This is a genomic window from Streptomyces sp. NPDC059874 (assembly GCF_042731135.1).
Lineage (GTDB): Bacteria > Actinomycetota > Actinomycetes > Streptomycetales > Streptomycetaceae > Streptomyces.
On sequence record NZ_JBHWJY010000035.1, the window covers coordinates 1 to 54179 of the forward strand.

General features: G+C 69.2%; 56 protein-coding genes and 11 pseudogenes (1 of these 67 running past the window's edge). 32 read left to right on the top strand and 35 right to left on the bottom strand.

Translation table 11 applies throughout. The features are described from left to right. Positions 1–146: 146 nt before the first annotated feature. Both ACFV9H_RS20800 and ACFV9H_RS20805 read left to right on the top strand, forming a co-directional pair. Complete coding sequence (locus tag ACFV9H_RS20800; protein ID WP_385400222.1) at positions 147–1376, top strand: IS701 family transposase; 1230 nt, start codon at positions 147–149, stop codon at positions 1374–1376. A 161-nt stretch (positions 1377–1537) separates the two neighbouring features. Continuing rightward, positions 1538–1885 carry a transposase gene (locus ACFV9H_RS20805; protein ID WP_385400225.1) on the top strand — a complete coding sequence of 116 codons (348 nt, stop codon included), beginning with the start codon at positions 1538–1540 and terminating at the stop codon, positions 1883–1885. A gap of 108 nt (positions 1886–1993) precedes the next feature. On the opposite strand, the gene ACFV9H_RS20810 is transcribed toward ACFV9H_RS20805, so the two are convergent. Beyond that, positions 1994–2662 (bottom strand): class I SAM-dependent methyltransferase, encoded by a 669-nt coding sequence (locus ACFV9H_RS20810; protein ID WP_385400227.1) that lies wholly within the window; start codon positions 2660–2662, stop codon positions 1994–1996. Between the two features lie 155 nt (positions 2663–2817). Beyond that, positions 2818–2972, bottom strand: a pseudogene (locus tag ACFV9H_RS20815) (cation transporter); the annotation flags it as partial. A gap of 408 nt (positions 2973–3380) precedes the next feature. Between ACFV9H_RS20815 and ACFV9H_RS20820 the strand changes: the two are divergent. After that, positions 3381–4784 carry an FAD-binding oxidoreductase gene (locus tag ACFV9H_RS20820; RefSeq protein WP_385400230.1) on the top strand — a complete coding sequence of 468 codons (1404 nt, stop codon included), beginning with the start codon at positions 3381–3383 and terminating at the stop codon, positions 4782–4784. Positions 4785–5403: 619 nt separating this feature from the next. On the opposite strand, the pseudogene ACFV9H_RS20825 reads toward ACFV9H_RS20820, so the two are convergent. Continuing rightward, positions 5404–5948, bottom strand: a pseudogene (locus tag ACFV9H_RS20825) (transcriptional regulator); the annotation flags it as partial. Between the two features lie 51 nt (positions 5949–5999). Continuing rightward, positions 6000–6242, bottom strand: coding sequence for a hypothetical protein (locus ACFV9H_RS20830; protein WP_385400233.1), 243 nt, complete (start codon positions 6240–6242; stop codon positions 6000–6002). A 974-nt stretch (positions 6243–7216) separates the two neighbouring features. Between ACFV9H_RS20830 and ACFV9H_RS20835 the strand changes: the two genes are divergently transcribed. Continuing rightward, on the top strand, positions 7217–7714 hold the full coding sequence (locus tag ACFV9H_RS20835; RefSeq protein WP_385400235.1) for a hypothetical protein: 498 nt from the start codon (positions 7217–7219) through the stop codon (positions 7712–7714). Positions 7715–8091: 377 nt separating this feature from the next. Here ACFV9H_RS20835 and ACFV9H_RS20840 read toward each other — a convergent pair. Further along, a pseudogene (locus ACFV9H_RS20840) lies at positions 8092–8672 on the bottom strand (IS5 family transposase); the annotation flags it as partial. A gap of 174 nt (positions 8673–8846) precedes the next feature. Between ACFV9H_RS20840 and ACFV9H_RS20845 the strand changes: the two are divergent. After that, positions 8847–9020: a CsbD family protein gene (locus tag ACFV9H_RS20845; protein ID WP_385400237.1), complete on the top strand. Its 174-nt coding sequence runs from the start codon at positions 8847–8849 to the stop codon at positions 9018–9020. Between the two features lie 114 nt (positions 9021–9134). Here ACFV9H_RS20845 and ACFV9H_RS20850 read toward each other — a convergent pair whose 3' ends face one another. Both ACFV9H_RS20850 and ACFV9H_RS20855 read right to left on the bottom strand, forming a co-directional pair. Then, entirely contained in the window at positions 9135–10211 is a 1077-nt protein-coding gene (locus tag ACFV9H_RS20850; RefSeq protein WP_385400239.1) for an SRPBCC family protein, read from the bottom strand. Positions 10212–10214: 3 nt separating this feature from the next. Next, entirely contained in the window at positions 10215–11336 is a 1122-nt protein-coding gene (locus ACFV9H_RS20855) for a histone protein (RefSeq protein WP_385400242.1), read from the bottom strand. A gap of 192 nt (positions 11337–11528) precedes the next feature. On the opposite strand from ACFV9H_RS20855, the gene ACFV9H_RS20860 reads away from it, so the two are divergent. The 8 genes from ACFV9H_RS20860 to ACFV9H_RS20895 are packed head-to-tail and all read left to right on the top strand — an operon-like array spanning position 11529 to position 15311. Next, a complete protein-coding gene (locus tag ACFV9H_RS20860) occupies positions 11529–11903 on the top strand; it encodes a gas vesicle protein (RefSeq protein ID WP_385400244.1) in 375 nt (124 codons plus the stop codon). A 28-nt stretch (positions 11904–11931) separates the two neighbouring features. After that, entirely contained in the window at positions 11932–12399 is a 468-nt protein-coding gene (locus tag ACFV9H_RS20865) for a gas vesicle structural protein GvpA (protein ID WP_385400247.1), read from the top strand. Between the two features lie 3 nt (positions 12400–12402). Further along, positions 12403–13125: a GvpL/GvpF family gas vesicle protein gene (locus ACFV9H_RS20870; RefSeq protein WP_385400250.1), complete on the top strand. Its 723-nt coding sequence runs from the start codon at positions 12403–12405 to the stop codon at positions 13123–13125. 36 nt (positions 13126–13161) lie between these two features. Beyond that, the gene (locus ACFV9H_RS20875) at positions 13162–13410 is read left to right on the top strand and encodes a gas vesicle protein GvpG (RefSeq protein ID WP_385400253.1); all 249 of its coding nucleotides are present in this window, start codon (positions 13162–13164) and stop codon (positions 13408–13410) included. Between the two features lie 18 nt (positions 13411–13428). Further along, positions 13429–13848, top strand: coding sequence for a gas vesicle protein (locus ACFV9H_RS20880; protein ID WP_385400255.1), 420 nt, complete (start codon positions 13429–13431; stop codon positions 13846–13848). Then, positions 13845–14708 carry a GvpL/GvpF family gas vesicle protein gene (locus ACFV9H_RS20885; RefSeq protein WP_385400258.1) on the top strand — a complete coding sequence of 288 codons (864 nt, stop codon included), beginning with the start codon at positions 13845–13847 and terminating at the stop codon, positions 14706–14708. The genes ACFV9H_RS20880 and ACFV9H_RS20885 overlap by 4 nt, the downstream gene beginning before the upstream one ends. Continuing rightward, a complete protein-coding gene (locus ACFV9H_RS20890) occupies positions 14705–14926 on the top strand; it encodes a gas vesicle protein (protein WP_385400260.1) in 222 nt (73 codons plus the stop codon). The genes ACFV9H_RS20885 and ACFV9H_RS20890 overlap by 4 nt, the downstream gene beginning before the upstream one ends. Beyond that, on the top strand, positions 14916–15311 hold the full coding sequence (locus ACFV9H_RS20895; protein WP_385400263.1) for a gas vesicle protein K: 396 nt from the start codon (positions 14916–14918) through the stop codon (positions 15309–15311). Before ACFV9H_RS20890 ends, ACFV9H_RS20895 begins: the two co-directional genes overlap by 11 nt. 45 nt (positions 15312–15356) lie before the next feature. Here the strand turns inward: ACFV9H_RS20895 and ACFV9H_RS20900 are convergent, their stop codons facing one another. From ACFV9H_RS20900 to ACFV9H_RS20910, 3 genes are all read right to left on the bottom strand, one after another. Further along, entirely contained in the window at positions 15357–15620 is a 264-nt protein-coding gene (locus ACFV9H_RS20900) for a GlsB/YeaQ/YmgE family stress response membrane protein (RefSeq protein WP_385400266.1), read from the bottom strand. Between the two features lie 117 nt (positions 15621–15737). Further along, positions 15738–16391 (bottom strand): TetR/AcrR family transcriptional regulator, encoded by a 654-nt coding sequence (locus tag ACFV9H_RS20905; RefSeq protein WP_385400269.1) that lies wholly within the window; start codon positions 16389–16391, stop codon positions 15738–15740. A gap of 245 nt (positions 16392–16636) precedes the next feature. Then, positions 16637–16810 carry a hypothetical protein gene (locus ACFV9H_RS20910; RefSeq protein ID WP_385400271.1) on the bottom strand — a complete coding sequence of 58 codons (174 nt, stop codon included), beginning with the start codon at positions 16808–16810 and terminating at the stop codon, positions 16637–16639. 230 nt (positions 16811–17040) lie between these two features. Here ACFV9H_RS20910 and ACFV9H_RS20915 point away from each other — a divergent pair, with 230 nt between their 5' ends. Both ACFV9H_RS20915 and ACFV9H_RS20920 read left to right on the top strand, forming a co-directional pair. Beyond that, on the top strand, positions 17041–18360 hold the full coding sequence (locus ACFV9H_RS20915) for a geranylgeranyl reductase family protein (protein WP_385400398.1): 1320 nt from the start codon (positions 17041–17043) through the stop codon (positions 18358–18360). A gap of 555 nt (positions 18361–18915) precedes the next feature. Further along, entirely contained in the window at positions 18916–19398 is a 483-nt protein-coding gene (locus tag ACFV9H_RS20920; protein WP_385400273.1) for a hypothetical protein, read from the top strand. 10 nt (positions 19399–19408) lie between these two features. Here the strand turns inward: ACFV9H_RS20920 and ACFV9H_RS20925 are convergent, their stop codons facing one another. From ACFV9H_RS20925 to ACFV9H_RS20950, 6 genes are all read right to left on the bottom strand, one after another. Continuing rightward, positions 19409–19936, bottom strand: coding sequence for a hemerythrin domain-containing protein (locus tag ACFV9H_RS20925; RefSeq protein ID WP_385400275.1), 528 nt, complete (start codon positions 19934–19936; stop codon positions 19409–19411). A gap of 309 nt (positions 19937–20245) precedes the next feature. Next, positions 20246–20851, bottom strand: a complete 606-nt coding sequence (locus ACFV9H_RS20930; RefSeq protein ID WP_385400278.1) for an alkaline shock response membrane anchor protein AmaP — start codon at positions 20849–20851, stop codon at positions 20246–20248. A 45-nt stretch (positions 20852–20896) separates the two neighbouring features. Further along, positions 20897–21550, bottom strand: coding sequence for a DUF6286 domain-containing protein (locus ACFV9H_RS20935; RefSeq protein ID WP_385400280.1), 654 nt, complete (start codon positions 21548–21550; stop codon positions 20897–20899). Positions 21551–21585: 35 nt separating this feature from the next. Continuing rightward, positions 21586–21885: a hypothetical protein gene (locus tag ACFV9H_RS20940; RefSeq protein ID WP_385400283.1), complete on the bottom strand. Its 300-nt coding sequence runs from the start codon at positions 21883–21885 to the stop codon at positions 21586–21588. A 101-nt stretch (positions 21886–21986) separates the two neighbouring features. Further along, entirely contained in the window at positions 21987–22166 is a 180-nt protein-coding gene (locus ACFV9H_RS20945) for a hypothetical protein (protein ID WP_385400286.1), read from the bottom strand. Between the two features lie 69 nt (positions 22167–22235). Next, entirely contained in the window at positions 22236–22745 is a 510-nt protein-coding gene (locus tag ACFV9H_RS20950; protein WP_385400288.1) for an Asp23/Gls24 family envelope stress response protein, read from the bottom strand. Between the two features lie 293 nt (positions 22746–23038). On the opposite strand from ACFV9H_RS20950, the gene ACFV9H_RS20955 reads away from it, so the two are divergent. From ACFV9H_RS20955 to ACFV9H_RS20970, 4 genes are all read left to right on the top strand, one after another. Continuing rightward, a complete protein-coding gene (locus ACFV9H_RS20955) occupies positions 23039–23554 on the top strand; it encodes an RNA polymerase sigma factor (RefSeq protein WP_385400290.1) in 516 nt (171 codons plus the stop codon). After that, complete coding sequence (locus ACFV9H_RS20960) at positions 23545–24213, top strand: hypothetical protein (RefSeq protein ID WP_385400293.1); 669 nt, start codon at positions 23545–23547, stop codon at positions 24211–24213. Before ACFV9H_RS20955 ends, ACFV9H_RS20960 begins: the two co-directional genes overlap by 10 nt. After that, complete coding sequence (locus ACFV9H_RS20965; protein WP_385400295.1) at positions 24210–24572, top strand: hypothetical protein; 363 nt, start codon at positions 24210–24212, stop codon at positions 24570–24572. The genes ACFV9H_RS20960 and ACFV9H_RS20965 overlap by 4 nt, the downstream gene beginning before the upstream one ends. Before the next feature lie 186 nt (positions 24573–24758). Continuing rightward, the gene (locus tag ACFV9H_RS20970) at positions 24759–25007 is read left to right on the top strand and encodes a hypothetical protein (RefSeq protein WP_385400297.1); all 249 of its coding nucleotides are present in this window, start codon (positions 24759–24761) and stop codon (positions 25005–25007) included. A gap of 604 nt (positions 25008–25611) precedes the next feature. Here the strand turns inward: ACFV9H_RS20970 and ACFV9H_RS20975 are convergent. Both ACFV9H_RS20975 and ACFV9H_RS20980 read right to left on the bottom strand, forming a co-directional pair. After that, positions 25612–25818: pseudogene (locus ACFV9H_RS20975) on the bottom strand (PRC-barrel domain containing protein); the annotation flags it as partial. Positions 25819–26133: 315 nt separating this feature from the next. Continuing rightward, complete coding sequence (locus ACFV9H_RS20980) at positions 26134–26472, bottom strand: STAS domain-containing protein (RefSeq protein WP_385400299.1); 339 nt, start codon at positions 26470–26472, stop codon at positions 26134–26136. 428 nt (positions 26473–26900) lie between these two features. Here ACFV9H_RS20980 and ACFV9H_RS20985 point away from each other — a divergent pair, with 428 nt between their 5' ends. The 3 genes from ACFV9H_RS20985 (at position 26901) to ACFV9H_RS20995 (ending at position 28248) form a co-directional block, all read left to right on the top strand. Continuing rightward, complete coding sequence (locus tag ACFV9H_RS20985) at positions 26901–27239, top strand: hypothetical protein (RefSeq protein WP_385400302.1); 339 nt, start codon at positions 26901–26903, stop codon at positions 27237–27239. Positions 27240–27395: 156 nt separating this feature from the next. Beyond that, entirely contained in the window at positions 27396–27722 is a 327-nt protein-coding gene (locus ACFV9H_RS20990) for a plasmid stabilization protein (protein ID WP_385400304.1), read from the top strand. Positions 27723–27972: 250 nt separating this feature from the next. Then, a complete protein-coding gene (locus ACFV9H_RS20995) occupies positions 27973–28248 on the top strand; it encodes an isoamylase early set domain-containing protein (protein ID WP_385400307.1) in 276 nt (91 codons plus the stop codon). 116 nt (positions 28249–28364) lie between these two features. On the opposite strand, the pseudogene ACFV9H_RS21000 reads toward ACFV9H_RS20995, so the two are convergent. The 3 genes and pseudogenes from ACFV9H_RS21000 to ACFV9H_RS21010 all read right to left on the bottom strand — a co-directional run. Beyond that, a pseudogene (locus ACFV9H_RS21000) lies at positions 28365–28810 on the bottom strand (transposase domain-containing protein); the annotation flags it as partial. A 66-nt stretch (positions 28811–28876) separates the two neighbouring features. Further along, positions 28877–29911 (bottom strand): 3-oxoacyl-ACP synthase III family protein, encoded by a 1035-nt coding sequence (locus ACFV9H_RS21005; RefSeq protein WP_385400310.1) that lies wholly within the window; start codon positions 29909–29911, stop codon positions 28877–28879. Further along, a complete protein-coding gene (locus tag ACFV9H_RS21010; protein ID WP_385400313.1) occupies positions 29908–31653 on the bottom strand; it encodes a thiamine pyrophosphate-binding protein in 1746 nt (581 codons plus the stop codon). Before ACFV9H_RS21010 ends, ACFV9H_RS21005 begins: the two co-directional genes overlap by 4 nt. Before the next feature lie 111 nt (positions 31654–31764). Here ACFV9H_RS21010 and ACFV9H_RS21015 point away from each other — a divergent pair. Together ACFV9H_RS21015 and ACFV9H_RS21020 are read left to right on the top strand one after the other, a co-directional pair. Continuing rightward, positions 31765–31925: pseudogene (locus tag ACFV9H_RS21015) on the top strand (SAM-dependent methyltransferase); the annotation flags it as partial. Between the two features lie 285 nt (positions 31926–32210). After that, positions 32211–32768 (top strand): redoxin domain-containing protein, encoded by a 558-nt coding sequence (locus ACFV9H_RS21020; protein ID WP_385400315.1) that lies wholly within the window; start codon positions 32211–32213, stop codon positions 32766–32768. 750 nt (positions 32769–33518) lie between these two features. On the opposite strand, the gene ACFV9H_RS21025 is transcribed toward ACFV9H_RS21020, so the two are convergent. Further along, complete coding sequence (locus ACFV9H_RS21025) at positions 33519–33812, bottom strand: alpha/beta fold hydrolase (protein WP_385400317.1); 294 nt, start codon at positions 33810–33812, stop codon at positions 33519–33521. A gap of 164 nt (positions 33813–33976) precedes the next feature. Between ACFV9H_RS21025 and ACFV9H_RS21030 the strand changes: the two genes are divergently transcribed. Together ACFV9H_RS21030 and ACFV9H_RS21035 are read left to right on the top strand one after the other, a co-directional pair. Next, positions 33977–35011: a Kelch repeat-containing protein gene (locus ACFV9H_RS21030; RefSeq protein WP_385400319.1), complete on the top strand. Its 1035-nt coding sequence runs from the start codon at positions 33977–33979 to the stop codon at positions 35009–35011. Positions 35012–35637: 626 nt separating this feature from the next. After that, positions 35638–35886 (top strand): hypothetical protein, encoded by a 249-nt coding sequence (locus ACFV9H_RS21035; protein ID WP_385400322.1) that lies wholly within the window; start codon positions 35638–35640, stop codon positions 35884–35886. A gap of 155 nt (positions 35887–36041) precedes the next feature. Here the strand turns inward: ACFV9H_RS21035 and ACFV9H_RS21040 are convergent, their stop codons facing one another. The 4 genes and pseudogenes from ACFV9H_RS21040 to ACFV9H_RS21055 all read right to left on the bottom strand — a co-directional run bounded on the left by ACFV9H_RS21040 (position 36042) and on the right by ACFV9H_RS21055 (position 38886). Then, positions 36042–36305: a Tn3 family transposase gene (locus ACFV9H_RS21040; protein WP_385400399.1), complete on the bottom strand. Its 264-nt coding sequence runs from the start codon at positions 36303–36305 to the stop codon at positions 36042–36044. Beyond that, positions 36202–36513 carry a Tn3 family transposase gene (locus ACFV9H_RS21045; RefSeq protein ID WP_385400401.1) on the bottom strand — a complete coding sequence of 104 codons (312 nt, stop codon included), beginning with the start codon at positions 36511–36513 and terminating at the stop codon, positions 36202–36204. The genes ACFV9H_RS21040 and ACFV9H_RS21045 overlap by 104 nt, the downstream gene beginning before the upstream one ends. Next, positions 36504–36858, bottom strand: a pseudogene (locus tag ACFV9H_RS21050) (transposase); the annotation flags it as partial. The pseudogene ACFV9H_RS21050 and the gene ACFV9H_RS21045, both read right to left, overlap by 10 nt. 852 nt (positions 36859–37710) lie before the next feature. Continuing rightward, a complete protein-coding gene (locus tag ACFV9H_RS21055; RefSeq protein WP_385400324.1) occupies positions 37711–38886 on the bottom strand; it encodes a calcium-binding protein in 1176 nt (391 codons plus the stop codon). A gap of 397 nt (positions 38887–39283) precedes the next feature. Between ACFV9H_RS21055 and ACFV9H_RS21060 the strand changes: the two genes are divergently transcribed. Both ACFV9H_RS21060 and ACFV9H_RS21065 read left to right on the top strand, forming a co-directional pair. Next, a complete protein-coding gene (locus ACFV9H_RS21060; protein ID WP_385400326.1) occupies positions 39284–39613 on the top strand; it encodes a hypothetical protein in 330 nt (109 codons plus the stop codon). Between the two features lie 93 nt (positions 39614–39706). Continuing rightward, the gene (locus ACFV9H_RS21065; RefSeq protein WP_385400329.1) at positions 39707–40039 is read left to right on the top strand and encodes a hypothetical protein; all 333 of its coding nucleotides are present in this window, start codon (positions 39707–39709) and stop codon (positions 40037–40039) included. A 166-nt stretch (positions 40040–40205) separates the two neighbouring features. Here the strand turns inward: ACFV9H_RS21065 and ACFV9H_RS21070 are convergent, their stop codons facing one another. Beyond that, entirely contained in the window at positions 40206–40736 is a 531-nt protein-coding gene (locus ACFV9H_RS21070) for a transposase (protein ID WP_385400404.1), read from the bottom strand. Beyond that, positions 40719–40946 (bottom strand): annotated as a pseudogene (locus ACFV9H_RS21075) (transposase family protein); the annotation flags it as partial. The gene ACFV9H_RS21070 and the pseudogene ACFV9H_RS21075, both read right to left, overlap by 18 nt. 199 nt (positions 40947–41145) lie before the next feature. Here ACFV9H_RS21075 and ACFV9H_RS21080 point away from each other — a divergent pair. The 3 genes and pseudogenes from ACFV9H_RS21080 to ACFV9H_RS21090 form a co-directional block, all read left to right on the top strand. Continuing rightward, entirely contained in the window at positions 41146–41601 is a 456-nt protein-coding gene (locus ACFV9H_RS21080; RefSeq protein WP_385400331.1) for a nucleotidyltransferase domain-containing protein, read from the top strand. Positions 41602–41674: 73 nt separating this feature from the next. Next, positions 41675–42654: pseudogene (locus tag ACFV9H_RS21085) on the top strand (IS5 family transposase). 132 nt (positions 42655–42786) lie between these two features. Continuing rightward, positions 42787–43719: pseudogene (locus ACFV9H_RS21090) on the top strand (IS481 family transposase); the annotation flags it as partial. 158 nt (positions 43720–43877) lie between these two features. Here the strand turns inward: ACFV9H_RS21090 and ACFV9H_RS21095 are convergent. The 7 genes and pseudogenes from ACFV9H_RS21095 to ACFV9H_RS21125 all read right to left on the bottom strand — a co-directional run bounded on the left by ACFV9H_RS21095 (position 43878) and on the right by ACFV9H_RS21125 (position 52965). Further along, complete coding sequence (locus tag ACFV9H_RS21095; protein ID WP_385400333.1) at positions 43878–44378, bottom strand: hypothetical protein; 501 nt, start codon at positions 44376–44378, stop codon at positions 43878–43880. Between the two features lie 77 nt (positions 44379–44455). Then, positions 44456–50677 (bottom strand): DNRLRE domain-containing protein, encoded by a 6222-nt coding sequence (locus ACFV9H_RS21100; RefSeq protein ID WP_385400407.1) that lies wholly within the window; start codon positions 50675–50677, stop codon positions 44456–44458. Between the two features lie 243 nt (positions 50678–50920). Continuing rightward, on the bottom strand, positions 50921–51271 hold the full coding sequence (locus ACFV9H_RS21105; RefSeq protein WP_385400335.1) for a hypothetical protein: 351 nt from the start codon (positions 51269–51271) through the stop codon (positions 50921–50923). 29 nt (positions 51272–51300) lie between these two features. After that, positions 51301–51711, bottom strand: a complete 411-nt coding sequence (locus tag ACFV9H_RS21110) for a hypothetical protein (RefSeq protein WP_385400337.1) — start codon at positions 51709–51711, stop codon at positions 51301–51303. Between the two features lie 42 nt (positions 51712–51753). Beyond that, entirely contained in the window at positions 51754–52602 is an 849-nt protein-coding gene (locus tag ACFV9H_RS21115; RefSeq protein WP_385400410.1) for a transposase, read from the bottom strand. Next, positions 52551–52706: pseudogene (locus ACFV9H_RS21120) on the bottom strand (IS110 family transposase); the annotation flags it as partial. The gene ACFV9H_RS21115 and the pseudogene ACFV9H_RS21120, both read right to left, overlap by 52 nt. Positions 52707–52779: 73 nt before the next feature. Further along, positions 52780–52965, bottom strand: a complete 186-nt coding sequence (locus ACFV9H_RS21125; RefSeq protein ID WP_385400339.1) for a hypothetical protein — start codon at positions 52963–52965, stop codon at positions 52780–52782. Between the two features lie 248 nt (positions 52966–53213). On the opposite strand from ACFV9H_RS21125, the gene ACFV9H_RS21130 reads away from it, so the two are divergent. Then, positions 53214–54179: the 5' portion of a hypothetical protein gene (locus ACFV9H_RS21130; protein WP_385400342.1), read on the top strand. It continues 996 nt past the right edge of the window; the window shows 966 of its 1962 coding nt (coding positions 1–966); the start codon lies at positions 53214–53216; the stop codon falls past the right edge of the window.

Sequence of the window (54179 nt, forward strand, 5' to 3'; positions counted from 1 at the left end):
CCGCAGCCAACTCCTTAGCCAGCACACCCGATCAACGACACAGCCCATCAGCCCGACACTCCACCGACGACCGAACCTGACCAAGCACTACTAGTAGTGCTTCGTTACGTTGGGTGATCTTGTTTGGTGGTGGGCAGCTTTCCCGCATGAGGTTGGGGGAGGTGGAACGGCTCCGGGGTGAGTTGTCGGAGTTCGTTGCCGACGTGTTCGCCTCGTTGCCGCGGCGGGATCAGCGGCGGTGGGGCGGGTGTTATCTGCGGGGTCTGATGCTGGACGGTCGGCGGAAGTCGATCCAGCCGATGGCCGATCGGCTGCCGGACGGGAACATGCAGGCGTTGCAGCAGTTCGTGAACCAGTCGTCGTGGGACTGGCTGCCTGTGCGGCGGCGGATCGCCGAGCGGTTGTGCGAGGCGGTCCGCCCTGAGGTGTGGGTGGTCGACGACGTGTCGTTCCCCAAGTGCGGAACGTCTTCGGTGGGAGTGGCCCGGCAGTACTGCGGAGCGTTGGGGAAACGGGCGAACTGCCAGGTCGCGGTCAGCGTCCACGCGGCCACGGACATCGCGTCCTGCCCGCTGGAATGGGACCTGTTCCTGCCCGAGGAATGGGTGGGCGATCACCGCAGACGGCAGCGGGCCGGGGTGCCTGACGAGGTCGGGCACGCCTCCAAGACCTTCCTGGCCCTGGGGTTGCTGGACCGGCTGGCCGAACAGGGGCTGGAAGTGCCGGTGATCGTGGCGGACGCCGGTTACGGCCGCAGTGTGTCGTTCCGGCTCGCGCTGGAACAGCGAGGCTGGTCCAATGTGATGGCGGTGGACCCGAAGGAGGTCGCCCGCCCGGCGGCAGCCGAGCCGCATCAGCCCGCCTACGGTGGTCTGGGGCCGCCCACACTGCCGCGCTATCGCGAGCCGGCCCGGCCCCTGACCGCGTTCGTCACCACCGACACCGCTTTCGAAGAGGTCGTCTGGCGGCAGGGCAGCAAGGGCGTCATGACCTCGCGTTTCGCCGTGATCGGGGTGCGTCCGTCGGGGAAGGAAGCCTGCCGGACCGCCCAGGAACAAGCCGGAGGGCGCAACAGGTGGGACGGTGTTCAGCCGCTGCGGACCCTGCTGGTCGAACAGCCCGAGGACGCGACCGAGCCGACCGGCTACTGGATGACCGACCTGCCCGCCACCACCCCGGTCACCGACCTGGTGAGATGGGCGAAGATGCGCTGGCGCATCGAACACGACTACCGCGAGCTGAAGCACGGCCTCGGGTTGGACCACTTTGAAGGCCGCACCTGGCGGGGCTGGCACCACCACGTCACCCTCGTCACCGCCGCCCAGGCCTTCCTCACCCTCAGGCGGCTCGACCCAAAAGCACACACGCCGGCATGACCCTCTACCAGGTCCTGGACACACTTCAGGACCTGCTGAGGTGCTGGACCGGCACCTGCACCACCTGCGGCCGACGCCTGCCCCGCAACAGAACCAGACCAAGAACCTAACGAAGCACTACTAGGGCGTTTCTCTCGGATCATCTGATCGTTGGTTGATGTGTGTCGTTGACTGACGCGCAGTGGGCGCGGATCGAGCCGTTGCTGCCGGATCGGACGCCGAGGCGGGGTGGGCGGTGGCGGGATCACCGGCAGGTGATCGACGCGATCGCGTTCAAGTACCGCACCGGGACGCCATGGATGGATCTGCCCCAGCGATTCGGATCGTGGAAGGGTGCCTACAGCAGGCTGCGGACGTGGGCGATCGACGGCGCGTGGGAAGTGCTCGCCCGATGCCGCCTTCCGGCCGGCTTCGCCGCCACTCAGAAAACCGGAGGAGACTCCCCTTCTGGCACAACGCACACAGGACAACCCGTCCTGCGCTCACGGACCGCATGTGGCCACATATGACCACTGACCCCTTGGAATCGATCATCCAGGCGGCCGGGGCTGCCGGTGAACCCGCACCTGGCTTTGTCCCTGAGAAGGTGCGACAGCACCTGGCGCTTGGCATCTTGTTCACGCTGGCACGGTCTGGGTGACGCGCCACAGCCTGCGCGGGAGGCCGCCCTCCTCGAAGGCATGGACCTCGTCAAGGTTCCATTCCTCGGCCAGGGCGTCGACCAGGTCGCGAGGGAAGAAGTGGACGGCGAAGCCGCCGTGCTCCCAGATGTCGTCCCCGTGGCCGGTGCCGGCCCGGTAGTGCGCGTCTCCGGTGTGGCGGACGGTGTAGACGAAGGCGCCGCCTGGTCGCAGCACGCGGCGGACTTCTGCGACCAGGGCGTGGATCTCCTTGGTGGACAGAGCCATGCACAGCAGCATGTGCGCGAAGACGGCGTCCACCGAGGCGTCCGCGAGCGGAAGCGGTTCGCGTACGTCGTGGACCGCCGTGGTAACCCGCTCGGTGACCCCTTGTGCCGCGGCGGCCTCGCGCAGCTGCTCCAGCCCCACCAGACTGAAGTCGGAGGCCAGCACCGAGAAACCCTCCCGGGCGAAGTACAGCGCGTCACGGCCGTGCCCGGCGCCCAGCTCCAGCACCTCGCGGGCGCCGGCAGCCCGGAAAACCGCAGCGGCATGGACCGCCGGCGCGGACGGCTCCTCGCCGTACATGCCGGGATGCTCGCCGTAGGTCTGCTCCCAGTGTTCACGCTGCGTCCCGGCCAGCTCCTCCTGCCCGTCTTCCGACATGCTGACGCCCCTCTCTCCCCCTCATCGGGTATGTGCCAGCCTAGATCCACACCGCAGCGCCGAAGCCCGCCGAGGAAGCCGGCCAGGCGTCGCTGGACGCCCGGAGCCTGGTGCACTCCGTTCAGAACTCGATTGATCCGCTGATCGGCAGTGGGTCAGTTGCAGCAGTCGCAGCCTGGGCGGCAGGCGCGGGCGTCCGCCTCCTTCTGCTGGGCGCCTATGCCAGCGCCGCCGGAGGCGCGCAACAGCCCTTGCCCTGCCAGGCGTCCCGGCTTTCCTTCACGGCAATGGCAGCGATGACGAGGGCGGCGCGGTGGCGTTGAGGACCACTGGATCGTGTGGCGGCGATGAATCTTCGAGGGCCAGTCGCTCCGTCGCCGTAGGCAACGGCCGGCGATCTGCCCGTCGGAGCTGACTGCGGCGAGCTGGACTCGCGGAGTTCCCGGATGACGGTGCTGAACGCGAGGCTCGTCCGGTATGGCCGTACACCTGTGACTTGCCGACTCCATCCACTCCCAATGCGTAAGGATCTGAACCTCAGGCCGCCGCGCGGGAGCCGGCCGAGGTCAGCCAGTGGCGCACGCGGGCTCGGGGCGGGCGATGATGCTGCCGGCCTCGGCCATCGTCAACTGGGTCCCGGTGGTCGCCCGGCTCGTCACCCTGGGGCAGGGCAGCTAGCGTGGTAGGAGTAAGCCTCGTCTGCTCCGCGGAGGCCGTTATGACCCGGCTCACCGATCATGCCGTCGGCTCGCTCAGGGAGCGGATCAGGGGAGACGTCCTCGGGCCGGAGCATCCTGAGTACGACACCGCCCGCTCCGTGGCCAACGGAGCCATCGACCACCGCCCCGCCCTGCTGGTCCGCTGCGCCGAACCCGCGGATGTCGCCGCCGCCCTGTCCTTCGCCCGTGACGAGCACCTCGAGGTCTCGGTGCGCGGTGGGGGGCACAACCCGGCGGGTGCCGCCGTCTGCCCCGACGGGCTGGTCGTCGACCTGACCGCCATGCACGCCGTCACGGTCGACCCCGAGGCCCGCACCGCCCGCTGCGGCGGCGGAGCCACCCTCGCCCAGCTCGACGCCGCCACCCAGGCACACGGGCTCGCCGTGCCGGCAGGCACCATCAGCCACACGGGCGTCGGCGGCCTGACGCTGGGCGGTGGCATGGGCTGGCTCACCCGCCAGCACGGACTGACCGTCGACAATCTGCTGGGCGCCGAAGTGGTGCTGGCCAACGGCACCCTGGTGCACGCGTCGGCGGAGGAGAACCCGGACCTGTTCTGGGCTCTGCGCGGCGGCGGTGGGAACTTCGGGGTGGTCACGGCCTTTGACTTCGGGCTGCACGCGGTCGGGCCGGAGGTGCACGTCGGTGTCTTCTTCTGGGACATGTCGGTGGGCCGCGAGGCGTTGGAACTGATCCGCGATGTGGTTCCGGCGCTACCACCGAGGCACAGTGTGCTGGTCGGCATCGGGCTGAACGCCCCGCCAGAGCCCTTCGTACCGGTCGAGGACCGCGGCAAGCTCGGCCACGCACTGATCATCGGAGGCTTCGGCAGCGTGGAGGAGCATGCCGCCGCGGCCGCCCTGCTGGACGGTGGGCCGCCGAGGCTCTTCGAGATGCGGACTTCGCTGCCCTACACCCACCTGCAGAGCATGCTCGACGACTCCTCGCCGTACGGGATCCTCGACTACGAGAAGGGGATCCTCATCCCGGAGTTGAGCGACGACGTGATCGCGCTGCTGAACGAGTACCTGCGGCGCAAGACCTCGCCGCTGACCTTCTGCCCGACCTTCCGGCTGGACGGCGCCTTCACCGAGGTCGACGAGGACGCCACAGCCTACGGAAGCCCGCGCGAACCCGGCTACCAGATGGCCCTCACCGCCCTCAGCTTCGACCCGGAGGAGCTGGTGGCCGACACCGCCTGGGTCAGGGCGCTGTGGACCGAGCTGCTGCCGCACGCAGTCGGCCCCGGTGGCTACGTCAACTTCATGACCGAGATCGAGGAGGACCGCGTCCGGGCGTCCTACGGGGCGGAGAAGTACCAGCGGCTGGCCCGGATCAAGTCCAAGTACGACCCCGAGAACGTCTTCCACCGGAACGCCAACGTCGCCCCCGTCGCAGCCTGACACACCGTGTTGCCGGAGCTGAAGATCCCGCGGTTCTGGTTGAGCGCGAAGACTTTGTCGGGGTCGTAGCTGTCCTTCAGCGCCACGGGCCGGGCGAACTTCTCGGCGCCGAAGGAACTCCGCAGGCGGGGCGGGCTCGTCGGCGGCGATGAAGTTGGGCGGGGCCGTGCCGGCCGACCATGGGCGCACGGTATCCATGAAGGTGTGCGCCCAGCCGATGTGCCGGTCGCGCTCGCTCCGGTCGGGCCACATGGCCAGGCAGAAGTACGCCCATTTGGCGCTGGGGAGGGGAGGGCCATCGCGCTGCGGTCCAGGCGTGCCAATGGCGCCTCCTAGTGCTGTGACCCGGTGAACCTTTCCGGTCACAGCACTAGCGGGCAGCACACCAGCTGGGTGGTCGACATCGAACACCCGCCGCAGCTGAGCCACGCTCGGCGCTCCCTCCGCCTTCCCGTCCGGGCCTCGGTGCAGGCGGCAGGGGGCGGAGCCGGTCACCTGGGCACCGGGCAGGGCAAAGGGGGTCGGCCCCGTCGGCGATGGCGCAGCAGCCCCCGTTGTGGAGCGTCCTGCGGGTGTGGTCCGGTGCCCTCGCCATGAGGTTCCCAGGCTGACGGTCTGATCAGGATGCCGGCTGCAGTCGGACGCAGCATCGTCCGGGGCTGGGTGCCACGCATGCCTCGAGCCATGCCTCGTCCAGTCCGCTCAGGACGCCGCGCAGCAGGTGGAGGTTCATGCCGCACACGGTCTGGGTGTGCTCCCGGGCCAGCGCGTGGAAGGGGCAATTGGTCAGAACGATGGCCTCGCCCTCGCGGTGCGGCTCGAAGCCGTACCGCTGCAGCAGGTCGAAGGCGTCCGTCTGTTCTGCTCGCCCAGCTGGGTGCCGGCCTTGCGGTGCAGCACGGCCCGCACTGGCTCGCCGGTCGCTTTGGATTCCTCCACGGCTTGGGCGAGAAGCCGTCCGGCCAGCTCGTGGCGGCGGTCCGGCAGGTTGACGGTGATCTGCTTCGCCGAGCGGCGGTAGAGCTTGGCCGGCCTGCCCGCGCCCGGTCCGGAGTGCCGGGTACGGCGCTCGTGGACGACGTCTTGGTCGCCCATGGAGCAGGCCGTGTGGGAGTGCCCCCGAGCCAGGGCTCGTGCTCGTGTTGCGGGATGCGCCGGCCCAGGCGGGGGGTTCCACGGGTCCGGCACCGTGCTTCGGGGACGGGAGCGCTCCCGTCACTCGATGTCGATGGCCTCCAGCAGGCGGATGAACCTGCGCAGCAGGTCCTTCATCCGGCGCCACAGTCGCCCTCGCGTCCTGTCACCGGGGCGGTCCGCGTCTCGGCTGTCGCGGTGGACACCATGGCGGGAGAGGCCGCCGGCATGATCTCCCGTCGTGCCTGCGCCTGGCTGGGGGGACGGGGGCTGGACCGTGTACGCGGCTGTCAGGACGACCGGGTGGTGATGAAGGCTGTGCATGGCTCCTCCTCGGTAGGGCGAGAAGCGGAGGGATGACCTTCGCTACCCGCGGATCGAGCGGGTGGGTCCCGGGGGGCCGAAGGGTGCACCGCCGGGACCGGGACCATCCGCCGACCGCTGCTCGGCGTGACCTCGTACCTGAATTGAGCCCCGGCGGAGCTAGCCGGGTCACGTCACTGGCTCTCGGGGCTTGACGTGGCGCCGGACCCTCGACAGCGCCCGCCCGCCGGGCCCCAGGCAAGGGCACGGCGCCCCTTCGGCTCCGGCACTCGGGCCCCGGCCGGACCTGCGGTCCCGGGGAGGTGCCGGTGGACGGGGTCCCGCGGCCGGCCATGACCTGGGGCCGGCCGCCCGGGCGCAGTGGCGCCGGCTCGGCAAGCTCGGTGTGCAGAAGGCCGCACGGTCGCGCAGGCGGCCCCGGGCCCCTGGGAAGGGCCTTGAGGGTCCTCGCGCAGTACGTGGCTCGGGAGGGGCGCATTCCCGGGCGGGCGATTGTGCAGAAGATGCCCGACCGGGACATCCACCGCGTCGGGGTGTGGCCGGCCCACCCCACCAACGCCAGGGCCGCGACCGGCTGAATGCCGGGCAGCTCACCGCGCTCGACGAGCTGGGCGTGGGCTGGCGGCCCGGTGCTGTTCCGGATGTTCCGGATCAGCAGCCGACGTGCCTCCTGGCGCCGACGCGCGAGGCGTCGAGCAGGCGCATGCGTGGGCGTCGTGTTCGAGCGAGTCGGCCGGCCCCTCGCGGGCGCCGAGGACGGCTGCGGCGATCCCTTCCCGGATCCGGTCCATCTCCGCCGGGTGGAGCGTGCGCGGCCCATGCCGTCACCAGTGCCCGTCCGTATGCAAGAGCACCGGTTCCCGAACCGTCTGTCGGCGTGTCTGCGGTGTTCCGTTCCCGTCGGGCGGTACGGGTGACGGGCGGCCCGCCGGGGCCCGTGTCGGTGACGTACGAGAGCGGGGTTGCTTGTGGCGATGGTCGGGCTGTTCTGGATCACTCCGGACGCGGTGTACGTGGGTTCGCCGCCGGATGCCATCGGTGGCTGTGTCCGGCTCGGCGCCGACGGGCTGGAAGCCTTCGACCCCGACGGCGGTTCCCGGATGTGGACGTGGGAAGCACTGAGGTCCGCGGTCGTCCAGGACGTGCCCGTCGAGGGCTCGGCGGGCCGCGCGCCGAAGTTTCTCGTGTCCATCGTCTCGGCCGCGGTGGGTGCCTTCCACGGTGAGGGACCGCCCGCGATGAGGCTGCGGCTGGAGACGGAGTACGGGACGGAGGAGGTGACGGTCCACTCGGCGGCGGCAGGAGGCTACGGCGCCGACGAAGCGACCCTCTCGCAGGACCTGCTTGCCCGCTTCGTGGCGGGCACCGCAGATCCGCGGACCGTCGAGGAGTGGGGCCGCGAACACGGGCTGGAGAACACCCCGAAGCCGCGCGTCCGGGAGAACTTGCTGCGGACCTGGGTGCAGGCATGAGCCATTCCACGCCCGCGATCGCAAGGCGGATTTTGGGCGCCGAGGAAATGCCGTGCCGAGGCGGGACCGCCGACTCGGCACCACTGGGGCACCGGCGGTACGGGTGGTAGCGCTTCGATGGGCAACGTGTACAAGAAATATGGCAGCTTCGACAGCCCCAGCCGCTTCCAGAGCTACCTCTGAAGGCAACTGTCACGCCAGTCCAGGCCAGGCCGGGTGGGAGCCGCTGGACGGCCACCGCGACCAGAGTACGAAACCGGCCCTATACGAGCGCCGCCACGGGCCGGGCCTGGAGCAGCCCCGTCCGGCCCGGACGGCGTGAACGGCAAGGCGCCGGTGACCAAGGCCGCCATGCCCCCGCCGCGAAGCCCAAGGCCGGCTGGCGGGCGGCCACCTTGGTGGCCTCGCCGGGCCCGGTTGCGAACCTGGTCGGACCGCTCGGGAATGGTGTGGGCGATGCCGCGGCGTCGAAGCCAGGTGCGGATCGCCTTCGAGCTGTAGCTCGTGTCGCCGATGGCGTGGTCGGGCCTCATGCGTGGCCGACCCGGACCGAGACGGGGCACCCGTATCGCGCCCATCACGACGGTGAACTGGGTGCAGTCGTTTGTGTTTCCGCCGGTCAGGACGAACGCCAGAGGCCGGCCCGCTCCGTCGCAGGCCAGGTGGATCTTGCTGGTCAGCCCGCCGCGGGACCGGCCGAGTGCCGGGCTTCGGAGGCCCCCTTTCGGGCGCCGGCCGAGTGCTGGTGGGCACGGACGATGCTGGAGTCGACCGACACCAGCCAGTCGATGTCGCCTGCGGCGTCCGCTTGCGCTTGCGCGGCCTGGAGCATCCGCTCGAAGGTCCCGTCCGCGGCCCACTTTCGGAAACGCGTGTGGAGGCTGGCCCACGACCCGTATCGCTCGGGCACACACCTTGGCCTGAGTCCCCAGTACGGAGCCCCGGAAACGACGCCCCGGGGCACGCACCGTCGGCCATGGGCGCGGAATCACACAACGGTCGACCACGGAGCCGAGAGACCTATCCGTCCCTTTAGGGTCGTTTTGCCATGTAATGCGTATGGTTTTCGTGAAGGGGTAGGGGCTGGGCAGGTCCGTATTGCCACGCGCCGAGCGGCATGGAGGTGAGACGAATGGGCGCAGGTAAGAAGATCAAGAACGTTGCGAAGACGTCGAAGGGCAAGGTGAAGGAGACCACGGGCAAGGCTGTGGGGAACGAGAGCCTGGAGGCCAAGGGGCGGGCTGAGCAGGCGCTTGGCGACGCCAAGCAGGCCGGTCAGAAGGCAAAGGATGCGCTCAAGCACTGAAAGGCCGAGGTGAAGGCAATTTGTGAGGTGCCCCGGGGTTGAGGGCCGGCAGGAGACACTCTGCCGGCCCTCACGTACGCGTCTTGCCTGTGGCGGCGAGCGCGACCATCCACCTCAGGGCGCGCGCCGGCGTCGGCGAGGGGGAGACGGCTCGTACTCCTCTTCGTACTCGCCCTCGTCCTCTTCCTCTTCCTCTTCTTCTTCGGCCGGCTCTTCCTCGGCTTCATCCGCGTACTCGGCGTCCTCCCCTTCGCCCTCCTCTTCCTCACCCTGAAGGTCGTCCTCGCCCTCGCCCTCGCCCTCGCCCTCGCCCTCGTCCTCGTCCTCGTCCTCGTATTCCTCCTCCTCGCCCTCGTCCTGTTCTTCCTCGAGGGCTTCTTCGTGGGTCTGGACGACTTCGCCGTCGCGGATCTCGCCGCGCCAGCCTTCCGGTTCCTCGGTAGTGAGTGTGGTGTGGCGCAGGAAGTTCTTGAGGTCCAAGCGCAAGCGGCGTCCCTGGGCGCGCCACAGGTTGCCGGTCTTCTCGAACAGTCCGGAAGGGTGGTATTCGACGACGATGACGATGCGGGTCAGTGACGGGGCGAGCTCGTGGAAGCTGACGCAGCCGCGGGTGGTGCCCTTGGCGCCCTGGGAGGTCCACACGATGCGGTCGTCGGGTATCTGTTCCTGGATGGTGGCCTTCCAGCTGCGGGTGGACGGCCCTACCTTGACTTTCCAGTCGCTGGTGGTGTCGTCATCGCGGGAGACGTCGCGGACGCCTTTGGCGAATCCGCTGAAGTCCTCGTACTGCGTCCAGTGGTCGTAGACCGTGCGCAGGGGCAGGCCCACGTCGATGGCTTCGACGATGTTGACGACCTTGCCGCCGCTGCTCTGGCGGCCGCGGCCTTTGCCGCCGAATGCCTGGGAGAGGGTGTCGGTCACCTTGTCCTTGAGGTTTCCGAGTTTCTGGCCGGCCATGGCTTTCAGGGGGGAGTCGCCCTGCAGGAGGCGTCCGCCGATGCCGGCGACGTCGGAGAGGCTGCCGCCGTTGTCGGCGACGTCGTAGAGCTGGTCGGTGAGGTCGGAGAGTTTGTCGGTGGCCTTGTCGGCGAGGTTGTCGGCCTGGGCGGCAAGGTATCCGGACAGTTCCTTCATCAGCTGGTCCATCCCGGAGGCGGACTCTCGAGAACTGGAGCGATCTGAGGTTGCCATGACCTACCTCCGCGTGGACGGCTTACGGGCCGCGGTCTTCTTGGCGGCCGTCTTGCGCGCCGGGCTGCGGCCGGTGGTCTTCTTGGCGGCGGTCTTCTTGGCTGTGGCCCCGCGTGTCGGGCTCTGGCCTGTGGCCCTCTTGCGCGGCGCGGTGCTGGTCTTCTTCGCGGGAGGCTTGGACGGCGCGGCCCTGGAGGCGGCGCTCTTCCGGGCGGTCGCGGGCTTGCTGCCGGCGGTCTTCCTTGCCGCTGTCTTCTTGGCGGGCGCGGTTTTCTTCGCCGACGCCGTCCGTGCGGGGGCCGGCTTCTTCTCCGGCGCTGCCCTCTTGGCGGGCGTCGCCTTCTTGGCGGGCGCTGCCCTCTTGGCGGGTGTCGCCTTCCTCGTGGGCGTCGCCTTCCTGGTGGGCGTTGCCTTCCTGGCGGGCGCTGCCCTCTTGGCGGGCGTCGTCTTCCTGGCGGGTGCGGCCCGCTCGGCTGTGGTCGAACGCTGCCTTGCCGTACGGGTGGAGGCGGCGCTCCTGCCGGTCCGCGTACGGACCGTCGTGCGGGTCCGGCGTGGCGGTGCGGGAGGCTCTTCCTCCGGTTCTTCCTCCTCCTCCAGTTCTTCCTCCTCCTCGGGTTCCTCTTCTTCCTCCTCTTCTTCGGGCTCCTCGTCCTCTTCGGCTTCCTCTTCCGGCTCTCCCTCGTCCTCTTCCTCGGCCTGGCCCTCGGGTTCGGCGTAACCCTCCTCGTCCTCGTCCTGGTCCTCTTCGGCGTAGTCCTCGGCTTCCTCGTAGGCCTCCTCGTCCTTGTCCCGGCCGCGGCTCGGGCCGGTGCGGGTGAGTTCGAGGGTGCGCTCGCGGAGGGAGCCGGCGAAGTCGGCGAGCTTGCGGTCGGCCGCGGCGGTCAGGGCCTGCCGACCGGCGTCGAGGGCCTCCCCGCGCAGCTGCTCGCCGATGTCGGCGAACTGCGGCATCTCCTTGAGTCGGGAGACGCCTTCCTTGAGCAGCTGTCCGGGTTCGAGTCCGAAGCGGCGGCCGGCGAGATAGGTCGCCACGGTGAACGCCAATCGGCCCTTCTTCGCTCGGCCCAGTACGTAGCCCCCAGCCACAGCGGCTGCGAGCGCGATCTTGGTCGTGTCCTCCATGATCATCCCCTGCCAGGGCGCGTGCGGGCTGTTCGATGGCGTCCGCTGTCAGCGGATCGCTCGTATGCGCTGCCGCCGACGTGGAGTCCTGCCGGGCGGCTGTCTTGAAGGCTTCTGCCCCGATACAAGACTTATGTGCGTATTTGGTGACATTCTAGTTTCTGTGAGGCCGTCTCCCCAAGGGAGTGATATATGGCCGCAGCGGAACCTGCGCGCCCCCGGCGGGCCTCTTCGCGGGCCGCCGGTGAAGGCGGACGGCAGGACGGACAACCGGCCAGGCGGGCTGCGCCTCGGCGGCGTTCCGGGGCGCCCGACGCCGGGGCGGCGATGCGGGCTGCGGCCGGACAGCTCGCCGAACTCCTGGGACGGCGGCCAGATTCCGTCTCTGCGCTCAAACCGACCGAGGACGGCTGGGAGGCGCAGGTGGAGGTGGTGGAGCTGGAACGCATCCCGGACACGACCAGCGTGATGGCCAGCTACCGGGTCGCGCTGGACGAGGAGGGAGGGCTCATCTCCTACGAACGCACCCGCCGCTACACCCGCGGCATGATCGACCGGCCGTCCTGAGACCAGGCCAGCCGGGGAAGGAGGCGCCATGACCATGGTGCCGCAGAGCGGCAGCCCCATCGCCCGAGGGCAGGGAGGCGGCACGAGCAGCCTCTACGACGTCCTGGAGCTCATTCTCGACCGCGGTCTGGTCATCGATGTCTTCGTCCGCGTGTCCCTGGTGGGCATCGAACTCATCAAGATCGACGCCAGGATCGTGGTGGCCAGCGTCGACACCTACCTCCGATTCGCCGAGGCGTGCAACCGCCTCGACCTCGAAGCGGGCCGCAAGGCCCCCGCCCAGCTTCCCGATGTCATGGGCAACATGCTCGAAGGCGGAGCCCACGGAAAGACCAAGGGAGCGCTGAGCGGAGCCGTCGAAGCCGTCACCGAATCCCTGACCGGCAAATCCTCCAAGTCGAGGCAGCCGGAAGAAGAAGAGGAAGAGGTGGAGGAAGAGGTCCCGAGGCGACGTCGCCCTGCCGCCCGGCGCCCCGTACGGCGGGAGAAGGAGTAACCGATGCCGCTCTACGTGTACTCGATCACCGCGAAGGACCACCCCCTGCGCCTCGACGGCATGAGCGGCGTCGGCTCCGAGCCGGCCCCCCCGCTGCGCACGGTCACCGCCGGAACGCTATGCGCGGTGGTCAGCGATGTCACCGAGGAGATCCGGCCCAAGCGCCGGGACCTGGCCACCCACCAGGAGGTTCAGGAGCGGCTGATGGCCGACGGAGCGATCCTGCCCCTGCAGTTCGGCTACACAGCCCCGGATGACCTCGCGGTCCGCCAAGCCCTCGAGTCCAACGCCGCCGACTACCTTGGCGCGCTCGAGCGCCTGGAGGGCTGCGCCGAATACCACGTGCGGGCCTCGCAGGCCGACGAGACCCCGCTTCTGCAGCAGATCCTTGCGGACGTGCCCGAGGCCAGGGACCTCAACGACCGGATTCTGAGCGGAGACCTCGATCCGGGCCTGCCGCTCGCCCTGGGCGAAATGGTCGCCCGCGAGGTGCAGGCACGGCAGGAGACGCTGGCGGCCGGTCTGGTCGAGGCGCTCGTGCCCTTTGCCCGCGAGCACGTCAATCACCCATCGTCGGGAGCCGACTTCCTCAACCTCTCGCTCCTCGTGCCCGACGAGCACAAGGACAGCCTGCACACCGCACAGGCCAACCTGTCCCGCGAGATCGGCAGCGGCATCGACCTGCGGTTCTCCGGCCCGCTGCCCCCCTACAGCTTCGTCTCGTAACCACACCGGCCACCCGCCCCGGAGGGGAGGAAGACCATGGGACTGCTGACCCGTCTGCTGACGCTTCCCATTGCGCCGGTCCGCGCCGTCACCTGGGTCGCCCAGCGCGTCGTCGACAAGGCCGAGGAGGAGTACTACGACCCCGCCCCGGTCTGGCGCCGCCTCGCAGAACTGGAGCAGCAACTGCTGCGCGGCGAGATCGACGAGGAGACCTTCGACCGCCAGGAGGACGAGCTGATCGACCGGCTGACCGAGATCTCAGCATTCCGGCAACAGCTGCCCTGAGCGCGAAGAGGGAGCATCGTGACCGAATACCTGCCCGGCCGACCCGGAGCCTTCGCCTCCCGCGCCCCGATGCCGTACGGGCAGTCGTCCTCTTCCAGCCTTGCCGACATCCTCGAGCGGGTCCTGGACAAGGGCATCGTCATCGCCGGCGACATCCGCATCAACCTCCTCGACATCGAGCTGTTGACCATCAAACTCCGCATCCTGGTGGCCTCCGTGGACAAGGCCAAGGAGATGGGCATCGACTGGTGGGAGCACGACCCCTCCCTGTCCACCCGGCACACAGGCAGCCCCTTGGAGCAGGAGAACCGCCGCCTGCGCGCCGAACTCGAATCTCTCCGCGGTCAGCTCGGACAGGCAGAGCCCCCGGACGAAGCCGCCCCGGGCGAAGAAGCGGACGACCGACCGGCCGGCCGGCGACGGCGGAGCGCACCGTGAACGCCCCCGGCATGCTCACCTACGTGTACGCCGTCACCCAGCCCACAGACCGCCTGCACGAGGCCCTCGCCGGCCTGCGCGGCATCGGTCAGGAACCCGCCCGGCTCCTGCCCCCCACCACCGCCACCCCCAGCACCGGGCCCATCCCCCTCGCCTTCGTCGCCGGCGACGTCCCCGCACGCGACTTCAACGAGACCTCCCTCAAAGACCACTTCGAAGACCTGCACTGGCTCGAGTACGTCGCCCGCACCCACCACGACGTCGTCCAGGCCGTAGCCGCCCACGCGCCCGTGCTGCCTCTGCGCATGGCCACCGTCTACCAGGACGACCAGCGGGCCTGCCAAGCCCTCGCCGACCAGCACGACAGCTTCGCCCAGCGCCTCGACCAGCTGCACGCCCACACCGAGTACGGCGTCAAGATCTACCTCAGCCCCACCACGACCGGCCCCAACCCAGCCACAGACGCCGACGCCCCAAGCACGCAGCAAGCTTCCACCACCCCGGGCAAGGCCTACCTCCAGGCCCGTAGGGCCCAGCACCATGCCCGCGAAGCCGTCCACCGGCAAGCCCGACAGGCCGCCGACGCCATCGAAGCCATCGCCGCCCGCCACACCACCCATCGCGTACGCCATGCACCCCAGCGGGGCGCCCTCACCGGCCCGCAGGAGAACATCCTCAACGACGCATACCTCATCCCCGACGATCAAGCCGACCAGTTCCAAAGCGCCATCGCCGAGGCCGCCCGCAGCTTTCCCGACCTGCGCATCGAGGTCACCGGCCCCTGGGCCCCCTACTCCTTCGCCATGCCACCACCGGCCTCCCCCGCAGGCCCGGATGACGCCCCCGAGCCGCCACCATGACCCTCACCGAGCCCGGTGAATCCCTGCCGGGCCGCCAGGTCGCCCTCGTCGATCTCCTCGACCGGCTCCTCAGCGGCGGCGTCGTCCTCACCGGTGACATCGTCCTGTCCATCGCCGACATCGACCTGGTCCGCATCTCACTGCGCGCCCTCATCGTCTCCGTAAGCTCCGAGACAGCCCCCGCCCGGGCGCGGGACGGCGGCCGCAGTGGACTCTGAACAACCCCCGCCCCGCGGCCCCGGCGCCCTTCAGGACATCGGTGACAGCCTGTCCCAGGCCTTCCGCCTCATCGAGGCACCCCCCGACGCTCAGGACAGGCCGGCTCGGCCCGCTTCTCGCCTGCACACCGACCCCGAAACCGTCGGTGAAGACCTCCTCAAACTCGTGCTCACCCTCGTCGAGCTCCTGCGCCAGCTCATCGAACGCCAAGCCCTGCGCCGTGTGGACGCCGGCGACCTCACCGACGAACAGGAGGAGGAACTCGGAGCGACCCTCCTGGCCCTGCACGACAGCCTTGCCGAGCTGTGTGCCCAGCACGGCTACTCACTGGAAGACCTCAACCTCGACCTCGGCCCACTCGGTCCCCTGCTGCCCCGAGACTGAAAGACCCACCGCTGCGGGCGTACGCCCGAATGTGAAGCGGCAGGGTCAGTCCCTGGCGCGGGCTACGAGACGCCAGACGGCCAGGATGATCAGAGAGCCCACAATGGCTGCGATCCAGGTGGAGATCTCGAAGAAGCCATCGATGGAATCGACTCCGAAAATGACCTTGCCGAGCCATCCGCCCAGAAGTCCACCCACGATGCCGATCAGTGGCGTGACGATGCAGCCGCCGGGGTCCTTGCCCGGCATCAGGAATTTCGCGATGATCCCGGCGAGCAGTCCCATCAAAATCCAGCCGATGATGCCCATGGCGTTCCTCTTCTCGCGCATACAGTCTGCAAATCTGTCTGCCCGCCTGCCGCTTTTTAAACCCCAAGACCGGGTGAGGGCTCCGACGCCTCAAGGCGGGCGCCAGGCCTGCCAGTCTCACGGTCCTCGGTTCGACAGCAGTTCCAACTCGGCCTGAAAGAGCATGGCCGGGTCGAAGCCCATGCCCGTGAAATGGCCGCCCAGCTCCATGGAAAGGACGCCGTGCAGCCGGGACCAGAAGAAGACGGCCACATGCAGGGTTTCAGGCGCCGTGAGATGCCCGGCGGCCCCCTTCGCGTGGGCCTCCACGTTCGCCTCGAAAGGGATAGAGGGAGCATCCACGGGCAGAGCGGCGCACGCATCGAGGACGATCTCCATGATCTCCGACGCGATGACGGCGACGTCGGCCGGACCGTGGTATCCGGGAACGGGCGTGCCGTAGACGAGGAAGTAGCGCTGCGGGTCATCAAGAGCCCAGTCGCGCAGGGCGTGAGCCAGACCGGGAAGGTTGCCATCCCCCCGAGCAGCAACCGCCCGGAATGTGCTGACCAGGCTCTGATACGCGTCCCGAACGAGTTCGGTGACCAATTCGTCGCGGCTCGTGAAATATCGGTAGAGTGCAGCGCCGCTCAGACCCATGTGCTTGGCGATCGCATTGAGGGAAACCGCTGACGCCCCGGCGACGGCGATCTGCTCCCACGCTCTTTCCTTGATCTCCGCGCGCACCTGCCGGCGATATCGCTCGCGGGGGGTTGTCGTAGCTTCACCCATGACAGCATCCTCCTCGCGAGTAATACCCTATCGCTCGCGAGGGGGTCGCTGTAGTTTCCGCTCGTCAGCGCCACCTTCCACTGGGTTTCGCGCCTGTCACGACCTGCCGCCCACGCGAGATTCTCTCGCGCCCCCCGGGCCAGCCGCCCGACGTCACGTGTCACACCCCTCCACCCCACCATCCCGCGTGCCGCTGCAGTCGCCGTTGCGGATGACAGACAGCTGCGGAGCTGACCTTCATGGGGTCAGAGCTTGAAATCGTCCTTGCCCTTCTCCTTCATATCCCGGCCCTTGCCGCGGGCCTCCAAAGCAGCGCCCTTGGCCGCAGTGGTTTCCTTGCCAAGGGCGTGCGCCGCCTTCCTTACTGCCTTTCCGACCACTTGCTCCGCCTTGGCCTTGATCTTCTCGCTGGCGCTCATGTCGCACCTTCCTTGTATGCACCATGCCTATACCCGTGGCAGGCAGAAACAGGCACTTGCTCGGCAGCCGTACGACCACAGGACGCTCGCGCGGATGCTGCCCACGCCCCCGGGGGTATCCCCGGAGGGCGACGCTTCGCCTCGGCCGTGGGCCGCTTGGCCCTGCTTTCGGGTTAGGGCGCCCGCAGACGCGGCATAGTGAGGGCGTGAGCACCGAGCGTGATGGCACATTGGGCGAGTCCACCCCACCCGACAGCGGCTCTGCGGTGCCGGAGGCCGGAGGTGACGAGGAGGCGCAGGTCATCGTGGTGGGGGCGGGGCCGGCCGGTTCCGCTGCCGCCGTGCACCTGGCGCGGGCGGGGTTGGACGTCCTGCTGCTGGAGAAGAGCGACTTCCCCCGGGAGAAGGTGTGCGGCGACGGACTGACGCCGCGCGCTGTGGCCCAACTGGTGCGAATGGGTGTGGACATCAGCGCCCCCGGCTGGATGCGCAATCGCGGGATGCGATGGGTGTGTGAGGGCAACCAGGTGGAGCTGGACTGGCCGCGCCTGGGAAGCCTTCCCGACTTCGGGCTCACCCGCAGCCGGCACGACTTCGACCACCTGCTCGCGGCGCATGCCCGCGCCGCCGGAGCACGCCTGCACACGCACGTGAAGGTGTCGGCCCCGCTGACCGATCGGGCCGGGTACATCACGGGGGTCACGGCTCTCCGCGGGCCGGACCGGGAGCCCATTCGCTACCGGGCGCCGCTCGTCGTCGCGGCCGACGGCGCCTCAGCGCGGACTGCGGTGGCCCTGGGACTCGTACGGGACGCCGGCAGGCCGGTCGCGGCGGCAGCGCGCCGCTACTACCGCAGCGAGGCCCGCACCAACGACTCGTACCTGGAGCTGTGGGCGGATCTGCGCTGCCCCGGTACAGGGCATGACTTGCCCGGATACGGCTGGGTGTTCCCGCTCGGGGACGGGCGGGTCAATGTCGGCCTGGGCGCGCTACCGCAGCGACGGCGGCGTCGGCCGGTGGACTTGCGGGCGGTCCTGGAGAACTGGCTGCCCCGCCTGCCCGATGAGTGGGGGATCAAGGAGGAGAACGCCGTCTCGCCCCTGCACAGCGCCCCCCTGCCGATGGGGTTGAATCGGCGACCGCAGTATCGTCGGGGCCTCCTGCTGGTCGGAGACAGCGCAGGCATGGTCAGTCCGTGGAGCGGCGAGGGTATCGCCCAGGCGATGGAAGCCGCTGAGGTGGCTGCGGAGACCGTCGCCCTGGCCTTGGCCCGGCCGCCGGGGCCACGACGTGAGCACGCGTTGCACCAGTACCCAGCCGAGATCCACCGCCGATGGGGGCGTTACTACCGTCTGGGCAACCTCGCGGGTGATCTTGTCTTCGCTCGGCACGGCTTCCGGCCGATCCTCCATCCCCGTGTCATGGCCTCGCCGCCACTGCTGCGTGCTCTGGCCCGCCTGCTCACCCACGTCACCGACGAACCGGCCCACGACAGCATCGACGCCGTCCTGCACGCGATGCTGCGCCTCGTGCCGCCCTCGCGACGCTAACCCATGTCCCGCCCGGACCTCACCGTCCGCGCTCCTTGTCTCAAACCCAGGGCGCACTGGGCAACGCAGCGCGCAACAAGCGCCGGAACGCCAGTCGCATGCCCCACATCGTCGCTCTTGCACCCCACATCGCCATTCGTACGAATATCCGGTGGATGACGGATCGAGGCGCCCAGCGAGCGAGGGCCCGACGCCTTCTCCTCCTGCGTATGCGCCGTCTCAAGGCCTTCACGAGTGTCTCCTGCCGGCTGCCGGTCGATAGACAGCCAAGTGACGACCGATAATAGGAGCGGCCCATGTGACGCTCGAGGAAGCCTTCGGGTTCAAACCGCGAATGCTTTGCTGAGCCATAGCCGCCAAGCAATGCGAATAAGCATCGAAGAATGATTACGGCAAGCAGGACCAGCGGCGGAATCCGATTAGGATCCCGTGGGGCGCTCCTTGACCCCGAGATGATCATCATGCGATGTCCGCCCGTGATGCATAAGCAGGAGCGCGTCATGCTGTCTGCCCTCGCCGGCGCAGTATAAACAGGCAGTGCCGACCTCGCCCCGCATGAGCACCACCCGCGGGATCGCCACCTTCGACGCATGGTTTGCCAAGGAGGAAGCCATGGCACACGGCCCCCGCCCCGCTGTCGAAGCACGGCTGTACGACGCGCCGCATTACGAAGGGGCCGTTGTCAGGATGCGGCCCGACAAGGGCGACGAGGGCGAGGACGCGGTCGCGTACTCGCTTGCCTGCCTGGGCCTGAGCCGGCTCGCCTCTCTCCGCGCCCCGAGCGAATCCGCCGACCCCGACAATCCGTTCCACCAGGATCTCCACTGGATCACCAGCGTCACCGTGTGGCTGGCCAGGCCGGATACCTGGATGCCTCGTGAAGAGGAGCGGGGCAAGACCTGGCAAAACTACAGCGCAGATACTTCGGACCTGGGTGCCTGGGCCACGCAAGCCAAGTACGTCCGCGTGGGGAGGAAGCGGGCGGACGGCCTCTCTGGCGTGCCCGGAGACAGAGCGACCATCGTGGTCGTGGACTAGCTCCGCGGATCTAGGAGGCCATGGCGTCGGCGAGCTTCCGCAGCAGAGGCTTGTGTGGGCGCTGGGGAGCATGTTCCCGGACTTCGGCCATGCGGGAGCCGATGGCCTGAAGAGCCTTGCGGCCGAGCGCCTCACGCACTTGGGGGAACCATTCCTTCTCCTCGAGATCCATGTGCCGCTCTACGGCGTCCATCAGGACCCGGGCCTTGGCATCGAAAGACTCGTGGTCCTGCTGCATGCCCTCCAGTTCGGCCGCGAGTACATTCGCCACATGGTGTTCCTCGTGGAACTCCAGCACCAGGGATCCGGTCTCCGGTACGAGCCGGCGCACCTGCGGGTACATCACCTCGTCCTCGATGAACGTGTGGACGGTCAGTTCGTGCAGGAGCTCTCTCACGATCTCGCCCCTGGCGACTGTTTCCTCCACGCCGTCTCCGGTACTCCCCAGCACCCGCTCACCGCCGGCACGGTAGGCATGGATCAGCTTCCGTATCTTCTTGTGATCGTCCCTGAGCATCACAATGGCGTCGGTGGACATGGCTGACTCCTCTGCGGTCTAACCCTCTCCGGCGCCTGCCCGCCACTCCCTTGAATATGCCGAGGGCCGCGCCCCAGCTTTCCCCGCAAACCCTTTTGACCTGCCCCTCCTCCTCGGCCGCCGTGATGCCGACGGCGCCTGTGAGGGGTTTCGGCCGCACCCCTACGAAGGCGTCCGCATCGCTCTGGCGTGGGAGAGCCGTGACGTCGCGCGACCGAGGGAGGGGACCCAGGAGTCCACGTCGCCGGGTGGAACAGGAGGAGTGGGTATTGGGGTGGCTGAGTCTTCAGGGGCGAGGCCGACCAGGGGCTATTCGGCGCGGTGGGCTTTGTGGGGGTCGATCCGCAGCTGTGCTGTCGCGGGGAGTCGGGTCCTGCCGGTGGACTGCCGGGCGCGTTCCAGTGGGCCGTCGCACAGCGACTGCAGGACGGGTCCGGGCCCGCTGCCGGGGGTGAGGGTGAGGTCGAGGTGGGCTTCTGGACGGCTGGGTCGACCGTCCATTCTCGCCCGGGCTTTGTGAACGCCAGGCTGTTGTCGGGCATCGGCGGCAAGAGCGTCGCTGAGGGCGCGTTCGCGTAGTTCCACACCGTCCACGGCGGGTGGTCCGCCGACAGGTATGTGCCCGGGGTGGGTACGGCGCAGTTGCGCCAACAGCCACCACAGTGCGAGCAGTACGACGATGGCCAAACCGGCGATCACTACCGGCCACCACCATCCTTCGTCCGTCCAGCGGGTGCGATCAGCGGCGCTGAGCAGGACGTCGCGGGGACTGGTCAACGGCCAGCCGTCGGGTGGTGTCATGCGCCAGCGTCGGTACAGGTCGAAGCCACCCGTCAGAATCAGGAGGCCTGTGCCGAGGAGGACGATGCCTGTCAGGGCCAGCAGGACGCGGTTGGTTGCGGATTTCCTCTTCATGAGATCCGTTTCCTGTCTCTTGCTTGCTGAGCTTCCCTGGACGAGTCACTTGCGGCGTGCGCGGACCCGGGCGGCTATCCAAGGTGGGTGTGCGAGGGCGAGCTGGGAGAGTTCGGCCTGCAGAGCGGCCAGGAGATCTGTTTTGACGTCGGCCGGGGGGCGGAACCGTACGGTCGCGCGCGCGTCGATGCGGTGCCGGCCGATGCGGATTCTGGCGGCGCTGACGCCGGGGACGCGCATGGCGGCATCCCGCAGGAGGAGAGCCGCAGCGTCGCGGTCCAACAGGGCCCGCACGTGGGCGTCGGGGGATTGGAGGGGCATCTGGTGACGCAGGCCCGGGGTGATGGCCAGGACGATCAGCCATAGGCCGAGGAGGGCGATGGCGGCTGCGCCGATCTGAATCCACATGTCATTCAGGGGCCGGGTGGCCAGTTCGTCCGCGAGGCGCGTGCGCCAGGTGGCGCGCCGGCCGGCCCGTACCCGCGTGATGTCGACGAGGTAGAGCCCGGCCGCGGCCGCGATGATCAGGGCCGTCACCGCGGCGGGTATCCGGCGTGCGGACCAAGGGCGGTCCCAGGGGCGCATGGCACGGTGCTGTGGGCCGGGCTGCTTGGTGAGCGGAATCACCGTGCGGGAGGTGACATCGTCGGCTGCGGTGGGTTGCCCCTTCTCGGCGGAGGGGTCGTGGTCCCGTTTCATGCCGGCTCTCCTTCCGGGTGGGAGTACCGTCCGGCTCACTGCACTCGTTGGTGTTCCAGACCGCCGTAGGGGACCAGGTGCTCAATGGAGAGGGTGACCTCGGTGATGCGAATCCCAGTCAAATGGGTCACTCGCTCGCTGACGTAGTTCTGCACCTGGCGAGAGGCGCCGGCGAGATCTATCGGGTAGGGCAGGTCCAGAGTCAATCCGAGCCGCGCCGAGCCGCTGTGGACGCTGACCGTGGCGCGCGGAGCGGCCAGTTTCACGTGACCGGATGGGCTGCGAGCATGCTTGGTCAGAGCCTCCTGCGCGGCGCGGACCGCAATGCGTGACACCACCCTCTCCGGAATCACCGTGGCGCCGCGTTCGGCGGCCGGTAGGACTGGTGGGGTCGAGGATGCTGCTCCCGCAGGCGGAGCAACGGCGGGCTGCGTGCTCACTGCTGGTTCCGGGGACGCTTGAAGTCGCTCATCTCCAGATCACCGTGGATCATGCCGCCGACCACCAGGCCTACCAGGCCAAGGACCGCCACGAGGAGGAACGCCCAGAAGCCACCGAAGAATGCGGCGAAGCCCAGGGCCATGCCGGCAGCCAGGCCTGTAGTTGCTGCGCTCATCTCACTCACCTGTTCTTCACGTCGTTCTCGTCCTGCCCGGTGGGCAGAGTGCCGGGGCAGGGTGGGGGGTCATTGCACGCGCCCCTCTCCCTCCTCGTCCTCCTCGTCGGGAAGGTGGACGTCGTCGACGGTGATGTTCACCTCGACGACCTCCAGGCCGGTCATGCGTTCCACCGCTGAAATGACGCTGGTGCGGATATCAGCGGCGACGTCCACGATGGCGACGCCGTACTCCACGACCACGTCGAGATCGATGGCCGCCTGACGTTCGCCCACCTCGACCTTCACGCCGCGCGAGACGCTGGGGCGACCGCCGACCTTGTCCGACACAGCCCCGAGCGTGCGGGCCATGCCGGTGCCGAGGCTGTGGATGCCCGGAACCTCACGGGTGGCCATGCCTGCGATCTTCTCCACCACACTGTCGGAAATAGTGGTCCGGCCCCGGGTCTCGGGCGCCGTCCCTGCGCCGGTGTCGCCCTCGAGCGTCTTGCCCGCAGGGCGCGCTTGGGCGCGAGTGCGGCGCTTGCCCTCGGGGTGTGGCTCATCCCCACCCGCGGTGGGGTTGGTGATGTCCGACATGAGGACCTCCCCAGGCTGTCCGTTCGGGCGCCGATGCGGTGCCCTGAAGGTTTAGACACACCTCAACGCGGATCCTCACTCCGCTCGTAGGACGCCGACCTCATACCATCGAAGAATGCGCACGCAGGCCGTGACAATCGTCTTCGGCGGAAAGCGAGCGGTGGATGCGTAACCGGACCAGACCCCCACCCCCACACGGCGCGGACCTCCCACTCCGGCCCGAACCGCAGCGGCTCACCGATGCCGCAGCGGGCCGCGACCCGCCCAGGGACCTCGATGACAGGGTGCTCGCCGTGCGAGCTTCCGAAGGGGACGAGGACGCGTTCGCCGCCCTGGTCCGCCGACACACGAGCCGCCTACTGGCCCTCGCGCAGCACCTCCTTGGCAACCGGTCGGATGCCGAGGACGCCGTTCAGGACGCCTTCCTCAGCGCCTGGCGCCAGCTGCCGGAATTCCGCCACAACGCTTCATTCAGTAGCTGGATGTACCGCATTGTCACGAACCGCTGTCTCAACACGATGCGCCACAGACCCCACCCTCTGCCCTTGGACACCGTCCCCGAACCCGCCGCCGCGGACGTGGACAGCTCACCACCCCGAGCCGCCGAGTCGGACGCAGCGACAGCCGCCCTCGCGCGAGCCCTCTTGGAACTCCGGCCCGAACTGCGCGTGTGCTGGGTCCTGCGCGAGCTACACGGCCTGCACTACGACGAGATCGCCCACGTGGTGGGCGCCAGCGAGCAAACCGTGCGCGGCAGACTGTTTCGCGCACGACGCGCTCTGATGGAGGCGATGCGCCCATGGCGCTAGACGACCCGCACCTCACCGCCGGCAACGAGCCCCACACCGTGGACGCCACCAAGCCCCAAGGACTCCCCAGCGCCGACGCCGAGATTCTTGCCGGCTCGGAGCTGCTGCCCTGCGGGCGCCCCCTTGGGCGTGCCTGGGAACAGGCCCGCGACCCGGCCACGGCCGACGCGCACACCGACCACTGCCCCTACTGCCAGGAGGCTGTCGAAGGGCTGACGGCCCTGGATCGGGCCACCCGCGCTCTACGCGGCGAGCAACAGCCTGACAGCCACAGCCTCGCCAACCGGGTCATCAACGCCGTACGGGCCGAGGTGCGGCTGGGCGCCATGCTGCTGCTGGACGACCCCGATCACGACCTGCGCATCGCCGAGAGTGCCGCCGCGAAAGAGCTGCGCCGTGCCGTCGACACGGTCCCTGGACTTCGCGCGGCCAGCTGCCGCGTGACCCCCGACCAGGACGATCGTGCCTCTCATGTCGTCACCATCACGATTGCAGCCACGCTCGACCTACCGTTGCCGGAACGGGCCGAGAAGGTACGCCAAGCCGTTCTCCGCGCGGCTGACCACATTCTCGGCCTCGCCGTCACGGCCGTCGACCTCAAGATCAATGCCGTACTGGAACCACCCGCGGTTCAGCGCCCTGAGCCGAGCCGGCGATGACCGACACCCGCAAGGACGTCCACCAGGCCGCAGCCCAGGCAGCCCTCGACGTCCCCGGTGTGGCCGGGCTCGAGCCCTCGCTCGCCGACCGGCTGGCCCTCGCAGCCGCCCGCGTGCAACACGCCGTAACAGCCGCAGCCATCACCTCCCAGCCTGAGCCGGCCGGCATACGCGCCCGGCTCACGCAGGAAGGCAGCTGGCACGTGGAAGTGCGCTGCGTCCTGCGGGCTGACCGAAGTGTGGTCGCCACAGCCCGGCTGGTACGCGAAGAGGTACGGACCGCAGTCACCGCGTGCCTCGTTCAGCACGAGGAAGCCGGCCCGGTCACGGTCCTGGTGTCGGTTACCCGCACGGTTTAGCCCACCCCGTCGCGCTGGCCTGGAGCTGCTTCGGACTGGCGGCCTCTGCCATCACTTCATCTCCCCCTGACTGGCACCTGCCGCGTGATGCGCTGCTACGCAAACACTGATGACGGTTCGATCGCGATTGCATAACGGACGGTAGAGCCGACGCATCCCGGCAGCTTGGACGCCCGTTGGCGCTGCGTGGAGGAACTGGGATGCGCCGAGGTCGCCGATGCCTACAGGATGGACGCGCACGCTGACCCGGCCAGATGCACGCAGGGCACCGGCACCGGCACCGGCGATGCGCGTGGCAAGACCGAGCATTCGAGCAGGCTGGAGCGGGGGCAAGCGCTGCTCACCGGCCAGGCGTGTCCTCGCCTGCGGAACGCCCTGCTGGCTGGCTCCGCAGTCACCATCCTGGCTGGGGCCATGTCGGTCGTCACTCGCTGACCACCCAAGCTCGGAAATGGGTGGCCAGTTCCGAATCCCTCACCGCAGTGCCAGTCCTCGCCCCACCCGAGGCCTGTCAGAACACACCCCCGCTGAGTGATGACTGCGGGCCCGGCGGGGTCCTGCGTGCGTGGGGTGTGACGGGTCGGGCCGTTCTCAGGGCCCTTCGTCGCGCATCTGGTCCTCGCCGGCGGCTTGTCTCCTCTTGGCGGCGCCGCTCAAGTTCCTCGGGGCTTTTCCCTCATGCGCCCTGGCCGGCGTGCACGTGGTCGGCGACTTCAACGACTGGCGGCCCGGCGTCCACACCCTCATGGCCCGTAAGGACGGCAAGCAGGAGCGGTCACGATTGCGCTGCCCAGTGAAGGCGTCCAGTCCTCCCGGTATCAGGCCGCCGGGGACTACTGGTTCAACGACGAGAGCGCCGGCGACACGGACGGCCCCAACGGCCGCCTCCACGCCTGATCCGCCCGCCAGGTGTGACCCGGGCCCGGACGGGCCGTTGATCCGCAGACAGGCCCACCGCGCAGCCGAGCCGTGTGACGCCTTGCCGGCGCGCCTGGAAGCAGGCCGTCATCCTGTGCTGCCTGGTGGGGCAACGGTCCGGGGGCTCGGCGGTGTGCTTCATCTCATCGAACTCGGGGGCGTCCTTGATCCGGTCCTTCGTCCGGTCGACGTAAACCGTCTCCGCGGCAGTGTCGATCAGCTTGATCGTTCCGGCGGGCAGCAGGACGTGCTTGCCGAAGATCCACACCCCGGTGTCGACGACGATGTAGGAGGCGCGGACGTCCTCGGAGTGCTTGCTGATCTTTCCGCTTTATCCATGATTATGGGCAATCTGCCCAGATCGAGTCGGACGCAAAACCCGAGCAGGGGAGAGCCCCTCCGCTGTCTGCCGATGGGTCCCTCAGGAGTGCCGCCCGTTTCCGCTCCACGACCACGTCCGGGCCCGCGCCGGGCGAGGCGGCCCAGCCGAGCCGGCCGTGCCCGCGCACCGGCAGCAGGGCTTGGGCGGCGTTGCACCCGGTGCATACCGTGCTACCGCCCCGCCACTAGATCAGCAGTCGCGGCCGTGCCTGTGCCGTCAGGCCGCAGCGGTGACCGCCTGGTGCTCCCTGATGGTGCGCGGTCAGGTGTACGTAATCGGAAAGAGAGTGTCGGAGCCGGTCACTTCCAGCAGGCGAAGGAACTGCGGCTGCGGGTTGCGCAGGCTGATCTGCTTCCCGCGTTTGGCCGCGGTGTGCCGAGCCTGGATGAGGGCGTTGAGGCCGGAGGAGTCACAGAAGGAGAGCTCGGAGAGTTCGACGACGATGTTGTGCGCGGCGTCGGGCTGGGTGATTGCGGTGTGCAGAGCAGTGTGCAGCATCGGGGCCCTGTCGATGTCCAACTCGCCGCCGACGTGCACGACAACCTGCTGGTCATCACTGTCCACCCACATGCCGGGGCCGCCGTCGTCATGATCTCCCATGGTGCCCATGATGGCGCAGGCCGGGCGTGAGGAGTTAGGTCCGGACACAGGCTCTGCAGACGCCTGGCGGCCGGCACCTCCGTCGTCGCGCTGATCAAGTCGAGTGAGATCTCCTCGCCACCGCCTGATCCTCCCCACGCCACGTCCAACGACCGCGCACCGCACCGGGGCGCAACCCGTGGCGTGCAAGCGGTGGGCCCGCTGCCGAGCTCGTCCAGGAGCCCGACAGCGACCAGCCCGTCGAGCCGCAGTGTAGGGGGGCAAGGCTGTTCAGGTTCCGCGAGCCCGAATGGGGACTTCGGTGCGCGGTGTCCCGGCTCAGGACGCGCCGTCGACGCACGGGACCTGGCGCTGCTGCTGGACATGCTCGGGCTGCTGCCCGGAGCCGACCCTCGTCTGGGTGAGGCCACGAGCGAGGTGAGGTCTCGGTGAGCAGCCGTACCGTGATCCTTGGTTTCGCCGACATCCCGGGTGTGCTGGTGATGGAGGCCGAGGGCAATCTGACTCATGAGGAGCTGGTTGCGGGACCTGCCCGCTGGCGAGCGCGTCTGGTTGTCCACAAGCCGGCTTTCGCGACCCCGGAAGGCGCGCGCAGGCGCGAGCAACTGCTGGTCTTCTGGATGCCGGCGTCCGCCGATGCGCAGGAAGAGGCCTACACCGCCGGCTACGACGCCTTGAAGGAGTACCTCCCGGACGTGCACGTCCACCTCACCGCCAGACGGAAACACCAGCTGAAGCACCGAAGGCTCGTCCCCCTCGCCGGTTGAACACCCGTCGCCGCGCTCTGTCCCCGCGCGGCGGCAGCCAAGCCGAGTGGGCAGACCCGAGCGGCCCCCTCGTCTGGCCCGGCGGAGATGCGCGGTGCCCGGGTGGCGCCCAGCATGACGGTGACCCCAAAACACTGTCGAGAAAGGGGATGTGTCATGCCCAGAGGTTCCAGCTCCAAGCGTGAGCGTCAGTACGAGCACATCAAGGAATCCGGTGAGCAGCGCGGTATGTCGGAGGGCCGTGCGAAGGAGATGGCTGCCCGCACGGTGAACAAGGAACGTGCCCGTTCGGGGGAGAGCAAGACGGCCAGTCGCAGTTCGACGCAGGGCAAGTCCGCCTCGCAGCGGGGCGGTGAGAGGTCTGGCGGCGGCGGTTCATCGGAACGTACCAAGGACGAGCTGTATCAGGAGGCGAAGAAGCGCAACATCGAGGGCCGCTCGACGATGACGAAGCAGCAGCTCAAGAACGCCCTCGGCCACTGATCGCACCTGGGCCCGGCTCCTGGCCACCGGGCTCACCGTCGGCGCCCCTTGGCATCGAGGACCGTCGCGGCCGGGCCCCCGTGGAGGCCGAGGCCACACCGGCTGCCGACGCCAGGAACGTGCCGTGCTCGCACTGGTGGCACCGGGCGGGTGAAGCCGGTGCCCCCAGCGGCCGCGTGCAGGTGCCCGGGCTTGGTGCCTGCCGCAGGATGAGCGGAAACAGCCACCTCGTCTGCAGGAGCTCTCCGCCATGCTCGAACGCAAGCTGCTCAAGGACCGCGCTCAGGTCACCTTCGTCCTGCCCGCCGACATTCCGCCCGGCCCGGTCAGCGTCGTCGGTGACTTCAACAAGTGGAAGCCGGGCGCCCACATCCTTGAGCCCCGCGGTGACGGCATGCGGGCCGTCACGGTCGGCCTGCCGGCGAAGCGTGTGCATTCCTTCCGCTACCTGGCCGCGGGCGACTACTGGTTCGACGAGGACCACGCCGACGGCCACGACGGCACCAACAGCCTCCTGCACACCTGATCCGACATCCCGGGCGCGCGACCGGCTCCTGCCCAGTTTTCACCGGCCGGGGCGCTGGCTCCGGCCGATCGGGTTCGGTGCCGGAGGGGGGCGAGCAGCCGGACGTCGCCGAAGCAAGGGGCCTTGAGCGAACTGCAGCCGTCGAACGCCAGTGTCCGCCAGCGCCGGTAGCTGACGCCGGGCGTTGCGGGCCGCGCCAGCGGCACCGCCAGAACGTCGAACAGAACTCTCATCGGTTCCGGCCCGAGACGTCGGCGCAGCTGTCGCAGGGCGGCGTCCGAGGGAGTGCAGAGGCCCAGGTCCGACAGGCCGGCCACGGGCTTGTCCCACACGCGCCGGTATCCCAGGGTGGGGAACAGTCCAGGGCCAGGACGAAGTGGATGCAGACGCGCGACGGAAGCGTACGCACGCGAGCCTGAACGGTTCTGGTCTCGTCAAGGACGTCATCGACGAGCTCGAACGGTAGGTGCTGAGTCAGCCCACCGAGGTGGCCCGGCGCGAAGGCGCCCGCGGCAACTGTCGTAGTGCGCGTCATGGTGCACGTGAAGAACTGACTCGGCAACGGCCGAGGTGCGGGCCGTCGCTGGGCGTGGCGGGATCTGCTCGGATGCCGTCGGCTGCCTGGGGCCTATGCCTTCCCTTCGCCGGCGCCGCGGCCGCCCCAGCGGACCGCCGCGGCGCCGGTGAAGTCCCCGGCGTGCGCGAACCCGGCGAACACCACAAGGTCGCCTGGCCGGATCCGGCCCGCCTCGACCGCCAGGTCGAGATTGACTGGCAGCGCGGCGCCGAACAGGTTCCCGCACCGGTCGAAGGTGTCGTGGTGGCGTTCCGGCAATACCCGCAAAGCCTCCCGCCAGGTGCGCAGGAACAGCCGGTTCGGTTGGTTGGTGATCAGCGCGTCGATCTCCGTGGTCGCCAGACCGAGCCCGCCGCATAGCTCCTCGACGGCCTCGGGCACCAGCCGGTTGCCGCGTTCCAGGACCCGGGCGATGCCCGCCTCGCTGAACGCGATCCGGAACTGCTCCGTCCCGGGCTCCCAGTACTTGCGGTCCTCCGCACAGCGCAGCCGCATCTCGCCCGCGTACGCGGGGACGGCGCGGGCCAGCGAGCCCAGGATGGGGGCGGAGTCCCCCTCCGTCAGATAGGCCACCCCGCAGCCGTCGCCCGGGATCGCGGCCTGGGGGTCCCCGAGCACCCCGGGGTCGGTGTAGACCCAGCCGGCCGTGGTCTGGGAGTTGCAGATCAGTGCGGACCGCGCCGAGGTACCGAGGATCAACTCACGGGCCGTCTTCAGCATGCAGACAAACGACACGCAGCCGCCGCCGGCCAGGTCGATCAGCCACTCCGGGTTCAGGCCGAGGCGGCGGGCCACCTCGGTGCCGGCACCGATGAACGGGAGGTCCGGCAGCTGGGAGTGGACGATCAGTACGTCCACGTCCCGGATCGTGGCCTCGCCCTGGCGTTCCACCAGCGGCCGCACCGCCCGTTCGATCATGTCCACGTTGCTCTCGTCCCGGGCCGCGTGGTGCCGGTGGGCGGGTGCGTCGAAGATCGCATTGCCGCTCAGCGGGTGGTGACTGGCCGCGTGTGCCGTGAAGTACCGGGCGGGCACCGGCTCCCCGGGCAGGTAGTGCGAGACGTCGACGAGACTGACGGTGGTCATGCGATGCCCCCGGATGGCGGTTCAGGTGGTTCGGATGGTTCGGGGTGTTCCGGGGTGCCGGAACGGATGGCGGCGAGGAAGGGGAGGAAGGGCGGTACCTCGAACGGGTCGCAGTCCACTGCCGCCAGTGCCGGGCCGCGGCCGTGGTTGCCGCGGAGCAGGGCCCGGCGCAGGCTGTCCGCGTCGGCTGCCCGGGTGACCGGGAGGGTGGGGAACGCAGCGGCCGCGCCCGCGCCGATGTCGGTCGGCCGGAACAGGTTGAAGCTGTATTCGTCGGGGTAATACAGCCGTTCCCTGATCGCGCACATGCCGTGGGCGTTGTTGTTGAAGATCACGAACGTGACGGGGGCGTCGTGCTGCACCGCGGTGTGCACCTCCAGGCCGTGCATGTAGAAAGCACCGTCACCCGCAAGCACGTAGGTGCGCCGCCCCGTGGCGAGCGCCGCGCCGATCCCGGCGCCGAAGGCATAGCCCATTCCACCCATCCCGGCCGCCAGCACGAAACCGCCCTCGCGCGGGACCGGGAGGTGGTGGATGGCGGCCGCGCCGGCGTTGCCCGCATCGACGAAGACCAGCGCGTCGGGCGGCAGTGCCGCCTCGATGGCGGCCATCGCCTCGGCGTAGGACAGCACCCCGGGATGCGCCACACCGGCATGGGCCGCCCCAGGGGGGCGGGGGCGCGGGCGGTCGAGGCCCTGGCCTTGGGGACCCGGGGGGCCTGGGCACGGGCGGTCGGACGGCTCCAGCCCGTCGAGTAGGGCGCGCAGCGTGGACCGGAGATTGCCGAGCACGGGGAGGGCGGGGACGAACGGAGGTTCCGGGCCGAGGGAGATGACCGAGGTGTCCGCCAGTGCCTCCTCCAGTCCCGCCCGCGCCAGGTGGGGCAGGCGGGTGCCCACGAGCAGGCAAACATCCGTGCGCCGCATACGGCTCTCGACGCCCGTATGCCCCATCACCCCCGTCACCCCTGCGTACCGGGGATCGTGGTTGTCGAACGCGTCCTTGGCGTCCGGGGTGACAGCCACCCACGCACCGAGCCGGCGTGCCAGCGCGGCGAGTTCGGCGCGAACGGCGGTCGCGGCCACCCCCGCGCCCGCGATGACCAGCACATCGGTGGCCGCCCGCAGCCCGGCCAGCGCCCGGTCGAGCGCAGCAGGGTCCACCTGGGCCGCGGGAGGATCCGCGGGCCTCGGCCACGCGGTGCGGCCCGCCGGGGCCCGCTGCACATCCTTGGGCAGGAGCAGCACGGCGGGCCCGGCGGGGTCCGTACGCGCGGCGGTGACGGCCCGGGGCAGCAGCTCGGCAAGAGCGTCCGGATTCCCGACCCGGGCGCAGAACCGGGACACGGCGGCGAACACCCTGCCCGCGTCGAGGGAACCGGCCTGGCCGCTGCCGTCCTGGAAGGCTCCCCTGCCTTCGAGACCGGTCTCCGGCTGCCCCACCAGAGCCAGTACCGGCACCCGGGAGGCGTAGGACTCGGCAAGCCCGGGCACCAGGTTCATCGCGCCGCCGCCCGAGGTCGCCGCGACCACCCCGAGGCGCCCGGTGACCCTGGCGTACGCGTCGGCCATCGCGGCCGCGGAGAACTCGTGCTTGGCCACGACGCCACGGACGCCGCCGCGAGCGGTGTGGAGGGCGTCGTACAGGTCCTCGATGTTGGCGCCGCCCACACCGAAGACATGGCTGACACCCAGTCCGGCCAACTCACCGACCAGCCGATCCACGACCCGGGGCTCCCGCACGCGCCCAGCCTGGCTCCGGTGGCCCGGGCCCGCAAATGAGAACGGCCGACATTTCCTGCCAAAACCTGCCCTCCCGCCCCTGTGCGCCCGCGATCTCCACGCGAACGGCCGAACAACGCCAGGCGGGCCCATCCGGTGCTGCGGTTCGACGAGGCGCGGATGGAGGCCCTGCCGGTCGAGGACTGCGCGCTCGGCGGAGTGCCGGCCCACTACTCGGTGATCCATGCCCGCCTCGGGGATTGCCCGCGCTGCTCGCCGAGCCGGTGCGCGTCCGGTCACAGCACTGGATGTCACTGCGCCATCGCCATGCGAGCACAGGGCCGGGGTGAACGTCTTCGCGGCTTGCCGGATGGCGTCGACGAGGCGCGTCTGGATGCCGGCGTCGAAGCCATCTTCGCGCCGGCCACACGGCAGGCAGGGGACGTCTCGTATGAAGGGCTCGCTCGGAATCCTTGACCAGTCTGACAAGACAGCACGGGCCGTCAGGGAACGCCCGGGGAATGCGGCCGGGTCAGAGTGCGGGCACGAAGTGCAGCCCGCGTCTGAAGGAGGCCGTGATGAGGCTCGAACCGGGGCGCAAGGCCCCAGACATCGAAGGCTCTGACGTGTCCAGCGGGAGCGTATCGCCGCGGGACCTGGTCGGGCGGACCGTCATCCTGAAGTTCTACCGTTTTGCCGCCTGCCCGATCTGCAACCTGCATGTGCGTGAGCTGGTGCGGCGGGCCGGTGAGCTGGAGGCGGCTGGGGTGGTACCGGTCGCGGTGCTCCACTCTCCCGCGCACAGGCTGCGCAAGAGCCTGGACGGCTACCAGGTTCCTTTCACCGTGATCGCGGATCCGGAGAAGTGCCTCTTCCGTGCTTACGGGGTGGAGTCGTCGCTCGGTGGCATGTTCACCGGCGCGGTGGCCCGGGACTACGGGCGGGCCATGCGGGCCGGGATCTTCTGCCGTCCGATCGGTCACGAGGGAGGCGTCCAGGGGCACCCGGCCGACTTTCTGATCGACTCGGAGGGTGTCCTGCGGCCGGCGCGCTACGGCCGCGACTACGCGGACACGATGGGCGTCGACGCCGTACTCGACGCGGCTACGGCGATGCGCGCGCACCAGCCTTCATAGCCCGCACCGCGCCCAGCCGATCGAAGGTGGTGCGGGCCTGAGCGAGGAGGTCGCGGTCGGCATCGGTCGATCCCGCACCCGCCCGGGCGGCCCCGCAGCCTCGACCGCGCGGCCCAGAACGGCTGCCGGGCTCGTTCGTAGAGCCCGGCAGCCGCCAGGAAACGGTTCCTGGCCCCGGCTGGGTCTCCCTCGGCCAGTGCCAGGGAGCCGTGCGCGTCTTCGGCCATCGCACTCCAGGCGGCGCTCTGGAACAGCTCCGCGACCTGCCCGGCGGCGCTCGCCGCGGCCCGGGCGGCGGAGGCCCCTTCGGTTCCGGGCTTTCGGCTCGCGGCAGGCTGGGGCGGATGCCGGGACGTACTGTGCAGAGCGTTAGCAAGGCCGCAATTCGACCAGGTTGGCGCCTGCCTCGGGGAAGAGTGGCTCACCGGGCTCAATCGCGTGCCTGGCAGGCTGCGAGGCGATGGGCCCAGTTGTCGTTGGCGTAAGCGGCCCAGCGGGTCGCGGTGTCCGGGTAGAGGCCGAAGCGGTCGCGACCACGATGGGCGGCATGTCGGTGACGGCTTCGATCATGGCGGTGTTGCGGGCGGGGCGGACGGGACGGCGGAACAACCCTGCTTTCGGGTCAGCGATTTGGTCTTCGAGGAGCTGGGCGAGCCTGGGTGGTAGTAGGACTGGGGTGCTGGCCGAGGGGCCCGTAGTCACGCACCTGTGCCTCCACGATCACATGATCATCCGTGGGTGGTGCGTTGATCACCTGAGGGTGCCTTCGTTTATCGACACTTGTCCAGCGGCGTTGGTGACGGGCAGCGGAAACGTGGCGAAGCCGGTCGGCGGCGGTGTCTCCTTGGTCTCCTCGGTCGGGAAACCGAAGGCCGACGACAGGAACACGACGCGGTTGACCTTTGCGACGGTGTGCTTGTGCAGCGTCCGCGCGGCGGTCTGCCCGCCGAGCGAGTAGCCGATCAGGGTGGCGTTTCCGTCCGTCGGCTTCGCACGCGCGATGGCGTCGCCGACGACCTGACACAAACCACTACTGCGGGCCATCCGGTGGAATCTGCCTGCGGGGCGACAGCGCGTCCGACCACAGGGGAACAATTCGGGCCGCATGCCCCTGCGGACGAGGAGACCAGTTGTTTCTGCGAACGAGTAAATCGGCTGACCCCGAGCGCGCCGGGAGAGAAGGACGGCGGGGCCGCCTGGGACTGGGGATGTTGCTGTCCGCTGTCGCGATGCTGGTGGGGGTGTTGCCGGCCGCCGCCGTCAACGGGACGGTGTGGACGACGTTGCCGTCGATGCCCACGGCGCGGTACGGCCCGGCTTCGGCGGCAGCCCCCTGCCCGCCGGGGCAGACAGGCACCTGCGTCTACGCCGTCGGCGGGTTCACCAGCGCCGAATCGGGCACGCTGGAGTCGTACAACCGGCTCACCAATGCCTGGTCGACCCTGGCGTCGCTGATCACACCCCGTCACTTCTTGGCATCGGCGGCGGCTCCTTGCCCCGCGGGCCAGACCGGCACCTGCGTCTACGCCGTGGGTGGCGCCATCGGCAGCACCCCCACGACCACGGTGGAGTCCTACAACCCGGCCACCAATGCCTGGTCCACGGTGACCTCGATGAACGTGGCCCGGCTGGGGCACGGCGCGGCGGCCGCTCCTTGTCCGCTGGGGCAGACCGGCACCTGCGTGTACGCCGTGGGCGGCAACGATCCGGGATCGGTGGAGGCGTACAACCCGGCCACCAACGCGTGGAGCACCGTCTCCCCGATCGCGCCCCGGGGCGAACTGGCGGCGGCGGCCGCTCCTTGTCCCCGAGGCCAGAGCGGCATCTGCGTCTACGCCGTGGGCGGCTTCGCCAGCGGCGTCACCGGCAGGGTGGAGTCGTACAACCCGGCCACCAATGCCTGGAGTCCGGTGGCATCACTGCCCACACCCCGTACTTTGTTGGCGGCGACGGCCACCAGCTGCCCGCCGGGGCAGTCCGGTGTTTGTGTGTACGCCGTGGGCGGCGCCGTAGCGGGCTCGGCCGCCGTGCGCACGATGGAGTCGTACAACCCCGCCACCAACGCGTGGACGACACTGCCCTCGATGCCCACGGCCCGGTCGGCCCTGGCGGCGGCGGCCGCGCAGTGTCCGCCCGGATCAACCGGTAACTGCGTGTACGCCATCGGCGGCTCCAACGGCAGCACTCCCGTAGGCGCACTGGAAGCCCTCGACCCGCCGGAGGTCCGGCGCGGCCTCGAGTAGTGCTTTGCCAGGTGGGTGTCGTAGGGCTGCCGTGGGACGGTCTGCTGGCAGGGGGGGGCTGGTTCCGGTCCAGGTGGCGATGAGGTGTTGGAGGAGGTCCAGGGCCTGGTAGCGGGGCAGGCCCGGCCTGAGAGGGCTGTACCCGCCCGATGCGCAACGGCCCAGGCAGGAGATGCAATGCACGCCAGACCAGAGAGTCGCGAGCGTCCGACGGACGGGCATGCGAACCAGAGACCGAGGTCGCGGAACCGGCGACGGGCATGGCTGTCCGGAACCCTTTGCTCCGGGAGACTCCGCGGGGCCGGGGCCGGGGCCGGGCCGGGGCCCGGAAGCGGTGGCTCGTGTTGTCTCTCTGCCTGATCATGGGCGTCGTCGGCTCCGGCGAATCAATGGCTGCTGCCTCGTATCGTCGCCCAAGCTCTGCGACGAGGTACCGACCAGCGTCGCAGTCCGGGATCACTGGCTGCACTTCAGGGTGCCGCCCGGCCTGATGCCGGATCCACCGTTCGACGGGCGCCTGGCGAAGCTCCAGGTCCACCGCGTCCGGCCGGTGTACGCGAAGGGAAAGTGACCAGACCTTTCCACCGCAGAACCCGTCCGACATCTGCAACGTTCTCCCGGCGTCGATGACGAACAAGGTGCTGGTCCAGGTGGACTGCGCGAGCCACACCCTAATGGCTGAGGGCTGCTCCGGCCCGCGCTGCACCCCGGGATCCGGGACGCCCTACGGCGGCCCCCCCGGCGAAACCTGGGCCGACCCCCACGTCACGTACCAGGCGGCACTGATCGAGTGGTTCAAGAACGGGACCTTCAACGGCGCCGCGAACGGACAGTTCACCGTCGCCGCGAGTGGCGTGGCGAGCTCCGGCACGTAGAGCCGCTCACGCCTTCAAGATGAATGCCGCCCAAAAGTGTGTGAGGCGCTCCCACGACCTGGGAGCCCCTCACACATGAGGCCGGCGAGAAGCCACCGGTACTTGGCAGCTCCGACGCAAGAAACGACGACCACGCCACGTCATGAGCTTCCGCGTCAGCTGGGGGAGCTGATGACGCCTGCCCCTGCCGGCGCCGGCCGGGGGTGAGGCCCGGTGAGCGCCACCCCGAGGTCGAGCCGTTTGTCCATCTCCAGGCGGAAGGTGCCGTACGGGTTGATGTTCGACCAGAACAGCGCGGTCAGCCCACGCCGGTCCTCATCGGACAGCTTCTGCGCACAGACCGGTTCGGCGAGAACCTGCTGAAGCAGCAGAGTATTGACGTGCACCAAGGCGGACTGGAGCAGATGCAGCGCGAGCATCGAGGTCTCGGCGTGCTCCTTGTCCGGCCCTGTGAGGGGCGCCGTCCTTGCCGTAGTGCAGGACGCTGTTCGCACTGTTCCAGTTCTCCACGACCTGGAGTCCGCCGTGGATCTCCCGGCGCAGGTCGGGGCTGGCGAGGTAGTCACACGCGAAGGTCGTGCGCACGGCACGGCCGAGTTCTTCGAGGGCCTGATAGGTGGGGCCCATGTGATGAGGGCTTCGGAGGCTGGACGAGTCGCTCGTAGTCCCTGGCGTGGCGGCGGGCGTGCATGAGCCACGCCAATGTGCGCTCGACCACCCATCGGCGGGGCAGGACGACGAAGCCGGTGGCGTCCTTGGGTCGGCTCACTGTCTTGATGGTGAGGGGGAGGTACTGCTTGGCCCAGGTCACGAGCTGGCCGGCGTAGGCGGAGCGGCCCAGACGATGGTGATCTCAGGGTGCATGAGCCGGAGCCGGAAGAGGACTTCCTTGGCGGCCTCGCGGTCGGTCATGTCGGCCGGGGTGACCATCACCAGCAGCGCGAGCCCTCGCGTGTCGACGCCGACAGCCCGCCACCCGCTGTGACGTCGGACGAGTCCTCGCCACCGGCGAGGCATACACCCGACCCGCCCACCACAAGGTCGGCACCAGACCCCGACGAACTGGATAGACATCAAGCTGACCGTGGCTGGGACCTACAACGGCGGATGGGGTGGCCGCCCCCTGGGGCGCTGGAGGGTGGACACCCCGTGTGTCGCTGGCGCCGGCCAACGGCGATCTCGGCGTGCCGTCATGTCACCATCCGAGCTGTGGCTCGCCCAGGACCTTGCTGCCGATGCGCGCGGCGAGCTCCTGGGCTCTGGTCAGGGCCCCGCAGTTACTGCCGCCGTGGACGAACACAGTGTGATGCTCCGTCCACCGGTTCAACCGGGCTTCCTCGCCATGGAACACGATCTGGACTCCGTCGTGGTTCGCGCTCGCCTTTGGTCTGTCTCCGGGTGCTCTGGCCACATGCCGCGCCAGCAGATGTCGGCGATGCCCTGGCCAAGAGCCTGCACGAAGCGCGCCTCCACAGTCCCCGTCGGAACGTCTGCCATGGCATCCAGCGGCAGGTGTGCCTCCAGTGCGGCGGCGCCTGCGGTCGTTACGTCGAGGTCGATGCGCGCGACGCGGGGAGCGGCGAAGGGGGGTGGACGGGGGAGTGACCAAGGTCGGAGCCGGGTCACCGCCCCGCTCTGCGTCGGCCGTGATCGGGGCCTGCGCACGGTCGGCGGCCGGGCCCAGAGGCCCGGGGCGTCAGCCCAGCCCGTCGGGCAGTGGTTTGTACGCCGCTGGATCGCGCCGGTCGGCGACCACCAGCCCTACTCCGTCTGTGACTTGACCGCTTTCCCCGAGCGAGGCACGTCACCCGCGGGCCGTGCCGGTCAGGAAAGGTACCGCTGGAGCCTCGTGCCGAAGACGGTGGCGGGCCGCAGGCCCGCCTCGCAGGCGGTGAGGGTGTCGCGGCCGCCCTCGCCGTCGCAGTCGTCGGTGCCTGGGCCGCCGTCGAGGCGGTCGTCGCGCGGACCGCCGCGGAGGAGGTCGTCACCCGCTTCGCCGTACAGGGCGTCGTCACCTCCCCGGTCGCCAGTGGTCCCCGTTGTGACGAAATCAGCGTTGAAGCCCGCATTGTCGCCGAACAGCCGGTCGTTCTCGTCGCCGCCGAAGATGACGTCGGCGGCGGCTGGCGCGGTCGCGCCCTCCGGTACGGAGCTGTCGCCGATGAGTTCCTCGGGCAGGCCGCCGCCGGTGATCCGGTCGCGGCCGGCGCCCAGTGCGGTGCCGCCCTCGGGGTCGAAGATGTTGTGGTCCCCGATCGCGAGCGGGCCCCCGGCGCCCATGTCCAGGACGTCGTCACCGCCGCTCCCGCCCACGGGTCCGGGACCCTGGCTGTCGCCGATGAGGAAGTTGAAGCCGCCGCCGCCGAACAGCAGGTCGTCCCCCGCTCCGGTGACCGTCCCCGTGAAGGCGGTGGAGTCGCCCAGCATGAAGTCGACGTCGTCGCCGCCGAACAGGCGGTCGTCGCCGCCGCCCGTCGCGTCGGCGCCCCGGCTGTCGCCGGTGAGGCGGTTGAAGCCGGGGCCGCCGTGGATCTCGTCCCGGCCGCCGCCCGTGGCACGGCCCTCGAAGGTGAGGCTGTCACCGATCAGGCGGTCGTCGCCGTCCCCGCCCGCCAGGTAGTCGTCTCCGCCGCCGACGACGTCGTCGGTCGGATGGAAGATGTCCCCGAACACCTCGTCGTCGCCGGCGCCCGCGTCGATCCGGTCGTTGCCGAGGCCGCCGGTGACGATGTCGGCGCCGCCGAGGGAACAGATGAGATCGCCGGCCCCGAGCCCGTTGATGGTGTCGTTCCCCGGGGTGCCGACGATCACGTCACGCCGGCCGGTTCCGTTGGTGACCACGCCCTCGTTCTGGACGACGATGGTGGCTGTCCGCCCGAAGCAGGTCGGGGTCCGGGCGGCGGCGCTCGCCGCGGACGGGCCGGTGGTCAGCGCGGCGGCGAGCGCGCAGACGGCTGCGATGGGGGCGATCCGCCCCCGCCCTCGTGGTTGGGTCACCATGGGAAGGACTCCCGTCCGGTCGTGGTCTGGGTCAGAGGACCACTAGCCGCCGGTGAGGGTAGGGGAACCGGATTCCACGCCGCTTCATCCGCTCAGCGCACGATCGGATTCCTGGGCCCTCGGCGCTTTCTTCAGCGGCAGGGTCTCTGCGAGGCGGACGGAGAGGCTGCCCGCGGCCGCCAGGCAAGCGTGGGTGACGAGCCAGGTGCGGACGGTCTCCGGAGGCGTGCCGCCGCCGCGAGCTCCTTGGTGGCCAAATCCCTCGACTGCGCCCGCTGCGCCCCGTGCCGGTGGGCTGGTTTGGGCAGACCTAGACTGAGCTGCGGGAACGCGACGGGGGAGTGGCGTGATGGATGCGGGTGGGCGTGTGAGCGGTGCAGTCGGCGGGGAGCCTTCCTTGATCGCCGCTGTTCGGGCGCGGGACATGTTCCTGGTGAAGCGGCTTCTGGAGGAGGACAACGATTACGACCAGCGGGACGCGGCGTTCGGCGTGGCTGTCCGGGCGTTCTGCGGGGGCATCGCCCAACTGTTGCTCGAGCGAGGCGCCGATCCGAGCCAGTGCGGGCCGGACGAGCTGTTGTCGCTGCGCGAAGCGGTGGATTTGGGCTCGCCCGCGCTGGTCGAGGCGCTGCTGGACGACAGGATTCGGGGGAGGTACCAAGAGTCCGAGCTGCTGCAGATGAAGGATGTCGCACACCGCTGGTACGAGACTGGGGCCGAACCCTAACTGCGGCGCCTCACTGGCTCCCGGGAGGCCCTCGTCCGTATCCGGGTCCAGGACGACGAGTACTACAGCGTTGAGGAGTACTCCCTCGGCGGGATGACCGTTCGCGATGGGCACGCGGCGATCCTCACGCACCTGGACGAGCTGCTCGGCATCCGCACCGCCTTCGAGGAGCTGATGGCACGCGCGTTGAACCACGACAAAGACCACGCCGCTTGGGGGAACGCCACCATTGTCCTGGCCAACGGTCGCGATCAGGGGACCTGGACTGCTGCCGCGGCGCTGCGCACCCATCCGGAGCCGTCTCACCGCTTGTTCGGCACCGAGGTGCTACGGCTGACCCACCTGTCCGACGACACCGGGCACCCAGCGACTGGTATCCCCTCTTCCCCAACCCCGTCGTCGCCGACTCCCTGCTCGACCGCCTGATCAACACCAGCCACCAAGTCATCATGAACGGTCCCAGCTACCGTCCGAACAAGCGCCCAAGGAACCCCGCCGACAAGACCGACAAGCCCTCAGCCAACTGATCAAGGCACCACCCCAGGGGTTGAGGAATTACGGGCTCTGTCGGGGATCTTGTGATGTCACAGGGTCAAGGGCCGAGGAGTACGCGTAGGCGTAGGAGGTCGAGGTTGGCTCCGCCGTAGGCCATGCGTTTGATGAGCTTGACGCGGGTGACGTGGCCCTCGACCTGGCCGGAGCTCCACGGCGTGGAGAGTCCTGCGGTGACTGCGTCGAAGTCGCGTCGCAGGCCGCTGACCAGCGAGTGGAGGGCTGGGAGGTCGTCAGCAAGGACTCGCTCGATCCAGTCGGGAAGTTGGTCTCCGCGGAGGTCGTGGAACATTTCAGCGAAGTCGTGGACGTGCCGTGCAGCTGCGTCGAGGTGAGGGCAGGCGGTGCGGATCAGGTCCAGCAGCGAATCCTTGGCGATACGGATCCCAAGGGCCGCCGCCAGCCGGGCGCCGGGACGGCCCGCCAGGCACAGAGCGATCGAGGTGAGCATCGAGCGCAGCACCTGCGTCTGCCGGGCATGCGGCCTGGTCAGCCCCTCGATCTGCTCGGCGAACGTCACGGCCGGGCATCGGCTGCTCAGGCACTTGAACCGGCGCACGGTCAGCTCCATGACTACCGGGCTGCCGGCCACGGGCGCGTCGCCGAGCCGGCGGACGTACCGGCCGTGCACCCGCCACGACGGCATACCGCATCCCGGGCATCTCACCGGAGACGTCTGACACCCCGCGCGAAGCGGGATGACCCCGGCCGTTCGCTTGATCGACTCGATGACAACACCGGACAGATACGGCAACAACCGCCCCGACACCCTGAACCGCACACCCGGAGACTGCCCAGCTCAGCCCTGTGACATCACAAGATCCCCGACAGAGCCCGCAATTCCCCAGGTCTTGGGCCAGCCTGCCTGTGGCTGACTGCGGCATCTTGATCAGCGCCACCACGATGCCCGTCATGTCTGCCGCAGAGGCGCCTGAGAAAATGACGGAGCCAGTACCGAACAGCAGCCGGGGGCGTGTGCGATGCAGCGTGATGATCAGCCAGTAAGCGGTTCGACAGGGCTCCCGCTGGAGCGGATCGCCGAGATCCGTGAGGTCATTACCCGGGTCACGACCTGGGCTCGGGGCCGCGAGGACATCGTAGGTCTGCTCCTGGTCGGATCGTGCGCCCGTGGCGCCGCGCGACCCGATTCCGACATCGACATTGTCCTGCTCACCACGGACGCGCTCCGATACGCTGAGAGCGCCTGGGCCAGGGAACTTGGCCTGGGTGATCTGATCCGGACCCAGGCCTGGGGACCGGTCACCGAATGGCGCTACTCCACTGGCTCGGGCCTCGAAGTCGAGATCGGCATCACCTCTCCCACCTGGGCAAAGACGGATCCTGTCGATCCTGGAACGCATCGCGTCGTCACCGACCGTGCTCGTCTCCTGCATGACCCGGCGGGAATCCTGGCCGACCTCCTCACTGCCTGCTAGGGCCTGTGTGATGTCGTGATCAGCTTCTGGGTTCTGTCCTGTTCGCGGGGTGGAATCCGGTAGGACTGGGGTCGTGACACGCAGGCAACTCACCAATGCCCAGTGGAAGTTCATCGAGCCGTACCTGCCGATCGGTAGGTACGGCCCGTACCCGGAGCGGTTGCGGGAGCAGTTCGAGGGTGTGATCTGGCGGTTTAGGTCCAGTGCCCAGTGGCGGGAGATGCCTGCCGAGTTCGGCCCGTGGGCCACGGTCTACGGACGCTTCCGCGTCTGGCGGGGCGCCGGTGTGTTCACGGTCCTGCTGGAAGGCCTGATCGCGGAGGGTGCCCGGTTGGGCAGAACGGACTTGTCGCTGGTCAGCGTGGATTCCACAACGGTCCGCGCCCACCATGACGCTGCGGGGATGCGCGTCGGCAAGCACCTCATGGAGGCCCTGGAAGAAGCCGCGCGGGAGCAGGAAGCGGCCCGGAAGAAGGGGGCGGACCGGAGGAACGGAACGGACAGGCCGAGCGCAGGCGCATCCGACGCCGACGGGGGCTCCGCCTGAAGGAAGCCCTGCTCGGCAGGTCCCGGGGCGGCCTGACCAGCAAGATTCACCTCGCCGCGGACCGCAGGTGTCGTCCGCTTGCGCTGGTCCTGTCTGCCGGGCAGGCCGGGGACAGCCCGCAGTTCATTCCCGTGCTCGCGCGGGTGAAGGTCCGGCTGCCTGTCGGCCGTCCCCGCACCAGGCCCGGCGCGGTCGCCGCGGACAAGGCCTACTCGTCCCGAGGTAACCGCTCCTACCTGCGCAGACGCGGAATCAAGGCCGTCATCCCGGAAAAGCGGGACCAGGCCGCCAACCGGAAGAAGAAGGGCGCACGAGGCGGGCGACCCTTCAGCCACGACTCCGACCTCTACAAAGAACGGAACACGGTCGAGCGCCTGATCAACAAGCTGAAGGCCTGGCGAGGCATCGCCACCCGCTGTGACAAGAGCCCGGACAGCTACCTCGCCGGCCTCCACCTCCGCGCCGCAATGATCTGGATCGACGACCTGATCAAGACCGCCGGATGATCACGACATCACACAGGCCCTAGGTGTGTTGTCCCGGGACGTTGGTGACACGCGTGCTGGGTGCTTGAAATGGGTGAGGGCCTTCTGGCGCGGTGTGGATTGCGACATCTCGACCGAGTTCAGGAGGCCCTCGTGGTCCACCGTAATGCCCCACTGACCGAGACCGGGCGTCTTCGTCTGGCCCGCTGTGTCGTCGAGGACGGATGGCCCGTGCGCCGGGCGGCGGAGCGTTTCCAGGTCAGCCACACCACCGCTGCCCGCTGGGCCACCCGCTACAGACAGCTCGGCGTCGCCGGAATGAGTGACCGCTCCAGCAGACCCCACCACCAGCCCCGCAGGACGGCGGCCACCGTCGAGGCCGAGGTACTGCGATTGCGGCGTGAACACCGCATCGGTCCGCTGCGGCTGGCCGTCCGGTGCCACATCGCGGGCTCGACGGCCCACCGCATCCTCCAGCGACACGGCCAGCCGCCCCTGGCCACCCTTGACCGGGCCAGCGGCGAGCCTGTCCGCCGCTATGAACGCGCCCGCCCCGGCGAGCTGGTCCACATCGACGTCAAGAAGCTGGGCCGGATCCCCGACGGCGGCGGCCACAAAGTCCTCGGCCGGGCCGCTGGCAGCCCGAACAAAGACCGCCGCAGCGGCGCCGGATACGCCTACCTCCACACCGCCCTCGACGACCACAGCCGGATCGCCTACACCGAAGACCTGCCCGACGAGACCGCCCCGACCTGCGCCGCCTTCCTCACCCGGGCGACCGCCTGGTTCGCATCCCTGGGCATCCGCGTCGAGCGGGTCCTGACCGACAACGCCTGGGCCTACAGCAGGAACACCTGGCGCAACACCTGCCATGACCTGGGCATCAGCCCCCGCTGGACCCGGCCCTGGCGCCCGCAGACCAACGGCAAGGTCGAACGCTTCCACCGCACCCTGCTCGAGGAATGGGCCTACCAACGCCCCTACACCTCAGACCACGAACGAATGGAAGCGTTCACCGACTGGCTCCACTGGTACAACTACCACCGACCCCACACCGGAATCGCAGGCCACACACCCGCCAGCCGTGGGCTTTCGCCCGGTGCGGCGAGAGTGCGTGCCAGGCGCCGCGGGGCAGACGCGAATTTGACGACAGGGCCTAGGGCCCGGCACCTCGGGTGCCGCGCAGTCAGGTCACAGGAAGGGTCTGCTGACCGGAGCTCGGTGGACGTCGTCAGAAGGCAGGGTCAGAGCCAGCAGCGGATCGGCGTGCCGTCCAGGGAGGCCTCGGCACCGACGGTGTAGTCACCCGCCGGGCCAGAACTCCCAGGGGGAATGAAGCGGATGCGTATCAGTACTGGTTGGCCGTCGGCCTCTGCTGAGAAGCAGAACCCGGACAGGGTGTCTGGCACGTCGTCACTGCCTTCATCGTCGAGCGGCAGCCCTTCCTTTTTCGCGAAGTCGCGGTAGAAGTCGACGATTTGCCGGTTGGAGCCTTCGAACGTGTAATGCCGGTTCGCGTACAGCCAGCCGCCTCCGTCGTCGTCGCAGCCGTATTCGGCTTCTTCGCCCCCCGTGACGGGGTGAGCCCCCTCGGGCCGCACCTGAAGTGCCTTCAGATCCCGCATCTTCTGGGCACGAGCCGTCTCCTGGTCTCCGCAGCCGCCGGACACGGTAACGAACACAACACCCCCGGCTGCCAACACGAGGAAGGCGGGTACTGCGGCGATCTTGTAGGCGCTCTTCAAGGGGAACACTCTCCGTGGGATCAGGGCTGCCGGGCCCGCTGGGAGCGGGCCCGGCAGCCCACAGGTGGTGGATGAGACTACTCGAGCATGCCTATGGAGTAACGGTAAGAGGCCGTCTTGTACAGGAATGCGTAGAGCCCTGATCTCGAATTCCAGGCTCGAACCATGTTGCGTCGGCCTCGTCCGCTGGTCGCGAAGTTTCTGGCACGATTGTTGTTTCGCTGGTCGATCCTGGAGTCTTCTCTCCCGCCTTCTCCCCACTCGTGGGCATTTCCGAGGGTGATGGCAGCGTGACGTCCCAGAAGGAAGGTCAGAGCCGCTTGCCAGATGAAGTGACGGATTGCGTTGTTGCGCTTTCCGTGCCCGGTCATGCTGGCGGCGATGTACGAGATCGCGGTCGCCTTCCGGCAGGCATTGAAGCCGAGGCTCGCACATGCGCGGGCCTCTACCGCCTTCTTCTTGACCTTCTTCTTCCAGGTTGACCAGAACCGGCCGTCGAGGTCGTACTGATTCACGGGGTCGCCGGGATAACCGTAGGCGTTGTCACCGCCCCCGTAGACCGGGTCGGCGGAGAGGAAGCGGCCGTTGGTGGGGTTGTAGAGCCGGACGCCCATGAGGGTGAGGCCGGTGGGTGTCTCGGTGGAGCGCTGCTTGCCTCCGAGCCAGTTGTAGCGGGTGGCCGCCTGGCCTGCGCGTGCGTTGCCGTACTCGTCGCTGTCCAGGGCCACGGGTGGCTTGGCGGTGTCCAGTGGGAGCTGGAGGGCCACGTCGCCGTGGATGGTGGTGAGCTGGAGAACGGTGTCCCCGGTCTTGGAGGTGGTGGCGGCGAGGTCGCCGGATGCCGAGTCGACGTTCCGGGTCAGTGCCCCGGTGGCGGTGTTTTCGGTGATCCAGCGGGGGTTGTCCCCGTCTGCGTCGTAGTGGTTGATCTTGGATTCGGTCTGGGTCCAGCTGCTGCCGCTGCCGCTGCCGGTTTCGGTCGTCCAGGAGCGCAGGCGCAGGGCGGCGTCCAGCTGCCAGGTCTGGCGCTGGGTGCCCACCGTCTGCTGGTGGACGAGATCGTTGGCGTAGTAGCCGATGGTTCCCTGGCTCGGAGCTGCCGTCGTGCGGCCGAGGTTGTCGTAGGTGTAGCCGCTGTCGACGAGTCGGTCGGCGCTGTCGTAGGTGTGGCTGGTGGTGTTGCCTCCGGTGGTCGGGCAGTCGGCGCCGGGCGTACCTGCCGTGCTGCTGAGGGACTTGCGATTGGTGCGGTTGTCGAAGGTGTAGGTCCGCTTGGTGCAGACCGTGTCCGCGGTGTCCGCGACGTCCGTGAGGCGGCCGGTGCTGTCGTAGCGATATGTCTGGTCCGACCAACCGGCGTGCCGGGTGACTTGCCCGTGAATGGACTTGGCGACGGTGTCGGAGTAGACGACGGTGGAATCGCTGTCGCGGGTGTAGGAGCGCTTCAGGGGCGCCCCCGTGGTGTCCTCGTTGATGGTGAGGGTGTAGCCGCCGGGCAGTTTCTCGCTGGTGACCGAACCGTCGGCGTCGTAGGTGGGCTGGAAGACGCCGGCGATGGAGTCGGTGCTTTTCGTGGCCAGGCCGCGGGGTTCGGTGGTGTGGTCGTATGTGTAGGTGACGGTGGACGGGCTGCTGTCGGCCACCTTGATGGGGCGGTCGAGCAGGTCGTACTCCGTCGTGGTCGTGCCGGCGTCGGCGTCCGTGTAGGAGATTTGACGGCCGAGTTTGTCGTATGCGCGGGTGATGGTGCCGCCGGTGGGCGAGACAGTCTTGAGGGGACGGCCGGTCGTCTGGGCGTACTCGGTGGTGGACTCCGGGACCACCTGGCCGAGGCCGCCGGTAATGGTCACCTTGACGGCGCGGCCTGCAGAGTCATACGTGGTCGTTGTGGTGCGGGTGGTGCCGTTGGCGGTCTCGGTGACCTTGGCCGGGTTGCCCCACCAGTCGTACTCGGTGGTGATGGTCGGTATCTGCGATGGGTTTGACCCGCCGCCGGTGATCGCCCCGCCGGGGCCGGTGGAGCAGACCCGGTCGGCCCATTCCGGGCGGCCCTGGCAGGTGCCGGTGCCGGTCGCGGACCAGTAGGTGGTCACGCGGGTTCCGGCGTCGGTGCCGGTGGCGCCGGGCAGGAGCTGCTTGGTGACGCGGCCCTGGGCGTCGTACTCGGTGGACTGCGTGATCGCGAGGCCGCCCGGGTCCTTGACCGTCTGGACCGGCAGTCCCTTGGCCCAGTCGTAGACCGTCTGGACCACGCGGTTCTCACCGCTGACCGTGGGGTGTTCGCGCACCTGTGCGCCGGTGGTGACCTTGGTTATCTGGTCCTTGACCTTTGCCGTGCCGTTGGTGGGACGGCCCGTGTCGAACTCGTTGACCGTCCGGGACCGAGCGGTGACCGAGGTGCCGGCCGGGACCAGGGTGGTCGTTCCGTTCTTGAGGTCAGCGGTGAGGTCGATCCGGTGCAGTGGCGCGAGCTTTTCCAGCTCGCGGGTGCCGGTCTCATTGAAGACCGAGGCCGTGGCAAGCAGGTTCGCCCGCTCGGCCGACGGGAGTTGAGCGATGCCGAGGTCCGCTTGGACCGCGCGGTCGGCGGAGGAGATGCCGAGCGCCACGGCGCGGTTGGCCGCGGACAATTCGCGAACCGCGTTGCCGAAGCGGTCGTACTCGGTGGTGGTGAGGTGCCCGCCCGGTGTTGCCGCGTTCACCTGACGCCCGGACACGCCCAGGTAAGCGATACCGGCACGGCCGTACGAGGAACTCGTCAGCCCGTCACCCGAGTGTGAGGCGGGAACGGCGTCAGCCGGGAAGACCGCGGCGGCGTCGGTCGGGGCGTCGGTCTGACCCCAGGCCTTCACATCGGCGGCGCCCATCGTGTAGGGGGCTTTGGCGCCGGTCAGCGGGACGTCGTACACCACGCTGGTGGTGGCGGTGCCCTCCCCGACGTCCGCTGTGCCCTGCTTGAGCCCGGAGCGGGAGGTCTTCAGGAGCATGCCGTCACCGGCGGTCGCGGCGTTGCCGGCCTGGCCGTAGGTGAAGGTCCAGGGCAGTTCGCCGGCCGGGGTGAGGCTGGTGACCCGGCTCGCGGAGTCGTACCCGTACTCGGTCTTCAGCGAGGGGGTAACGAGAGGGTTCCAGGTCTGGCGCAGTCGGCCGTCCTTGTCGTAGGTGTACGTCTGCACGGCCTTGGAGGTGGCGGATGCTGCTCCCGGTTCGGTGGACGACAGTCGGATCTCCTTCACCTGGCCGGTGAAGTCACCGAAGAGGAGGTCGTTGGCGGTGGTGGTGGCCGCGTACACGAACTCCAGCACACGGCACCCCTTTGTCGAGGCATCAGCGGTGCACGCGGCTGCGGAGGCGGCGGAGTTCGGAGCGATGATCCGCTGGGGGCGGGCCAGCTTCTTGCCGTCCACGGTGACGGTCTCGGAGACCACCGTGGTGGTGGTGTTGGCCATTCCGTCCAGCAGCGTGGACGTGACCTGCCAGGTCGTGGCCTGCGCGTCGGGCCGAGTGAAGGTGGTGACCGTGCCTTCGCTGTCGGAGAGCGTGAACGAGGCTGTCACGCTGCCGGTGAGGGTCAGGTCCTCCGCGCCCGGCTCCGGGATCCAGCCGTTCTTCGGCGCGTTCGCGGTGAAGTGGATTGCGCTGCCGTCGACGAGGATCACGTCGACCGCGGTGTCGGAAGTCCGCCGGACGTGCGAGTACTCGGAGTTCGTGGCTTCCGCCACGGTCCCGGAGACCCACTCCTTGCCGAAGATCGGCGCTTGGCCTTCCTGCTTGTTGCCCTTGAGCGGGTCGCGCGAGGATGCCGTACGGGAGACCGACAGGCCGAGGGCCGACACATCGGTCGCCGAGAGGGTGTGGTCGCCTGTCAGTAGATTGACCGAACCGGGGCCCACGTCGGTGGTCGCGGCTCCGCTGGCGTTGCGGTCAACGATCACGGTCAGCGGCTCGGTGGCGCCGGTGGCGGAGTTCGGCCCGGTGAAATCGGCTTTGATCTGCACGGTCCCGTCCGGGTTGACCGTGTCGGTGGCGTTCCAGACCAGCGGCGCGTTCTTGCCACCTGCCAGCGGAATCGGCCACGCGGTCAGCGGGGCGCCACCGGAGGTGACGTTGCCGGCCGGGATCTGCGTCCATGGGTCGGCTTCGGAGCGGCGCCACGAGAAGGACACCCCGTCGTACTTGGTGCCGTCGGCATCAGCGACCAGCGGCAGGCGTCGCGCGGTGCGCTCACCGGCTGCGGGCTGACTGAAGCCCCCGGGGCCGGCGTGGAAGGTGTACTCGACCGGCTCGGACTTGTTGTCCGCCTTGTCGACCGCGCGCACCTGAAGGGTGTGGGTGCCGTCCTTCGGCGGGGCGATGGAGAGCGCCTTCGCGCCCGGTGCGCCACCGGTCTCCACCTTGGTCCAGCCGATGCCGTCCAGCGACCACTCCAACCAGTTGTGATCGGCTGCGGGCGGGGTGACGGTGAAGGTCCCGGCCTGACCGGCGCCCTTGACCCAGGCGTTCGACGGGTAGTCCGTGGAACCGAGCCCGGTGGGCGCCGACGGGGAAGTGGTGTCGACCGTGAAGATCCTCTCGGCCGACCAGCCCAGGTTGTAGTGCGTGCCGTCGTACGGAGACGTACGGAAGCGGTACGTCTTTCCGTTCGTGAGGACACCCGCCGGGACGGTCACTGAGGAGACCTGCCCGGAGGGAACGAAGGACGATCGAAGGACATCACCGACCTGGGCATTGGTGGCGTCGTCGAAGATCTGGAACGCACCCTGGACGTTGTCACCATTGGCGTCGACGAACGTGTCGCGCAGCGTCGGCGTGACGCTGTTGACGACGTAGGCACCGCCGTAGGAGAAGAACGGGGCACCCGCCTCCTGCTTGGTGCCGGTGCGCGGCCGGTAGTTGTAGGTGACGGTCAGCTTGGGAACGTTGGATGCGGCGTTGGCGGAGTTGACCCGCTTCCACTGCAGCGACGTGGTCTCCGACGTGGCGCGCAGGCCCATGCCCGAGTAGGACCACTTGTTGTTCGCCCAGTGCTGCACCAGGCCGGTGACGTTCGCGTTGATCCACCCGTCAGCGGTGCACGCGGAGTTGCCCTTGGTCTCCGTGGAGGTGGCCATCTTGGTCACCATCGCCGGCTGGTTCGTCCACCGCGAGGAGGTCGAGGCGTTGTTCGCCGTCCACACCTCCCACGGCTGCGCGGTGCAGTCGGTGTTGCCCGAGTGGAAGTTCCACAGCGACAGGGTGGCACTGGAGATCAGCGCGTCCGCGACCGGAGCCGTGTTCCACGTGATGAAGGAACGCGCCGTGCGGAAGGTGCCGTCGGCGTTCTTGGTTCCCGGGTTGCCGAGGTCCAGCTCGGTGTCGTTGGACCAGTCGACGGTCTCGCCCTGCTGGACGTACGTGTCGAAGAGGTTGCCCAGCGACGAGGTCGAGGGGTCCACCGTGACGGGGTACTTCGTCGCCGGATCGGCGAGGAAGGCGGCGTCGGGGGTGATGACGAGGTCGACACCGTCCTTGGTCTTGACGACCTGCAGACCGACCTTCGCCCGCCGGGTGTGCTCACCGGAGGCGGCATCCACAGTCGAGTCCCACATGACGGGGGCCGGCATCGTCGCGGTCTGCTTCGACTTCTTGTCGGTGAACAGCACACTTCCGTCCGGCTGCTGCTCGACCTTCAGACCCTTGGTCTTCAGCGGCAGCGTGTAGCCGAAGCCCGCCTCGGGCTTGGCCTTGACCTCGACGAACTGTTCGAAGCCGGTACGCGTCGCCTCCACGATCACGTCCGCGCCGGGTACGGCGCTCTCGTACGTGGCCCGCGTGCCGTCCAGCTTCGGCGCCGGCAGACCGCCGCGCCACTGCAGCGTGATCGCCTCGTCGCCGGTGCCAAGCGTCACCAGATCCGTGGCCTCGGCCGACGGCGCCTCCTTCAGGAAGGACACCTTCGTGCCCGTCTTGCCGGACAGGCGCAGGCCCTGCGGGTGGGCTTTGGAAGCGACCGAACCGTCCGGCGCCGCCGCGAGGTTCACATCGACGTCTCGCCACTCGCCGGTGCCCGCGTCCTTGAACCGTACGGGCCCGGCGAAGAGGTCGGTGGTGAGCGAACCGTCCTTGTTGACCCAGGTGGTGGAGGACTCGGTGCGTTCCGAGAGTGCCTCCACGCGTATCCCGGAGAGCCGCGCGGCGACCCGGGCGGAGGGTATGTCCGCGGCCGAGGTCGCAGGTTGCGGCTGCGGAGCCTTGGCGGCGGCCCGAGCGGTGCCGGACGCGAAGGCGGCCTCGGCTCCGAAGAGCGTGGACACCGCCATGATCAGTGCCACACCGGCGGCGGTGCTGCGCAGACCGCCTGGTCCGGTGCGTGGCGAACGGGCGCGCCGGAAGGGCGCGCCCGTATTACGGGTTGTCAAGGTTCCCCCAGAGTAGGAGTGATGGCGCGGGTGAGACCCATGTCCGGATGCCACCCATGGTGGAACCTAAGACTCCGCAAAAGATGATCAAGGGGATGTACCCGTAATAGCAGGACGGTTTGCTTCGGTCCCGTTATCCAAACTTTACCTACCTGCGATCATGTTTCCGCAGGTCAGGGGCTCTATGGTGTTCTGGACCGCGCGTTTCGAGACGTGCAGCACGGCCGCCGCGCCGTCCGGTACCTGGGAGGGGATCGAGGCGGTGATGGTACCGCCCTCCATTACGCGTGCGAGGGCGGCCGCGTTCCCCTGAATGGTGCTGCGGTGCAGCTCCGTGAGCGCGGCGAGTTCGGCCTCCGATGCTTCCTCGCCGGGCTCCCAGACCATCCTGGCCTGCGGCGCGTGGAGCAGTTCCTTCCGCCGGTCCCAGCTCGCCGGCCCGCTGGGCCTTGGGTTGCCCGGGTCGGGGGGATTGATGCCCCTGTTGGCAGTCAAGGGCTGCCGAGAGCCCGAGAGTGGCCCGGTCAGGTTTGGTAGGGGTGCAGGGCGACGCTGTGCGATCCGACGCTGATCTGCATCCAGGAACCGTCCAGGCCGCTGGGGATGCGTGATGCCAGATCGAAGAGCACGGGCCAGTGGCCCATCTGGAGATAGGCGGCGCCGTCGTCGGTCAGGCGGAGGCGGCCGCTCATGATCACCTGGTCGCCTTCCTGCCGGAGTTCCGGCTCGGCGGCAGCGGCTGGTCGGGTGTTCTGGCCCCAGTGGATGTCCTCGTCGACGGTCCATTCGATGAGGTGCCGGCCGTCGGCTTCTTGCGGATTACCGCGCCAGAGCACCACGGCGGTTCCGATGGGGGTGTGGACCCGAACTGTCATGTGCTGCTGCGGGCTTTGCGGCAGGCTCTCCGTGCGGACGAACATCGCCTCATCATCCATGACGTCACGTCTCAGGACCGAGGACTTGTCGGGTCGCCGAGGTCAAGCGGCGGTGAGCCAGTCCCGGTAGGAGTTCGCGAGGTCGTCGTCGCGGCGTGTGCCGCGTTCGATGCAGGAGATCACCGCAGGCCAGACGCCGCAGTGCTCAGCGACAGTGCTGAGGGTGATGTTCTTGGCCTGACGTGCCGGGCGGAGGTCGGAGACGTCCGGGACGGTGACCGGTGTGGTGAGGTAGCGGAAGATCTCCCAGGCGATCGCCCTCTTGAGCAGCCGGATGATCTCCTTCTTCGTACGTCCGGCCGTGGTCTGCCGGGCGACGTACTCGCGGGTGCGGGCATCGCTGGACATCCGGACGAGGGCGATTCGGTGGAGGGCTGAGTTCGCTCCGCGGTCGCCGCCCCGGGAGAGCCGATGGCGGTTGGTCCGGCCACTGGAGGCGGGGACCGGCGCGACGCCGCAGAGGGCTGCGAAGGATGCCTCGGTGCGCAGGCGGTCGGGGTTTCCTCCGGCGGTGACCAGGAGCTGGGCCGCGGTGTCGGGCCGACCCCGAACGCGGCGCGAAGACCGGGGTTGTGCTCGGTGGCGGCGGTGTCCAGGGCGGCGGTGAGAGTGTCGTGTTCCGCGCTCAGGGCCTGGACCCGGCGGGCGAGGGTCTTCAGCGCGGTCAGAAGGGCGACGCGTGGTCCGTCGCCGGTGGGACGGAGCCGGGAGATGGCGTCGACCTGTGTCTTGCCCCGCAGGGCGGTGTATTTGACGCGAATGTCGTCCGGGGCGGTGATGAGGATGTGCGTGATTTGGTTCAGCGTAGCGGTGCGGGCCTTGACGGCGGACCGGACGGCGTTGTGGAGGGCGCGTATGCCGCTGACGGTGTCGTCCGTCGGGATGACCGATGCGCGGCCGGACAGCGCGGCGCGGGCGGCTGCGTAGGCGTCGATGGGATCGGACTTGCCGATCCGGCGCCGTTCGGCTTTGTCGGGCCGGTTGACCTCGACCACGGTGAGGCCGACGTGGCGGGCGGCGCGGGTGAACCCAAGGCGTAGGAGGAAGTCCCCCCGACCCCGACGGCGGTCACGGTGCCGTGGGCGTCAGGAACGCGATAGCCGCGGCGTATCCGGCTTGCGTGGTGGGGAACTCGGCGTCGGCGACGTGGCCGCCCCGGTCGGTGATGACCGCAACGTGGATCGTGTCAGCGTGGGAGTCCACTCCGCCGAACACCGTATCCAGTTCTGCGGCGGACGTGCTCGTCACGGTCATGCTGTCAACTGCCTTCCCGGGCCGGAGGTAACTCCGGCCGGGTGGGTCAGACAGGACATTGAAGGGGCCGCTGGCCAAGCTCCTATCAGGTCATGCTCCACCTGGCCGGTGCCATGGAGAACGGGCCCCAGCGGTCGGACGGAACAATCCCAGGACAGCCCAGCAGGGCGTCAGTCAGACCCTGAGCCACGACCACCGGAACCCGCTACGAGTATCAATGTCAGACCCGGTCGGTACCGTCTGACCGTGTGAGACCACCTCAGGAACTCGACACCGTCGACTGGACGTCGTGCTGTCACGCCTACGGTGCTGCCACCGACGTACCGGAGTCGATACGGGCTTTGTACGCAGGTGACGCGGAGCGAGCCGCGCGGGCCGTGCGCCTCCTCTTCAACAAGGTGCTCAACCGGGACTCGGTGTATCCGGCGACCGTGGCGGCCGTGCCGTTCCTCGCGCACGCCGCCGTGCACGCCGTTCACGAGCGGGCGAGTGTGCTGGCCTTCCTGGCGGGCGCGGGAGGCCGTGGCCCGGAGCCGCAAGCCGGCATCGAGGAAGAGGGGTACGCGCAGGTCGCGGCCGAGGTATCGGGCCTGCTACACCTCCTCGCCGACCACGACCCGAAGGTCCGCCTCGGCGCGGTACGCGTCGCACGCTGCGCGACCGGGCAGAGCATCCCCGCGGCGCTGCGCGAGCTGACCGCCCGCTACGAGGCCGACCCGGTCGCCGAGGTCCGCATGGACGCGCTGGCTGTTCTCACCCGGCTCGACCCCGACCAGCAGTCGGCGGACCGGCGCCTGCACGACGCCCTCACGGACCCTCTCCCCGCCGTCCGCGCTGCGGCCTCCCTCACACTGCTGGAAAGGACGCACGCGCCCTACCCGCCGGACCTCGTCGCGGTCCTGGCCGAGGCCATCGCGACGGCCGACAGCGACCTCACCGTCGACCAGGCGGCGCCCCGCCACTTGGCGGAGCGTCACCAGCGCCTGCTCCGCCAACGGTCCCCTTTCACACCACGGCTCTTCCCCGGGATCGGAGACACCGACTCCCGCCTCACCGCCATCGCCGAGCAGGACGCGGACGCCGCCGCCGCAGTGGCGGGCGGCTTCGTCGCGCGAGGCGATGTCGACGGCCGGGGCTCGCGCCGCGCCCATGAGCTCTCCGTCACCTGGCGCGACCGCGAGAACGACACCCTAGCCCTGCTCACCGCGGCCCTG

Coding starts and splice junctions, on each gene's coding strand:
- ACFV9H_RS20800 (WP_385400222.1), top strand. CDS start 147: ATGAGGTTGGGGGAGGTGGAACGGCTCCGGGGTGAGTTGTCGGAGTTC.
- ACFV9H_RS20810 (WP_385400227.1), bottom strand. CDS start 2,662: ATGTCGGAAGACGGGCAGGAGGAGCTGGCCGGGACGCAGCGTGAACAC.
- ACFV9H_RS20820 (WP_385400230.1), top strand. CDS start 3,381: ATGACCCGGCTCACCGATCATGCCGTCGGCTCGCTCAGGGAGCGGATC.
- ACFV9H_RS20830 (WP_385400233.1), bottom strand. CDS start 6,242: ATGCACAGCCTTCATCACCACCCGGTCGTCCTGACAGCCGCGTACACG.
- ACFV9H_RS20835 (WP_385400235.1), top strand. CDS start 7,217: ATGGTCGGGCTGTTCTGGATCACTCCGGACGCGGTGTACGTGGGTTCG.
- ACFV9H_RS20845 (WP_385400237.1), top strand. CDS start 8,847: ATGGGCGCAGGTAAGAAGATCAAGAACGTTGCGAAGACGTCGAAGGGC.
- ACFV9H_RS20850 (WP_385400239.1), bottom strand. CDS start 10,211: ATGGCAACCTCAGATCGCTCCAGTTCTCGAGAGTCCGCCTCCGGGATG.
- ACFV9H_RS20855 (WP_385400242.1), bottom strand. CDS start 11,336: ATGGAGGACACGACCAAGATCGCGCTCGCAGCCGCTGTGGCTGGGGGC.
- ACFV9H_RS20860 (WP_385400244.1), top strand. CDS start 11,529: ATGGCCGCAGCGGAACCTGCGCGCCCCCGGCGGGCCTCTTCGCGGGCC.
- ACFV9H_RS20865 (WP_385400247.1), top strand. CDS start 11,932: ATGACCATGGTGCCGCAGAGCGGCAGCCCCATCGCCCGAGGGCAGGGA.
- ACFV9H_RS20870 (WP_385400250.1), top strand. CDS start 12,403: ATGCCGCTCTACGTGTACTCGATCACCGCGAAGGACCACCCCCTGCGC.
- ACFV9H_RS20875 (WP_385400253.1), top strand. CDS start 13,162: ATGGGACTGCTGACCCGTCTGCTGACGCTTCCCATTGCGCCGGTCCGC.
- ACFV9H_RS20890 (WP_385400260.1), top strand. CDS start 14,705: ATGACCCTCACCGAGCCCGGTGAATCCCTGCCGGGCCGCCAGGTCGCC.
- ACFV9H_RS20900 (WP_385400266.1), bottom strand. CDS start 15,620: ATGGGCATCATCGGCTGGATTTTGATGGGACTGCTCGCCGGGATCATC.
- ACFV9H_RS20905 (WP_385400269.1), bottom strand. CDS start 16,391: ATGGGTGAAGCTACGACAACCCCCCGCGAGCGATATCGCCGGCAGGTG.
- ACFV9H_RS20910 (WP_385400271.1), bottom strand. CDS start 16,810: ATGAGCGCCAGCGAGAAGATCAAGGCCAAGGCGGAGCAAGTGGTCGGA.
- ACFV9H_RS20920 (WP_385400273.1), top strand. CDS start 18,916: ATGAGCACCACCCGCGGGATCGCCACCTTCGACGCATGGTTTGCCAAG.
- ACFV9H_RS20925 (WP_385400275.1), bottom strand. CDS start 19,936: ATGTCCACCGACGCCATTGTGATGCTCAGGGACGATCACAAGAAGATA.
- ACFV9H_RS20930 (WP_385400278.1), bottom strand. CDS start 20,851: ATGAAGAGGAAATCCGCAACCAACCGCGTCCTGCTGGCCCTGACAGGC.
- ACFV9H_RS20935 (WP_385400280.1), bottom strand. CDS start 21,550: ATGAAACGGGACCACGACCCCTCCGCCGAGAAGGGGCAACCCACCGCA.
- ACFV9H_RS20945 (WP_385400286.1), bottom strand. CDS start 22,166: ATGAGCGCAGCAACTACAGGCCTGGCTGCCGGCATGGCCCTGGGCTTC.
- ACFV9H_RS20950 (WP_385400288.1), bottom strand. CDS start 22,745: ATGTCGGACATCACCAACCCCACCGCGGGTGGGGATGAGCCACACCCC.
- ACFV9H_RS20960 (WP_385400293.1), top strand. CDS start 23,545: ATGGCGCTAGACGACCCGCACCTCACCGCCGGCAACGAGCCCCACACC.
- ACFV9H_RS20965 (WP_385400295.1), top strand. CDS start 24,210: ATGACCGACACCCGCAAGGACGTCCACCAGGCCGCAGCCCAGGCAGCC.
- ACFV9H_RS20980 (WP_385400299.1), bottom strand. CDS start 26,472: ATGGGAGATCATGACGACGGCGGCCCCGGCATGTGGGTGGACAGTGAT.
- ACFV9H_RS20990 (WP_385400304.1), top strand. CDS start 27,396: ATGCCCAGAGGTTCCAGCTCCAAGCGTGAGCGTCAGTACGAGCACATC.
- ACFV9H_RS20995 (WP_385400307.1), top strand. CDS start 27,973: ATGCTCGAACGCAAGCTGCTCAAGGACCGCGCTCAGGTCACCTTCGTC.
- ACFV9H_RS21005 (WP_385400310.1), bottom strand. CDS start 29,911: ATGACCACCGTCAGTCTCGTCGACGTCTCGCACTACCTGCCCGGGGAG.
- ACFV9H_RS21020 (WP_385400315.1), top strand. CDS start 32,211: ATGAGGCTCGAACCGGGGCGCAAGGCCCCAGACATCGAAGGCTCTGAC.
- ACFV9H_RS21025 (WP_385400317.1), bottom strand. CDS start 33,812: ATGGCCCGCAGTAGTGGTTTGTGTCAGGTCGTCGGCGACGCCATCGCG.
- ACFV9H_RS21030 (WP_385400319.1), top strand. CDS start 33,977: ATGTTGCTGTCCGCTGTCGCGATGCTGGTGGGGGTGTTGCCGGCCGCC.
- ACFV9H_RS21035 (WP_385400322.1), top strand. CDS start 35,638: ATGACGAACAAGGTGCTGGTCCAGGTGGACTGCGCGAGCCACACCCTA.
- ACFV9H_RS21040 (WP_385400399.1), bottom strand. CDS start 36,305: ATGCTCGCGCTGCATCTGCTCCAGTCCGCCTTGGTGCACGTCAATACT.
- ACFV9H_RS21045 (WP_385400401.1), bottom strand. CDS start 36,513: ATGGGCCCCACCTATCAGGCCCTCGAAGAACTCGGCCGTGCCGTGCGC.
- ACFV9H_RS21055 (WP_385400324.1), bottom strand. CDS start 38,886: ATGGTGACCCAACCACGAGGGCGGGGGCGGATCGCCCCCATCGCAGCC.
- ACFV9H_RS21065 (WP_385400329.1), top strand. CDS start 39,707: ATGACCGTTCGCGATGGGCACGCGGCGATCCTCACGCACCTGGACGAG.
- ACFV9H_RS21070 (WP_385400404.1), bottom strand. CDS start 40,736: ATGGAGCTGACCGTGCGCCGGTTCAAGTGCCTGAGCAGCCGATGCCCG.
- ACFV9H_RS21080 (WP_385400331.1), top strand. CDS start 41,146: ATGCAGCGTGATGATCAGCCAGTAAGCGGTTCGACAGGGCTCCCGCTG.
- ACFV9H_RS21100 (WP_385400407.1), bottom strand. CDS start 50,677: ATGGCGGTGTCCACGCTCTTCGGAGCCGAGGCCGCCTTCGCGTCCGGC.
- ACFV9H_RS21110 (WP_385400337.1), bottom strand. CDS start 51,711: ATGGATGATGAGGCGATGTTCGTCCGCACGGAGAGCCTGCCGCAAAGC.
- ACFV9H_RS21125 (WP_385400339.1), bottom strand. CDS start 52,965: ATGACCGTGACGAGCACGTCCGCCGCAGAACTGGATACGGTGTTCGGC.